Source organism: Actinomadura sp. WAC 06369, from assembly GCF_003947565.1.
Lineage (GTDB): Bacteria > Actinomycetota > Actinomycetes > Streptosporangiales > Streptosporangiaceae > Spirillospora > Spirillospora rifamycini.
Map to the genome: position 1 here is coordinate 1 of NZ_QHJN01000022.1, position 56388 is coordinate 56388.

A 56388-nucleotide genomic window follows, 5' to 3' on the forward strand; every position below is an offset into this window, starting at 1 on the left:
TGTCGCCCGGCAACTCAACAGCCGACCACGCAAAACGCTCGGCTGGAGAACCCCAGCCGAGCGCCTGCGTGATCTACTGACAACCACGTGAGTCATCAGGTGTTGCGAGGACCCCGAGAATCCGCCCTCCCGGCGGGGCCGTCCTCGTTCGCTGCCGCGGTGCTACTTGCGCACCCCCACGAACAGGCCGCACCCGAACGTCTCGTCCGGCTCCTGGAACTCGGCCTCGCAGCCCGCCGCCGTGAACGCGTCCAGGTACTGGTCGCGGGTGAACAGCGAGAGCACCTGCGTCTCGGTGAAGTGGCGCATGCCGTCCGGCCCGGCGAGCACCACGTGGATCTCCATGTTGACGTTGCAGTCGGTGCGCTCGTCCCGGGTGGTGCGCGACACCCGGGAGATCGTGAGGTCGCCGTCCCGGACGACGCTGGTGGACACGTACCCCTCCAGGAAGTCCTCCGGGAAGTACCAGGGCTCCACCGCGACGACGCCGCCGTGCTCGACGTGCCGCGCGATGCAGTCGAGCGCCTGGCCGAGCTGCTCGACCGTCCGCAGGTAGGCGATGGACGCGAACATCGAGATCGCCGCGTCGAACCGGCGGCCGAGGTCGAAGTCGCACATGTTGCCCGAGTGCAGCGGCAGGCCGTCGCCCAGCTTGCGGCGCGCCACCCCGAGCATCTGCCCCGTGTACTCCAGGCCCTCGACCTCGGCGAACTCCTTGCGGAGGTGCACCAGGTGCTCCCCGGTGCCGCACGCCACGTCGAGCAGCGACCGCGCGTCCGGGCACCGCCGGCGCATCCGCTCGGAGACCGTCGCGGCCTCGTTCTCGTAGTTCTTGCCCCGGCCCCGGTAGATGAGGTCGTACACCTCGGCGAGATTCTGTTGGAACATGCCCGCAGCGTCGCGCGCGGCCCTCACGGGGCGGTCGAGGAGCGTTAGAGCCAGCCGTTGTCCTCGGCGATCCGGACCGCCTCGCTGCGGGTCTTCGCGCCCGTCTTGAGGATCGCCGACGACAGGTGGTTACGGACGGTGCCCTTCGCCAGGTGCAGCCGCGCGGCGACGTCGGCGACCCGGGAGCCGTCGGCGGCGGCGCGCAGGACGTCGCGCTCGCGGTCGGTGAGGGGGGAGCGGCCCAGGCTGACGCTCGCGGACGCCAGCTTCGGATCGACCACGCGGTCGCCGGCGTGCACCCGGCGGATCACCTCGGCGAGCCGGTCCGCGGGAGTGTCCTTCACGACGAAGCCGGTCGCGCCGCCGTCCAGCGCGCGCTGCAGGTAGCCGGGACGTCCGAACGTCGTGACGATCACGACGCGGCACCCGGGGTACGCGCGGGCGATGTCGGCGGCGAGGGCCAGGCCGTCCCGCCCGGGCATCTCGATGTCGAGCAGCGCCACGTCCGGCCGGTGGTCGCGGACCGCGGGCAGCACCGCGTCGCCCGTCCCGGCCTCGGCGACGACCTCCAGGTCGTCCTCCAGCGTCAGCAGCGCCGCCAGCGCGCCCCGGAACAGATGCTGGTCGTCGGCGAGCAGGACGCGGATCATGCCGGCACGTCCAGCGGTACGCGGGCCACCACCCGGAATCCTCCCTCCTCGCGGGGTCCGGCGGCGAGGGTCCCGCCGGCCCCGGTGACGCGTTCGGTGAGCCCCGCGAGCCCGTTCCCGGGCACCGCGGCGCCGTCGCGCGTCCCGATGCCGTCGTCGGCGACCTCCAGCTCGGCGCAGCCCCCGACGCGGCGCAGCCGGACGGCGCAGTGCGCGCCGCCGCTGTGCCGGACGACGTTCGTCGCGGCCTCCCGCAGCACCCAGGCCAGCAGGGACGCAGCCGCGGGCGGCAGCTCCTCGCCGGGCCGTTCGACGGTGCAGGCGATGCCTCCGGCGGTGAGGACCTCGCGCACGCCCTCCAGTTCCTGGTGCAGCGACCGGGCCCGGTACCCGGCGACGGTCGCCCGGACGTCGTCGAGCGCGCGCCGCGCGACCTGCTCGATGGCGGTCATCTCGGCGGCGGCGCGCTCGGCGCCCCGCTCGGTGTCGCGCTCGACGAGCCTGCGGGCCAGCTCGCTCTTGACGGTGATGGCCGACAGCGTGTGCCCGAGGGTGTCGTGCAGGTCGCGGGCGAACCGCAGCCGCTCGCTCTCCACCGCGAGCCGCGCGATCTCGGCCCGGGCCGCCTGCAGCTCGGCGACGGTCTCCGCGAGCTGCACGAAGATCCGCACCGCGACCGCGATGATCGTCGCCTGGCCGAGGATCGCGACCAGCTCCGCGAGCGAGAACCCCACCGCCCAGGCCAGCAGCGGCTGCGAGCCGAGGACGAGGGCGCAGCCGAGCATGTACCCGCGCGCCCGGAGGCTGACGGCGAACGCCGCGAACAGGTAGTAGGGGTGGGCGATCAGCCAGTCCTGCGGGAGCTCGAACACCAGGCCGATCGAGACGACGACCAGGCAGGCCAGCGCCACCGGCGCCCGGTTCTGCCCGAAGCGGTCGACGGACGCCCACATCACCCGCAGGTAGAGCAGGGCGAACGCCGCGATGCCGGCCAGCGTGATCGCGACGTCGGCGGGGGAGTGGGCGCCCTCGAGGAAGACGATCGTGGGGAACACCAGGTAGACGAGGAACAGGGCGAACCAGATCCGCTTGGCCGCACCGGTCCGCCACCACGCGCCGTCCAGTGTCTGTCGGTCCACGGTCGTCATGGTGTCATCCCGCGGCGGCGACCCGCTTGTACCGCCATGCCGCGATCGCGGCGAAAACGACCGTCCATGCCGCGAGCCCGCCGATCGCGGTCAGGTTGACCGGCTCGCCGTCCACGACGTCCCACCCGAGCGACCCCGCGAAGTACGCCGGGGACGCCTCGGCGAACGGCCGCAGCCCCTCGGGGAACAGCGAGGTGGGCCACCACAGGCCGCCGAGGATCGCGAGCGCGAAGTAGAGGCCGACGGTGAGGCCCTGCGCGGCCTGCCCGGCGGCGAGGTAGCCGATCGTGACGCCGAGCACCGCGAACGGCGTCGCGGCCAGCCACACCAGCACGATGATCTCGAGCCACTGCAGGGCGTCCAGCCGGACCTCGCCGACGAACGCGCCCGCCAGCAGCACCAGGCCGAGCGCCAGCGGCACCACGAACAGCCCGGACAGCGTCTTGGCGATGACGTAGGCGCGGGTGGTCAGCGGCGTGATCGCGAGCTGCCGCGTCCAGCCGCTGTGCCGCTCGGTCGCGATGCTGCCCGCGGCGAGCAGCGCCATGCCGAGCGACCCGTAGGTCGCCATCGACACCATGACCGCCGCCGGGTCGGCGTTCGGGTCGTCGGCGCCGATGTCGAGGACCTTCACCAGCATCAGGTACATCCCGACCGGGAACGCGGCCAGGTACATCAGGAACTGCGGGCTGCGCAGCAGCCGGATCACTTCCAAACGCAGCAGGGCGCTCACGACACCTTCTCCCCACGGGTCAGGGCGACGAACGCCGCCTCCAGGTCGACGCCGCCGACCTCGATGTCGCGGGCGTCGTCGTGCTTCGCCAGCAGCGCGCGCAGCGTCGCGTCGGCGTCGGTCGAGGTGATGTGCACCCGGGTGCCCTCGACGTCCAGGTCGGTGACGCCCGGCAGCGCGGCCACCGCGGCCGCGTCGGGGGCGTCGAGGGTCACGTGGACGGCGCGGCCGGGGACCCGGTTCTTGATCTCGGTGCCGCTGCCCTCGGCGACGACCCGGCCCTCGGTGATCAGCGCGATCCGGTCGGCGTAGGCGTCGGCCTCGGCGAGGTAGTGGGTGGCGAACACGATGGTGCGGCCGTCCTCGGCGAGGCGGCGCAGCTCGTCCCAGAACGCCTGGCGGGACGCGACGTCCATGCCGACGGTGGGCTCGTCGAAGATCAGCAGTTCGGGGTCGCCGATGAGGGTGAGCGCGAAGCGGACGCGCTGCTTCTGGCCGCCGGACAGCTTGAGCACCCGCCGGTCCCGCTCCGCGGTGAGCCCGGCGCGCTCCAGCACCTCCTCCACGGGGCGCGGGGAGGGGTACCAGGAGGCGAAGGCGCGCAGCAGGTCGGCGATCGTGGCCTCGTCCACCAGTCCGTTGTCCTGGAGCATCGCGCCGACGCGCCCGGCCGCCAGCGCGGCCCGCGGCGGGCCGCCCAGCACCTCCAGGGTGCCGGCGTCCGGCCGGGTCAGGCCGAGGACGGTGTTCAGCGTCGTCGACTTGCCCGCTCCGTTGGGACCGAGGATCGCGACGACCCGGCCGCGCTCGATCTCCAGGTCTATTCCGTTGAGCGCCGTGACCGGGCCGTACGTCTTGCGTACGCCCGCCAGGCGGATCGCGAGGTCCGTCATGGCACCAGCGTCCCGCCCGCGCGGTCCCGGTGACAGTGCGAAATGTCATGGACCGCGGCGGCGCCGCACGATCATTTTGCGAAAGCTCGAGATCCCGCCCGGCGGCGCCGGGAAGGCCGGGGGAGGACGTCCGGTGATCGGCATCGGCGCCGATCGGCGGGCCCGGCCGGGAGGGGACGAGCATGCAGGGGTTCTCCGGCGCTCCGGGGCGCGAGGGGCCGCCGGCCGACGTCCCGCCCGCGGGGCTCCGCAAGATCTGGACGTGGGGGGCCCTCATCGCCCTCGGCGGCTTCCTGCTCGGGTTCGACACCGGGGTGATCTCCGGGGCGCTGCTGTTCATCCGGCCCGAGTTCGGCCTGAGCCCCGTCCAGCAGGGCGGCGTCGTGAGCGTGCTGGTGCTGGGCGCGCTGGCGGGCGCGCCGGCGTCCCGCCGCCTCGCCGACCGCTTCGGCCGCAGGCGGGCGCTCGAGGCGGAGGGCCTGGTGTTCCTGGCCGGGACGGTGATCGCCGTCTTCTCCCCCGGCTACGGGACGCTGCTGGCGGGACGGCTCGTCCTCGGGCTCGCGGTCGGGGCCGCGTCCGCGACCGTCCCCGTCTACCTGTCGGAGATCGCCCCGAAGGACCTCCGGGGCCGCCTGCTGACCCTCAACCAGCTGATGATCGCGCTCGGCGTCCTGGTCGCGTACCTGGTCGCCCTGGCGTTCTCCGGCTCCGGGGACTGGCGCGCGATGATCGCGGTCGGCGCGATCCCGGGGTTCGCGATGGTGGCCGCGGCGGTGCTCGTCCTGCCGGAGTCGGGCCCGTGGCTGCTCGAGCACGGGCGCCGCGACCGGGCCCGGGAGGTGATCGCCTCGGTCACCGGCCCGGCGTCCGCCGACCGCCTGATCGAGCGGTACGAGCGGCGGACGGGCGAGGAGGCGGCGCGGCGCGGGCCGGGGGAGACCGGGGCGCGGGCGCTGCGGGAGGCGCGCCTCCGCCCGGCGCTGGCGGTCGGGCTCGCGCTCGCGGCCCTGCAGCAGTTCGCGGGGATCAACACGGTCTTCTACTACGCGCCGACGATCATCGAGCGGACCGGGCTGACGGCGTCGCACGCGATCTCCTACGCGATCGCCATCGGGGTCGTCAACCTGCTGATGACGCTCGTGGCGGTCCGCGCCGTCGAGCGTGCCGGGCGGCGCCCGCTCATGCTGGGGTCGCTGGCCGTGATGACGGTGGCCATGGTCCTGCTCGGCCTGTCGTTCGCGGCGGACTGGCCGTCGGAGGTCGCGCTGGCGTTCATGGTCGTCTACATCGCCGGTTACGCGGCCGGGCTGGGGCCGGTGTTCTGGACGCTGATCGGCGAGATCTTCCCGGCGCGGGCGCGCGCGGCGGGCTCGGACGCCTCGGCGGCCGTCAACCGGGCGTCCAACGTCGCGGTGAGCCTGGCGTTCCTGCCCATCGCCGGCGCGATCGGCCAGGGCGGGACCTTCTGGATCTTCGCGGCGGTCTCGCTGCTCGGGCTGCTGTTCGTCGTCCGCTGCGTCCCGGAGACCGAGCACCGCGACCCCGCGTCCATCGATGCCGACCTCCGGCGCCGCTTCGAGCGCCGCCCGCCGGACGCGGCCGCCGGCGGCCGTCCCGGCTGACCGCGTTCGCGGAACGCCTACGGGAGCCCGCGCAGGCGGCGCCGGGGGCCCTTGACCGCCTCTGGGGGTGATGCTAAGCATATGCTCAGCATCACTGAGCGAGAACGTCATTACCGGAACCGCTCGAGGAGGCCCGGATGGCACACGTCCCACCCCGACCCCCCGGACCGGACCGGTGACCGGACCGGTGACCGGAGCGCGGGCGGCCGCGGCGCGCTACGCGGGCGCCCGGGTGCCCCGGGTGGAGGATCCCCGGCTGCTCACCGGCCGCGGCACGTACGTCGACGACGTGGTGCGGCCCGGGATGCTGCACGCCTGCTTCGTCCGCAGCCCGCTCGCCCGCGCCCGCGTCCTCGGCGTCGACGCCGCCGAGGCGCTCGCGCTCGAGGGCGTCCACGCGGTGTTCACCGCGGCGGACCTCAACCCGGACGTCCGCGAGCAGTGGTACACGCTGATCGGCCGGGACGTCCCGGACACCCCGCGCCCGCCGCTGGCCGAGGGCGAGGTCCGCTTCGTCGGCGACCCGGTCGCCCTGGTCGTCGCCGCCGACCGCTACGTCGCCGAGGACGCCGCCGAGCTGGTGTCCGTGGACTACGGGCCGCTGCCGCCGGTCGCCGACTACGCCGCCGCGCGCGCGTCCGGCGAGCTCGTCCACGAGGGCTACCCCGGCAACGTCGCGGGCGAGCTCGGCGGCCCGCCCGCCGACGAGCTCGCCCCGGTCTTCGACGGGGCCGCGCTCGTGGTGCGCGAGACGATCCGCCAGCAGGCGTACGCGCAGGCGCCCATCGAGACGCGCGGGCTGGTCGCCGAGTGGTCCGCGCCGACGGGCGAGCTGACGATCTGGGCCGCGACGCAGTCGCCGCACGAGGTCCGCCTGTTCTGCTCGCGGCTGCTCGGGCTCCCGGAGCAGCGCGTCCGGGTGGTGATGCGCGACACCGGCGGCGGCTTCGGGCAGAAGGTCGTCCCGCAGCGCGAGGACATGTGCGTCATGCTGGCCGCCCGCAAGGTGCCCGGCGCGCTCAAGTGGATCGAGGACCGGCGGGAGAACCTCATGTCCGCCGGGCAGTCGCGGCACGAGCACGCCGACGCCCGGCTCGCCTTCGCCGCGGACGGGACGATCCTGGCGGCGGCCGTCGACCACGTGCAGGACGTCGGCGCGTACCCGGTGCCGTGGCCGGTCGGCACGGCCGCGGCCGTCGGGATGTTCTTCCCCGGCCCCTACCGCGTCCCGCGCGCCGCCTGGACGTCGACGTCGGTGTTCTCCAACACCGTCGGGCGCAACGCCTACCGGGGCCCGTGGCAGCTCGAGTCGCTCGCCCGCGAGGTGCTGCTGGACGTCGCGGCCCGCCGGATGGGCCTCGACCCCGCCGAGCTGCGCCGCCGGAACCTGCTGCGCCGGGACGAGCTGCCGTACACCAACCCCAACGGGATGCCGTACAGCGACATCACGCCGCTGGAGACGTTCGAGCGGGCGCTGGAGGTCCTCGGCTACGAGGAGTTCCGCAAGGAGCAGGAGCGGGCCCGCGCCGAGGGCCGGTACCTCGGCGTCGGCACCTGCACCTACGTCGAGCCGACCACGGCCGCGATGGCGCTGCACGCCACCGAGGGCGCGACGATCCGCATCGAGCCGTCCGGCAAGGTGAACGTCTACGTGTCCGGCGGGTCGAGCGGCAACAGCATCGAGACCACCGTCGTGCAGCTCACCGCGGACGCGCTGGGCGTGGACATCGCCGACGTCAGCACGATCCAGGGCGACACGGCGGTCACCCCGTTCGGCGGCGGCGCGGCGGGCAGCCGGTCGGGGTCGATGACCGCGGGCGCCGTCGGCGAGACGGCGGCCGTGCTGCGGGAGCGGATCACCGCGATCGCCGCGCACCGGCTCGAGGCCGCGCGGGGCGACGTCGAGCTGGCCGGCGGACGGGCGCGGGTGCGCGGCGTCCCCGGCGCGGAGGTGTCCCTGGCGGAGATCGCCGAGCTGGCCTACTTCCAGCCGGACGCGCTGCCGCCCGGCGTCCCGCCGGGACTGGAGCACAGCGGCCGGTACCGCCCCGGCACACCGGTGATCTTCGCGAACGCGACGCACGTGTGCACCTGCGAGGTGGACGTCGTGACGGGGGCGGTGACGCTGCTGCGCTACGTCGTCGGGGAGGACTGCGGCCCGATGATCAACCCGAACGTCGTCGAGGGCCAGATCGCGGGCGGCGTCGTCCAGGGCATCGGCGGCGCCCTGTACGAGCACCTCGCCTACGACGGCGACGGCAACCCCGTCGCGACCACGTTCATGGACTACCTCCTCCCCACGGCGGGCGACGTGCCCGCCATCGAGTACGGGCACGTCGAGACCCCCGCCGCGGGGCCCGGCGGCTACAAGGGCGTCGGCGAGGGCGGCGCGATCGGCGCGCCCCCGGCGGTGGTGAACGCGGTGGCCGACGCCCTCGCCCCGTTCGGCGCGGAGATCACCCGCCTCCCGCTCACCCCGGAGTCGATCGCGGCGCTGGTGCGCGCCGCGGACGGGACGGTGCCGCGATGAAGCCCGCCGCGTTCGACCACCACGCCCCCGCCGACGTCGGCGAGGCCGTCGCGATGCTGGCGGACCTCGGCGAGGACGCGAAGGTCATCGCCGGCGGGCAGAGCCTCGTCCCGATGCTCGCGCTGCGCCTGGCGGTCCCCGAGCACCTGGTCGACCTGCGCCGGACGGCCGGGCTGCGCGGCGTCGCGGAGCACGGCCCGGCCGACGGGCGCGACGGCGTCCTGCGGGTCGGGGCCTGCACCACGCAGACCGCGATCGAGCGGTCCGCCGAGGCGGCCCGCGCCGTGCCGCTGCTCGCCCGCGCGACCCCGCTGATCGGGCACTTCCAGATCCGCAACCGCGGCACCGTCGGCGGGTCGCTGGCCCACGCCGACGCCGCCGCCGAGTACCCGGCGGTCGCCCTGGCGCTCGGCGCCCTGCTGCACGCCAGGTCGCCGCGCGGCGCGCGGACCGTCCCCGCCGACCGGTTCTTCACCGGCATGTGGACGACGGACCTCGCGGACGACGAGCTGCTGACGGCCGTCGACTTCCCCGTGTGGCGGGGCCGCCGCGGCTTCGCGATCGAGGAGTTCGCCCGCCGCGGCGGCGACTTCGCCATCGCGGGCGCGGCCGTCGCCGTCGAACTCGACGCCGCCGACCGGGTCCGGCGCTGCGGCATCGGCCTGTTCGGCCTCGGCGCGACGCCGCTGCGCGCCGCCGCGGCGGAGGAGGCCGCGACCGGCACCGCCGTCGCCGACGTCACCGCCGACGAGGTGGGGCGCGCCGCCGTGGCCGGGCTGGACGCGGTCCCGGCCGACCTGCACGCGTCCGCCGACCACCGCAGACACGTCGGGGCCGCCGTGACGGCGCGCGCCTGGCGACGAGCCGTCCGGGAGGCCGCGCATGCCTGACGCCGACATCCGGGTGCGGGTCAACGGCGTGCCCCGCCGCGCGACCGTCCCGCCCCGCCTCACCCTGGCCGACTTCCTGCGGGAACGCTGCGGCCTCACCGGGACGCACCTGGGCTGCGAGCACGGCGTGTGCGGCGCCTGCACGGTCCTGCTGGACGGCGAGGCCGTGCGGGCCTGCCTGGTGTTCGCCGTCCATGCCGACGACGCGGACGTCACGACCGTCGAGGGCGTCGCCGCGCCGGACGGCGCGCTGTCGCCCGTCCAGGAGGCGTTCCGCGACGAGCACGGGCTGCAGTGCGGGTTCTGCACGCCCGGGTTCGTCGTGTCGGTGACCGCGTTCCTGCGCGACAACCCCGACCCGACCGACGAGCAGATCCGCGAGGCCCTGTCCGGCAACCTGTGCCGCTGCACCGGCTACCAGGGCATCCTCAGGGCCGTCCGGACGGCGGCGCGGACGGCCCCCGCCGGCCCGCACGCCGACCCGCACGCCGACCCGCACGCCGGCCCGCCCGCCGACCCGTCCGCCGCCGGCGCGTCGGGCTGAACCTCCGCCGCCCCTTCCGAAGAGAGAAGAGGACCCCCATGCCCGGACGAGTCGAAGGCAAGGTCGCTTTCATCACCGGCGCCGCGCGCGGCCAGGGGCGCGGCCACGCCGTGCGCCTCGCGCAGGAGGGCGCCGACATCATCGCCGTCGACGTCTGCGAGCAGATCGACACCGTCCCGATCCCCATGTCCACCCCCGAGGACCTCGCCGAGACGGTCGCCCTGGTCGAGGTGACCGGACGCAAGATCGCCGCCACGCGGGCGGACGTGCGCGACTTCGACGCGCTGAAGGCCGCGGTGGACGACGGCGTCGCCCGCTTCGGCCGGCTCGACATCGTCGTCGCGAACGCCGGGCTCGCCGCCTCCGGCGACGAGATCCACAAGATGGACGCGAAGCTCTGGCGCGACTCGATCGACGTCAACCTCACCGGCGTCTGGCACACCGGCAAGGCCGCGATCCCGCACGTCATCGACGGCGAGCGGGGCGGCTCCATCGTCCTGACCAGCTCCGTCGGCGGGCTCAAGGCCCATCCGAACATCGCGAACTACGTCGCCGCCAAGCACGGCGTCGTGGGCCTGATGCGCTCGATGGCGGTGGAGCTCGCGCAGTACGGCATCCGTGTCAACTCCGTCCACCCCACGCAGGTGAACACGCCGATGCTGATGAACGACCTGACCTACCGGATGTTCCGCCCCGACCTGGAGAACCCCACCCGGGAGGACATGGCGCCGATCTCGCAGATGATGAACGCGCTGCCCGTCCCGTGGGTGGAGGCCGAGGACATCAGCAACGCGGTCCTCTTCCTGGCCTCCGACGAGAGCCGCTACATCACCGGGGTGCCGCTGCCGATCGACGCGGGCTCGATGCTCAAGTGACCGGACGCGCGCCGCTCACGTCCACCGACACGCGAGGAGGGCACGTGCACACGGACGAGCCGCTCTACTGGGACCCCTACGACACCAGGTTCACCCGCGACCCCTACCCCACCTACCGGCGGCTCCGGGAGGAGGCGCCGCTGTACTACAACGAGAAGCACGACTTCTACGCGGTCAGCCGGTACGACGACATCGAGCGCGGCCTGCCCGACTGGCGGACGTTCTCCTCGGCGCGCGGCGGCATCCTGGAGATGGTCAAGTCCGGCATCGAGATGCCGCCCGGCACCCTCATCTTCGAGGACCCCGAGATCCACGACGTCCACCGCCGCCTCCTCGTCCGCGTGTTCACCCCGCGCAGCATCGCCGAGCTGGAGCCGCGGGTGCGCGACTACTGCGTCCGCACCCTCGACCCGCTCGTCGGCGCGTCGGAGTTCGACCTGATCCGCGAGGTCGGCGCGGAGCTGCCGATGCGGGTGATCGGGATGCTGCTGGGCATCCCGGAGGCCGACCAGGAGGCCATCCGCGACTCCGCCGACGCGAGCCTGCGCACCGAGGCCGGCGGGCAGATGGACCTCCAGGACATGGCGATCATGAGCAGCGAGCTGTTCCGCGACTACATCGAATGGCGCGCGAAGCACCCGTCCGACGACCTCATGACCCGCCTGCTGACCACCGAGTTCGAGGACGAGGACGGACGGACCCGCACGCTCACCCACGACGAGGCCCTCACCTACACCACGGTCGTCGCGGGGGCGGGCAACGAGACCACGGGGCGGCTCATCGGCTGGCTCGGCTCGGTGCTCGCCCGGCACCCCGACCAGCGGGAGGCGCTCGTGGACGACCCGGCGCTGATCCCCGGCGCGATCGAGGAGGTGCTGCGGTACGAGCCGCCCGGGCCGTTCATCGCCCGGTACGTCACGAAGGACGTGGAGTACCACGGACGGACGGTGCCGGAGGGCAGCGCGATGATGTTCATCGTCGCCGCCGCCAACCGCGACCCGGGCCGGTATCCCGACCCCGACCGGTTCGACGTCCGCCGCAAGGTGGGCCAGCAGCTGACCTTCGGCCTCGGCGTCCACTACTGCCTGGGCGCCGCCCTCGCCCGGCTCGAGGGCCGGGTGGCGCTGGAGGAGATCCTCCGGCGCTTCCCGCGCTGGGACGTGGACTGGGACGGCGCCCGGCTGGCGCAGACCTCGACCGTCCGGGGCTGGGAGACCCTGCCGCTCGTCATCGGGTGAGGGCGCGCCGCCGGACTCCCGCCCCGGCGCGCACGGTCCGCGCCGCGCGCCGGGGCGGGCCGGTGACGGGCCGGGACGGACGCTAGGACGCCCGGGACGCCCCGGGCGCCCCGGCGCCCGCGCCGGCGAGGAGCCCCGGGACGATCCAGCGGCGCGCGAACGCGCGCGGATCGGCGCGCGCGGCCTCGGGCACCGCGAGGAAGGAGAACAGCAGCCGCATGAAGAACTCGGCGAGGCCGTCGAGGTCGGCGGAGCCGTAGCCGAGGGCCGCCCAGTCGATCCGCAGCCGGAGGAGGAACGCCTTCATCTCGGCGAGCGCGGCCTCGGAGAGGATGTCGGACCCGAGGCTGGCCGTGTGCCCGCTGGTGAGCTGCATCCCGACGTACGGCTCGCGGGGGAGCCGTTCCACGGCGCGGGCGAACAGCTCGACGACGATCGCGGCCGGGTCGGTGAGGTGGGCCAGCTCCGCCGCGATCCGCGCCTCGAACTCGTCCGCCGCGGCCAGCCCGGCCGCCTTCATCAGCTCCTCGATGTTGCGGTAGTACCGGTACACGGTCGCGCGCGTGACGCCGAGCTCCTCGGCGACCTGGGTGAAGCCGACCTTGCGCGCGCCGTACCGGTCCACGCACCGGATCATCGCCTCGATGATCCGCCGCCGGGCCTCGTCGTCGTCCCGGGGAGGGTCGCCCCGCCAGCCGTGCGTGCGCATGCGTGGGCTCCCCCTTGAGCACTCGGGTCGATCGGGTCCGTTGGAACGCTACACGCCCCGCGGCTAGGGCCGTCCCGTGGACGGGAGCCCGCCCGGCAGCCCGGAGCCCGCCGACCCGTCCGCGCCCTGCTCGCCTTCCGCGCCTTCCGCGCCGTCCCCGCCGGGCAGCGGCTCGCCGTTCTCGTCCGTGACGGACTCCGCCCCGGGGCTGAGCAGCGTGATGTTGCCCGCCAGCCACCGGCCCGACGCGTGCTCCATGCTGAGCGCGACCGTGGCCCCGTTGTTGCTCTGCACGGTCTCGGCCGTGGTCACCTTGGTGTTGATGACGACCAGCACGTTCGCGGCGCCGTCCTCGATCTCGCCGGGGTAGATCCCGTGGATGCGGGCCTCGGAACTGACCTTGTTCTTCGTGAAGTAGCTCGTGAGGCTCGCGGCGGTGGGCCGGATCGCGTCCGCGGCCTTCTCGGTGAGCAGCGGGTACTTCGCCGCGAACGACTCGTCCATCCGCCGGTGGTCCCAGTTGAAGAAGGTGTCCGCGACCTTGCCCGCCGCGCTCGCCAGGTCCCGGCGCAGTTCCGCCTCGCGCGCCAGTTCGCTCTTGTCCTGCCAGACGACGCCGAGGGCGGCGCTCACCGCGACGAGCGCGGCCGCCGGGACGATGCGCAGCGCGAGCCGGACGCGCGGCCCGCGGGCGCGCGCGCCGCTCCCGGCGTCCGCGGGCTTCGCGGCGACCTTCGCGGGTCCGTCCCCGTCCCCGCCCTCGTCGCCGTCCTTGCCGGCGTCCTCGCCGCCGCCCTTGCCGAACGACGCGGCGAGGATCGCGGGCGGGACCTTCGGCGGCCGCCGCCCGTCGAGCCCGGGGACGGTCCGCCGCCGGGGCCGCGCGGCGCCGCCGTCCCGCTCGTCCCCCTCTCGCGCGCTCCCGTCCCGCCCGCTCCCGTTCCGTCCGCTCTCGTCGGCGGGGCCGAGCGTCAGCCCGTACTCGTAGACCGCGGTCTCGCCCTTCATCGGCTTCTCCTCCTCCAGGACGGGCGCCGGGCCGCCCCGAGCATGCCCAGGGCGACGCGCAGCAGGATCAGGCCGGCCACGGCCGGCGGCAGGTAGACGGGCCACGGCGTGCCGTCGTCGCGGCCCGCATCGGTTCCGTGGCCCGCCGGAACCGCGGTCCGCGCCGCCGTGGCGGGTCCGGTGTCCGCGCCGGTGCCGGCGCCGGGCGCCGCCGAGGCTTCGGGCTTCGGCGGCTTGTGCGCCGCGGGCGGGTCGACGCCCGCGCAGGACGGGACGGGCGGGATACCGGGCAGCGGCGCGAGGTTCCGGTACTCGACCGCGCCCTCGACCGGCCCGGGCGTGATCACGAAGTTGATGTTGAGGTTCGGCTGGCCGCCGACGAACGTGACGGCGCCCCGCATCGCCTCCGCGAGCCGCGGCGACCACGCCAGCCCCTCGGCGAGGGCGGCGACGTTGCCGTCCGACAGGGCGGTCGGCAGCGCGTCGCCCAGCGCGCCGAGCGCGCACCGCGCGGCCGGCTCGGACGCGCGCAGCAGTGCGGCGACCTTCGCCGCCAGATCGGGGGACCCGTCGCGGATGCGGGCGAGGTCCGCCTCGACGTCGGCGAGGGCGGAGGTGAGGCCGGCGGTCGCGGACACGCCCGCCGCCAGCTCGCCGCGCTTCGCCGCGAGCGTGCGGGTCAGCGCGCTCAGGTCGCCGATCAGGCCGTCCAGGACGCGGGTGTCCTCGGCGAACGTGCCGGCGAGGCGGGCGGCGCCGTCGACGGTCGCGCGGAGCGTGCCGCCGCGGCCCTCGAGGCCGTCCGCCAGCTCCCGGGTGACGATCCGGAGGTTCCGCGCGTCGAGCCCGTCGACGGCGTCGGTCACGGCCTCGAACAGGTCGCCGTAGGTGCGGGTGACGCTCGTCCGGGACAGCGGGATGACGGTGCCGGGACGCATCGGCGGCGCGTCCATCCGGCCCCGCGCGGGCGCGAGGTCCACGTACGGTTCGCCGATCGCGGACTTGAGGCCGGCCGCGGCCGTGGCGCCGCGCGGCACCCGCTCGCCCTTCTCGATGGTGAGGTCGACCGCCACCGCCCCCCGCTCCAGCCGCACGGCCCCGATCTTCCCGACCGCCACGCCGAGGTAGGTGACGTCGAAGCCGGGCTGGAGCCCCGGCGACCGCTCGAACCGGGCGGTGATCCGGTAGGGGCGCGCGAACGGGTCGAACTCGAGCACGTTGCGCACCGCCCACACCGACAGGACGACCGCGAGGAGCGCGAAGACCGCCAGGTTGAGGCGGACGCGGCGGGTCACGGCCGGGGTCCCAGCATGTCGACGAGCCCGACCAGCGTCGACGGCGCCGCGGCGCCCGCGCCGGTCGCCGACCCGTCGAAGTTGATCACCGTGTAGACGAGGAGCTGCCCGTTGTAGACCTGCCGGGGCATGCGTTCGACGAACTCCTGGAGGCGGGTGATCAGCGTGCCGAGCCGCGTCCGGTCGTCCGCCAGGACCTGGAAGGTCGGGCCGAGCCGCTCCACCAGGTTCCGCAGCTCGTCGGTGTACCCGATCAGGACGGTGTCGTTGACGGTCTTCGCCGTGTCGGAGAGCGAGCGGACGGCGGCGAGGAGCCGCTCGCGGTCGCCGGCGAGCACCCGGGTGGCGTCGGCGAGGCGCCCCGGCAGCCGGTCCAGCGACTCCTCCCGGGCGGCTAGCCGCTCGCCCAGCTCGGCCAGGTCGTCGACGGCGCGGGCGAGCTCCCCGCGGTGCCGCTCGAACGTCGCCAGCAGCGTCGCGGCGTCCCCGACCATGGCGTTCATCGCCGGGCCGCGCCCGGCGAGGGCGGTGGCGGCGGTGTCGACGATCCCGGGGGCGTCGCCCGCGGCGAGCGCCCCGACCAGCGGGGCGGCGCCGCCGACGACGTCCTCGAACCCGGGGGCGGTGCCGGCCGACGCGACCCGGGCGCCGTCCGGCAGGTAGGGGCCCCGGTCCAGCCGGCCCCGCGGCGGCCGCAGCTGGACGTAGTTCTCGCCGAGCAGGGACGTCACCGTGATCTTCGCGGTCGTCCCGGCGGGGACCTCCACCCCGTCCCTGATCGACATGGTGACGCGGGCGCGGTAGCCGGCGGTGCCGCCGCCCACCAGGGCGATGCCGGAGACCGACCCCACCTCCACGTCCGCGATCTTGACGGCGTGCCCGGCGACGAGGTTCTGGACGTCCGCGAACTCGCCGGTCAGGGTGAGCGGGCCCGCGGTGGCGGAGAGCGTCTGCAGGGAGCATCCGGACAGGCTTCCGGTGAGCACGAGCACCCCGGCGAACAGGAGGTATCTCACGACGGCTCCTACTGGCAGTTGGAGTAGGGAGGGGGGAGCGGGCACGGCACGTTCTCGTTGATGTCGGGTTCGCGGAGGATCGCGGCCAGGTAGGACCGCGCGAAGTTGTCGAGCGTGACCCGGAGGGTGATCGACCGCTTCTCCGGGGCGTAGGCGTTGACGAACTGGAAGCCGGTGCCGGGCAGCGACCGCAGGAGCTGCCCGAGCCGGTCGGCGTTCCCCTCGATCATCAGCGCGACCTGCGCGAGCCTCGCCAGGTCGCCGGGCAGGGTGTTCCGGTACTCGTCGATGAGCTCCTCGCCGCGTTCGACGAGGTCGGCGATCTCCCGCACCAGCGTGCGGATGCTCCGCCGCTCGGCCGCCAGCGTCGTGGACGCCCGGGAGAAGTGGTCGACCAGCGCGCCGAGGGTCCGCTCCCGGCCCCGGACGACCCCGGCGAGCCGGTTCAGGTTGCGCGCGATCTCCAGCAGCCGCTCGTCCTGCCCGGCGAGGTCGTCCATGAGCCGCCCGGCCTCCTGGAACGCCTGGTTGAAGGCGGTCCCGTTGCCGTCCATGCTCGCGGCGGCGGCGCCCAGCGCCGCGTCGGCCTTCGCCGGGTCGACGCCGTCGAGCAGCCGGCCGAACGACTGGAGCGCCTCGTTCACCTCCACCGGCACGCGCGTCCGGTCGGTGCGCAGGACGGCGCCGTCGGCGAGCCGCGGCATGCCGGGACGCCACGCGGGCGCGAACGTCAGCGTCCGCTCGCCGATCAGGCTCAGCGGGACGATCGCCGCGTTCGCCGCCGCGGGCAGCGGCACGTCCTCGTCGATCTCCGCGACCACCCGGACCCGGCCGCCGACGGGCTCGACCGAGACGACCGTGCCGACGTCGATGCCCATCACCTGGACCTGCGAACCGGGATAGAACGACACGGCCCGGACGAAGAAGGCGGTGACGCGGTAGGTCTCCGCGGCGAAGGGGCCGATCGGGACGCCGCACCCGCCGAGGACGAGGACGAGCGCGGCCGCGAGCGCCGCGGCCGGGGAGCGTCGGTCGCGCGCCGTCATTCGACCTGTCCCGTCGGTACGAGGGGGTGGTTCGGCGGGTTGAAGTTCGGCTGCGGGCCGACCACGCCCGGCTGCACCGGGCCGAAGCCGACGAAGCCGCCCTCCATCCACCGGCCCTCGCGGCTGCCGCTGGTGCTCATGCCGAAGAAGGCGGGGCCGAACCAGGCGAGGGCGGTGTTCAGGGACGGCAGGTTCTCGCCCGTCATCGTCTCCATGGCGAGGTGGAAGTCGTCGAGCACCGTCTCCAGCTGCTTCCGGTGCTTCGTGAGCACCTCGTCGAGGCTCCGCACGACCCTGCTCCCGGAGCCGAGCGCCGAGGCCAGCTCGTCCCGCCGGTCCGCGAGTTCGCCGAGGAGCGCCTCGCCGTACCGCAGCAGCCGCGCGAGCTGCTCGTCCTTCGCCGCCAGGGCCCCGGTGAGCTTCTCCCCGCCGGCGATGATCGCGCTGATCTCGGGCCACGACTCGTTCAGCCCGGCGGCGACCTTCCGCAGGTCGGCGAGCATCTCCGCCGTCTTCTCCCGGGACGGGAGCTCGACCTTCGCGGCCTCCGTCAGCAGCTTGTCGATCGCCTTCGCGTCGAGCCGTCCCGCCGTCTCCGCCGCCGAGCCGAGCGCGGTGCTCAGCGAGTAGGGGACGCTCGTGCGCTCCAGCGGGATCCGCCGCTCGCCTTCCGGCCGGGACTCGAGGTACGGCGCGACGACCGGTCCCGAGAGCCGCAGGAAGTGGCCGCCGAGCAGGTTCGACAGCCGGATGTCGGCGTGCATCCGCGGTCCCAGCTCGACGCCGGACTCGACGTTCCAGGAGACGACCACGCGGCCGCGGCCGAAATCGGGGGCGATGCCGGTGACCTCGCCGATCCGCACCCCGGCGAGCCGCACCTCGGCGCCCTCCTTGATGCCGCCCGCCCCGGCGAACACGCCGCTGACCGTGTAGCCGCCGCGCAGCAGCCCGAGCGTCCCGTACGCGTAGGTCGCGACCACCAGGACGGCCAGCACCGGGACCGTCACCAGCGCGAGCCGCACCGGATCGCGGTCGCGGAACGACCGGGCGAGCGGGTTCGCGCGCCGGCTCATCCCCGGCCCCCCGTCCGGCCGGCCCCCGGCCCGCCGGTCTGCCCGCCGGTCTGGTCGCCGAGGAAGAGGATCTGGACCATCGCCCGGAAGACCCGCTGCTGGTCGGGCGTCAGCCGCGCCTCCTCGGCGCTCACCGCCGGGTCCGGGCCCCGGCCCGTCCCGGCGGCCGGAGGCGGCGGCAGCCGCATCGGGAACGGGCACGTCTCGGCGTAGACGACGTTCATGCACAGGGCGTTGCCGCGGAGGAACTTGCCCCCGGACATGAGGGTCAGCAGCGCCTGCAGCGCGGACGGCAGCGCCTTGATCATCCGGTCGAGGTCGTCCATCCGGCTGTGCGCGACCTCCATCAGCTCCGACGTCCCGTCCACCAGCCGCCCGAGCCGCGGCGCGGCGTCGCCGAGCACCTCGTCGAGCCCCGAGGCCAGGCCCTCCAGCCGGACGGCCGCGTCCCCGATCGCGGCGCGGTTCTGCGCGAACGCCCGGGTGAGGCTCGTCAGGTTGTCGATGGTCTGCCCGATCTGCCGGTCCCGGGCGGCCAGCGCGTCGGTGACCGTCCGGTAGTCGGCGAGCATCTGCTGGACGGTCCCCGTCCGGGAGCTGAGCATCCGGAGGAGCGACGCCAGGTTCGCGGTCATCTGCCGGATCTCGTCCTGGTTGCCTTCGAGCGCGACCGCGAACGACCGGAGGATCGCGTTGACCTGCTTCGGGTCGATGCCGCCGAGCAGCGGCGCCAGGTCGTTGACGAGCGCGCCGAGGTCCGCCGCGGAGCGCGTGCGGGTCAGCGTCCGGCCGTCCGCCAGCATGACGGGGCTGGATCCGGTCTCCAGGTAGACCTCGCGGTTGCCGATGAGGTCCCGCCAGCGGACGACCGCCGCGGAGTCCTCCGGGAGCCGCAGCGACGCGCGGACCTCCATCCCGACCACCGCGCGGCCCTTCACCACCTCGACCGACTCGACCCGGCCGACCTTCGTGCCCGCGACCTTGACCGGGTCGCCCGGCCGCAGCCCGCTGACGTCGTCGAACCGGGCCCGCAGCGCCATCCCGGAGCCGAGGTCCGTGCCCGCGATCCGGAACGCCAGGTAGACGGTGAGCAGGGTGGTGACGACGCCGAACACCAGGAACCCGCGCGCGGCCCGGCCGTCCGGGAGCGCCCTGCGCCGCGCCATCAGTCGCCCTCCCGTCCGGCGGCGCGCGGGTCCTCGGGGATCGCCGGTTCGACCGGCCCGCAGATGCCCGGCAGCGTCTCGCAGAGCAGGGTGCTGGACTCGACGTGCACGGTCACCCGCGAGAGCAGGGTGCCGTGCGGGCCCGGGATGTTCGCGATGCCCGCGAGCTGGGTCAGGATGGAGCCGCTGCTGCTGATCAGGTCGGGGAAGACGCCGCGTTCGCGGTACAAGACGCCGACCGCCGGATCGGCCGCCCCGATGATCCGGCCGGGCGCCCCCGGGTCGGCGGCGAGGATCCGCTCGACGGTCCGCGCCGACTCGTCGAGGCCGGTGAGCAGCCGGCGGAACTCCTCCGGTTCGCCGGTGACGGCCGGCAGCACCGTGTCCAGGTCGGCGGCGATCCCGCCGATCTCCTCGCCGTGCTCGGCGGCCGTCGCGGCGAGCGCCCCGCCGTCCGCGACGGCCGCGCCGAGGTCGTCCGCGCGGCGCGCGGTGACGCCGAGGAGCGCCGCCGAGTCGTCGATCAGGCCGCCCAGCGTCCCGCCCCGGCCGCCGAGGCCGCCGCCGAGCGCCGCGGTGATCGTGGCGACGTCCCGCGGGCCGAGCGCCTCGAGCAGGTCGACGGCGGGCGCCGCGACGTCCGTGAGCTCCCGCGGGTCGGTCGTCCGCGCGATCGTCCCGCCGTCCGCGAGGAACGGGCCCGTCGCCTCGTCCCGTCCCGGCCGCAGGTCGACGTACTTCGGCCCGAACGCCGACAGCGGGACGATCGCGGCCTCCGCGGCGACCGGGACGCGGACTCCCGGGTCGACGCGGAGCGTCACCAGCGCGCGGCCCGCGCCGGTGAGGCGGATCGACGCGACCCGCCCCACGGTGACGCCGCGGATCCGGACGTCGGAGTGGTCGGTCAGGCCCTCGCCGGCGCGGCCGAACGAGGCGCGCAGATGGATCGACCCCGGATGCGTGTCGCGCGCGGCCAGGACGGACGCCGCGAGGCAGGCCGCGAGGACGGCCGCCCCGAGGGCGCCGAACCGGAGCCGGGAGCGCGGTGTCAGGTCGACGGTCTTCATCCCGTGAGGCTCACTGTTCCGCCGTCGCCCCAGAAGATGTAGGACAGCAGCAGGTTGGCCATGATGATCGTCACCATGGACTCGCGGATGGCCTGCCCGGTCGCCAGGCCGACGCCGACCGGGCCGCCGGCGGCGTTGTAGCCGCGGTAGCAGTGGACGAGCACGATGATCACCGTGAACACGACCACCTTGACGACGCTGTACAGCACGTCGATCGGCGGCAGGTAGAGGTGGAAGTAGTAGTCGTAGATCCCCGGCGAGATGCCGAAGAAGTGGATCGAGATCAGCCGGGTGGCGAAGAAGCTGGCGAACAGCGCCAGCAGGTACAGCGGCACCAGCGTGATCAGCGCGGCGGCGAGCCGGGTGCAGACCAGGTGGGCCAGCGAGTTGACGCCCATGACCTCCAGGGCGTCGATCTCCTCGGAGATCCGCATCGCGCCCAGTTCGGCGGTGAACGAGCCGCCGAGCTGGAAGATCAGCGCGACCCCGGCGATGATCGGGGTCACCTCGCGCACGTTGGCGTAGCTGGCGATGATCCCGGCGAGCGACTCGACGCCGACCCGCTGCAGCCCCGGGATGGCCTGGAGGCCGACCGTGGTGCCGGTGAAGAACGACATGAAGAAGATCACCACGACCATGCCGAGGCCGAGGACGACCGCGCCGACCCCGGCGCTGATGTCGCTGACCTGCGCGATGACCGTCTTCCGGTGCCGGCCGCGCGCGATGTCGGCGACCAGGTGGTGCAGCACCCTGCCGCAGAACACGACGAACTCGGCGAACTCCGGCGCCTGCCGCGGGCGGGCGCGGCGCAGGACGACGGCGGCGCGGTGCGGGACGAGGGCGGTCATCAGATCCTCGGGGGGAAGAGGCCGTACGCCAGGGTGGAGATCACGTAGTTGGCCGCGAAGACGAGCATCGCGGCGATGACGGCCGCGCGGTTGACCGCGCGGCCGACGCCGCTGGCGCCGTACCCGCAGGTCATGCCCTTCCAGCAGGCCACCGCCGCGGCGATGAAGCCGAACACCCACGCCTTGAACAGGGTGATCAGCAGGTCGGAGAGCCGCAGCAGCGACGTCGCCTCGCCGAAGTACGAGCCGGGCGTCACCCCGCCCCGCACGACGTTGAAGAAGAACCCGCCGGCGACGCCCGCCAGGATGATCAGCGAGCAGAGCATCACGCCGACCGTGCTGGCCGCCCACAGCCGGGGCGTCACCAGCCGGTGGACGGGGTTGATGCCCAGGACCTCCATGGCGTCCAGCTCGTCGCGGATCCGCCGGGAGCCGATGTCGGAGGTGATGGCCGACCCGGCGGCCCCCGAGATCAGCAGGGCCGCCGCCATGGGCGCCACCTGCGTCACCAGCGCCTGCACGACGGTGGCGCCGGTGCCCGATTCCGCCCCGATCTGCCGGACGATCTGGCCGACCTGCAGCGCGATGGTGCCGCCGAGCGGCAGCGCGATCAGCATCACCGGGAGCGTCGTGACGCGGGCGACGAACCAGCACTGCTCGACGAACTCGGCGCCCCAGCGGCGGACGTCCCACGTCTTGCGGAAGCCCTCGAGGGTGATGGCGAGCAGGACGCCGGTCTGCTCCAGTGCGCCGAGGGGCCGGCCCCGGCGTGCGCGAAGGCGGGCGGTCACCATGAGAAACAGTCGCTCCTCTATTGAGATCGACATTCTCGTTTTGGTGCAAGTCGTTCGCGGATACTTGATGTGTGATTTTCAACGCAGAGAGCGACAGTACACTCTGGCGCGAGTAGTACTGTCAAGGGGCTTCGCGGAAGTCGGCGCCGAAAAAAGCCACCGCTCGGCCGGCGGCCGGGCGGTGGGGGGTCGGTGAGGGCGACGCGGGACGGCGGCCGGCGGCGCCGGGACGGGCCGCCCCCGGTAGTGGTCGGCTCAGTTCACCGGCGACGCCGGGGATCCGGCGCCCGGCCGGGGCGGCCGGCGGCCCTCGGCGCAGCCGCGGGGTCCGGCTCACGTCCGGGCCGCGCCGCGGGCGCGCCGCGGCCCGGACGTGAGCCTCCCAGAAGCCCGCGGACCAGCGCCCGCGTGACGTGCCACATGAACCGCATCGCGCCCCCCGATCATGATCGCAATGAGAACGATCACGGCGCGGCCGTTCATTCCGTCAGACGTCGGCGAGCAGGACCGCCGGGTTCTCGACGAGGTCGGCGACGTGGCGCAGGAACCCGCCGGCGGCGCCGCCGTCGCAGACCCGGTGGTCGAAGGTCAGGGACAGCTGCGCCACCCGGCGCGGCACCACCGCGTCGCCGACCACCCAGGGGCGCCGGGCGACGCGGCCGACGCCCAGCAGCCCGGCCTCCGGATGGTTGATGATCGGGGTGGAGCCGTCGACGCCGAACACCCCGTAGTTGTTGAGGGTGAACGTGCCGCCGGTGAGGTCGCCGGGCGGCAGCCGCCCGTCCCGCGCGAGGCCGGTGAGCCGGGTCAGCTCGGCGGCGAGCCCCGCCGTCGTCAGCAGGTGCGCGTCCCGGACGACGGGCACGACGAGCCCCCGGTCGGTCTGCGCGGCGAACCCGAGGTGGACGTGCCCGTGCCGGACGATCTCGCCGCGCTCCCCGTCGACCGACGCGTTCAGCTCGGGGAAGCGCCGCAGTCCGTCCACGCAGATGCGGGCCAGCAGCGCCAGCAGCCCGATGCCGAGGTCGGGCCGCGCCTCCCGCAGCGCGTCCCGCGCCGCGAGCAGCCCGGTGGCGTCGGCGTCCACCCAGGTGGTGGCGTCCGGGATCTCCCGGCGGCTGCGGGCCGTCCGGTCGGCGACCGTCCGGCGCAGCCCGCGCAGCGGGATCCGCTCCGCCGCGAACCCGCCCGCGGCGACGGGCGGCGCCGACGCGGACGGTGCGGGCGGCGCGGGCGCGGACGGTGCGGTCGCGGACGGTGCGGGCGCGGCCGCCCGGGCGGCGACGGCCCGGTCGACGTCGCGGCGCAGGATCACCCCGCGCGGCCCGGTCGGGCGGACGTCCGCGAGGTCGACGCCGTGCTCGCGGGCGATCCGGCGGACGAGCGGGGAGATCACGCGGGGCGCGTGCCGCTCGGGCGGCGCGGCGGGCGCGTCCCGGGCGTCGCGCCGGGGGCCCCGGCGGCGCCCGCCCTTCCGGGCCGTGCGGCCGGTGCCGTAGCCGATCAGGACGTTGCCGGAACCGGCGCGCTCCTCCTCCCGGTAGCGGGCCGCGTCCGGGGACTCGCCCGGGGACCCGCCGGCGTCGCCGGGCGCGTCCGCGCCGACCTCGATGAGGGGTTCGCCGACCGCGAGCACGGCGCCCGCCTCGGCGTGCAGGCGGAGCACGGTCCCGGCGTAGGGCACCGGCACCTCCACGACCGCCTTGGCCGTCTCCACCTCCACCACGACCTGGTCGATCGCGACCGTGTCGCCGGCCGCGACCTTCCAGTCGACGATCTCGGCCTCGGTCAGCCCCTCGCCGAGGTCGGGCAGCCGGAACACCCGGCCCGTCGCGGTCGCCGTCACGACGCCTCCCGCGCGAGGTGGAGGAGGTCCGGCTCGTCGCCGAACTGCAGCCGGTCGACCGCGTCGAGGATCCGGTCGACGTCGGGCAGGTGCGCGTGCTCCAGGTGCGGCGGCGGATAGGGGATGTCGAAGCCGGTGACGCGCAGCACGGGCGCGGCCAGCGAGTGGAAGCAGCGCTCCTGCACGCGCGCCGCGATCTCCGCGCCGACCCCCGCGAACCCCTGCGCCTCCTGGACGACCACGCAGCGGCCCGTCCGGCGGACGGACGCCACGACGGTGTCGTCGTCGAACGGGACGATCGTCCGCAGGTCGACCACCTCGAGGTCGATGCCGTCGCGGGCCGCGGCCTCGGCGGCCTGCAGCGCCACCGGGACGGTCGGCCCGTAGGCGACGAGCGTCGCGTCGGCCCCCGCGCGCCGCACCGCCGCCCGTCCGAACCCGGCGGGGCGCCGGGCGGCGGCGGACGTCTCGTCCTTGGCCCAGTACAGCCGCTTGGGCTCCATGAAGACGACCGGGTCGGGGTCGGCGATCGCGTCGCGCAGCAGCCAGTAGGCGTCGTCGGGGGTCGCGGGGGTGACGACCTTCAGGCCGGGGGTGTGCGCGTAGTACGCCTCGCTGGAGTCGCAGTGGTGCTCGACGCCGCCGATGCCCCCCGCGTAGGGGATGCGGATCACGATCGGCAGCGACAGCAGGCCGCGGGTGCGGTTGCGGGTCTTGGCCACGTGCGAGGCGATCTGCTCGAACGCCGGGTAGGCGAACGCGTCGAACTGCATCTCCACGACCGGGCGGAACCCGCCCATCGCCATCCCGACGGCCAGGCCGACGATGCCGGCCTCGGCGAGCGGGGTGTCGAAGCACCGGTCGTCGCCGAACTCGGCGGTCAGCCCGTCGGTGATGCGGAAGACGCCGCCCAGCGGGCCGACGTCCTCGCCGAAGACGAGCACCCGCTCGTCCTCGCGCAGCGCGTCCCGCAGGGCCGTGTTCAGCGCCTGCGCCATCGTCAACGCGGTCATGTCACTGCTCCTCGGCGGCGAGTTCGGACGCCAGCAGGTCGCGCTGCTCGCGCAGCTGCGGGGTGGGCTCGGCGAAGACGTGGTCGAACAGCTCCAGCGGGTTCGCCCGGGGGTCGGCGTTCATCCGGTCGCGCAGGCGCGCGGCGAACTCCTCGGCGGCCTCGTCCGCGGCGGCGACGTCTCCGGGGGCGAGGAGGCCGCGGCCGCGCAGGTGGGCCTCCAGCCGGGCGAGCGGATCGGCGGCCGCCCACCGCTCGACCTCCTCGGCCGTCCGGTACCGGGTGGCGTCGTCGGCGTTGGTGTGGGCGTCCATCCGGTAGGTGTGGGCCTCCACGAGGAACGGGCCGCCGCCCGCCCGCGCGTCGGCCACGGCCGCGTCCAGGACGGCGAGGACGGCGACGAGGTCGTTGCCGTCCACCTGCTCGGACCGGACGCCGTAGCCGACGCCCTTGTACGCGAGCGCGGGCGCCGCCGTCTGCTTCGCCAGCGGCACCGAGATGGCGTACTTGTTGTTCTGCACGAAGAACACGACGGGGGCGTTCATGACGGCCGCGTAGTTGAGGGCCTCGTGGAAGTCGCCCTCGCTGGTGCCGCCGTCGCCGACGAACGCCATCACGACGCCGCCCCCGCCCTTGCGGCGCAGCGCGTCGGCCAGCCCGACCGCGTGGACGGTCTGCGTCGCCAGCGGCGTGCACTGCGGGGCGACCCGGACGGCGGCCGGGTCGTAGCCGCAGTGCCAGTCGCCGCGCAGCAGCGTGAGCACCTCGACGGGGTCCAGGCCGCGGGCGACCAGCGCCATCGAGTCGCGGTAGGTGGGGAAGAGCCAGTCGTCGCCGCGCAGCGCGAGGACGCCGCCGATCTGGCACGCCTCCTGGCCGCGGCTGGACGGGTAGACGGCGAGCCGCCCCTGCTTGGTGAGCGCGGTCGCCTGGACGTCGAAGCGGCGGCCCAGGACCATGCGGCGGTACGCCTCCAGCAGCCGCCCGCCCTCCGGCGCGGTGTAGCCCGCGGGCGGCTCGGCGGCCGTGCCGTCCTCGGCGACGAAGCGGACCGGGACGGGTGAGGGAAGCAGCCGGTCGGCCCCCGGTGGATGTGCGGCCACGGTCATGGGGTCGCTCCCTTTCACTGGACGCTTTTAAGGAGAGCGTCCGCCGTGTCGACCATCTGTTCAATACTTCGGGCACAATGAGCGACAAGTAAGTACTTGCGGGACGTATGGAGGGCCGAATGTCCAGCGACGAGGGTGGTGCGGGCGGTGCGCCGGGACGAATGGCCGGCGGCCCGCTGGACGCGGTGGACCGCGTGATCATCGCGGAGCTGCTGCGCGACGGGCGGATGTCGGTGCGGGCCCTGGCGGAGCGCGTCCACATCTCCCGCGCGAACGCGTACGCGCGGCTGACCCGGCTGACCGACGACGGGGTCATCACCGGGTTCACGGTGGAACTCGCCCCGCACAAGGCGGGCCTGGGCACCAGCGCCTACGTGTCGGTCACCATCGAGCAGAACTCCTGGCGGGAGCTGTCGGCCCGGCTGCGGGAGGTCCCGTACGTCGAGCACTTCGCGATGGTCGGCGGCGACTACGACGTCCTCGTGCTGGTGCGGGCGCCGGACAACGCGGCGCTGCGGCACGTGGTGCTGGAGTGCATTCAGGACATCCCGGGCGTCCGCGCCACCCGCACCTGGCTGGTGTTCGACGAGGCCCGCGGCCGCGGCGCCGGCTGGGGCGCGGACGGCGGCTGACGGCCGTCCCGCGGGCGGTCGGAGGGCACGGCTCCGCCCCGGCGCCGGGGGACCGGCGCCGGGGCGGGCAGGGGTCACTCGGAGGACTGCGGCCAGGTCTTGGCGACGAGCGTGAGCACGTCGTAGGTCGCGACCGGCTCGCCGTCCCGGTTCGCCACGACGGCGTCCCAGCGGACCTCGCCGTAGTCGGCGCCGGTGCGCGGCGTGATCTGCTTGACGGTCAGCGTCACCGCGATCGAGTCGCCCGCCTTGACCGGGGTGAGGAAGCGCAGCCCGTCCACGCCGAAGTTCGCCAGGACCGGCCCGGGCGCCGGGTCGACGAACAGCCCGGCGGCGAGCGACACCACGAGGTACCCGTGGGCGACGATGCCGCCGAACAGCGGGTTGCGGGCGGCGGCCTCCGGATCGGTGTGCGCGTAGAACGTGTCGCCGGTGAACTCCGCGAAGTGGGCGATGTCGTCGAGCGACACCGTGCGCGGCGCGGAGGCGATGGTGTCGCCGATCCGCAGGTCGGCCAGCGATTTGCGGAACGGGTGGACGCCGGACCCGGTGCGCTCGGCGCCGGTCGTCCACGTGCCGGTGACCGCGGTGAGCAGGTCGGGCGACGCCTGCACGGCGGTGCGCTGCATGTGGCCGAGGACGCCCCGGATCCCGCCGAGCTCCTCGCCGCCGCCCGCGCGCCCCGGCCCGCCGTGGACGAGCGCGGGCAGCGGCGACCCGTGCCCGGTGGACTCCTTCGCGTCGTCGCGGTCCAGCACGAGGACCCGCCCGTGCCACGGCGCCAGGCCGCGGACGACCGTGCGCGCGACGTCGGGGTCGTGCGTGACGACGGACGCGGCGAGGCTGCCGCGGCCCCGCGCGGCCAGCTCGACCGCCGCGTCGACGCCGTCGTAGGTCAGCACGGTGCTCACCGGCCCGAACGGCTCCACGTCGTGCGGCTCCGCGGCGCCCGGACGCGCGCGCAGCAGCACCGGCGTCATGAACGCGCCGCGCTCGGGGTCGCCGTCGAGCAGCGGGCCCGCGCCCGCCGGGTCCCCGGCGACCACCTCGGCCGCCGCCCGCAGCGCCTCGACGGCCTTGCGGACCTCGGCGCGCTGCGCGAGGCTCGCCAGCGCGCCCATCCGGACGTCGGCGTTGCGCGGATCCCCGACGGTGATCTTCGCGAGCCGGGCGGCGAGCGCCTCGATGACGGGCTCGGCCATCGGCTCGGGCACCAGCACCCGGCGGATGGCGGTGCACTTCTGCCCCGCCTTGACGGTCATCTCGGTGACGACGCCCTTGACGAACAGGTCGAACTCCGGGTCGTCCGGGCGGACGTCCGGCCCGAGGATCGAGCAGTTGAGGGAGTCGGCCTCGACGCCGAGCCGGACGCCGCCGTCCAGCACGTTCGGGTGGCGGCGCAGGATGCCGGCGGTGTGCGCGGAGCCGGTGAAGGCGACCGAGTCCTGGACGGTGAGCCGGTCGAGCAGCCCGTCGGGGCTCCCCGCGAGGAGCTGCAGCGCGCCCTCCGGCAGGATGCCCGACCCGATGATCTGCCGGACGGCGAGCTCGGTGACGTACGCGGTCTGGCCCGCGGGCTTGACGATCGACGGCAGCCCGGCGAGGAACGCGGGGGCGAGCTTCTCGAGCATGCCCCAGACCGGGAAGTTGAACGCGTTGATCTGCACGGCGACGCCCGGACGGGACGCGTACACGTGCCGCCCCACGAACGTCCCGCCCCGGCCGAGGCGCTCCAGGCCGCCGTCCAGGACGATCGTGTCGTTCGGCAGCTCGCGCACGCCCTTGCTCGCGTAGCCGAACAGCGTGCCGATGCCGCCGTCGACGTCGACGGCGGTGTCCCGGGAGGTCGCGCCGGTCCGCACCGACAGCGCGTACAGCTCCTCCTTGCGCTCGGTCAGGTGCTTGGCGAGCGCCTTCAGCAGGCCGGCCCGCTCGTGGAACGTCAGCGCGCGCAGCGCCGGCCCGCCGGTCCCGCGGGCGTACCGGACCATCTCCGCGACGTCCGGGCCGCGCCGCGCCAGCCGCGCGACCTCCTCGCCGGTCGCGGCGTCGAGCAGCGGTTCACCCTCGCCGTCCGCGCGGAACCAGCGTCCGGCGGCGTAGCTCTCCAGCAGTCGACTCACGCCTGTCTCCTCTCCGAGGCGGGCCCGCACCCCTCTTGCGCCGAGCGGCGGTCTCGTGTCACGTTATTACTGATCGAACGGTAAGTAAATACGCCGGGAGGACCAGTGACGACACGGGCGGAGCCGGACGCGGCGCTCCGGGCGGCGTTCGACGCGACGATCGGGCGGGGCGACCGCATCGAGCCCCGCGACTGGATGCCGGACGCCTACCGCAGGACGCTCGTCCGGCAGATCGCCCAGCACGCGCACTCGGAGATCATCGGCATGCAGCCGGAGGGCGCCTGGATCGGGCGGGCGCCGTCCCTGCGCCGCAAGGCGATCCTGCTGGCCAAGGTGCAGGACGAGGCCGGGCACGGGCTGTACCTGTACTCGGCCTGCGAGACCCTCGGCGTGTCCCGCGCCGAGCTCACGGACCTGCTGCTGGCGGGGAAGCAGAAGTACTCGTCGATCTTCAACTACCCGACCCCGTCCTACGCCGACGTCGGGACGATCGGGTGGCTCGTCGACGGCGCCGCGATCTGCAACCAGGTGCCGCTGTGCCGGACGTCCTACGGCCCCTACGGGCGCGCGATGATCCGCATCTGCAAGGAGGAGTCGTTCCACCAGCGGCAGGGCTACGAGCTGCTGATGACGATGATGCGCGGGACGGACGAGCAGCGCGCCATGGTGCAGGAGTCGGTGGACCGGTTCTGGTGGCCGTCGCTGATGATGTTCGGCCCGCCGGACGCGGAGTCGCCCAACAGCGCGCGGTCGATGGCGTGGGGGGTCAAACGCAACTCCAACGACGAGCTGCGGCAGAAGTTCGTGGACATGACCGTCCCGCAGGCCGAGGCGCTCGGCGTCACCCTGCCCGACCCGGAGCTGCGCTGGAACCCCGAGCGCGGCCACTACGACTTCGGCGAGCCCGACTGGGACGAGTTCGCGGCCGTCCTGCGCGGCGACGGGCCGTGCAACGCGCAGCGCATGGCCCACCGGCGCGCCGCCCACGAGGACGGCGCGTGGGTGCGGGAGGCGGCGACCGCGTTCGCGGAGCGGTCCGCCGAGGACGCGAGAGAGGGGGCGCGATGAGCGCCGACCGGCGGGAATGGCCGCTCTACGAGGTGTTCGTGCGCGGCAAGCGCGGCCTCAACCACGTCCACGTCGGCTCGCTGCACGCCCCGGACGACGTGCTGGCCCTGCGCCACGCGCGCGACGTCTACACGCGGCGCAACGAGGGCGTCAGCATCTGGGTCGTGCGCGCCGACGCCGTCACGGCGTCCAGCCCGGACGAGAAGGACCCGCTGTTCGCCCCGAACGGCGACAAGGTCTACCGGCATCCCACGTTCTACGACATCCCCGGCGACGTGCCGCACATGTGAGGGCGGACCGACCATGAACGACGACCAGACGACCGGCGGGCCGGGCGGCCTCTTCGCCGGCCTCGTCGAGGCCGACGACGACGCGTCGCAGTGGGCCTTCGGCACCGGCTTCGAGGACCCGCTCGCCGGCGTCGACACGACCGTCCCCGACGGCGCCGACCCGGCGGCCCTCGCCGCGTACTGCCTCATGCTCGGCGACGACGCGCTCATCATGTCGCAGCGGCTGGCGGAGTGGTGCAGCCGCGCCCCCGACCTGGAAGAGGACATCGCGCTCGCGAACATGGCCCTCGACCTGCTCGGCCAGGCGCGCCTGCTGCTGTCGCGTGCCGCCGCCGCCGACCCGTCCGTCGTCCCGGCGCTCCCGGCGGGCTCGCCCGTCCCGGCGGAGGACGCGCTCGCGTTCTTCCGCGACGCCGGGGACTTCCGCAACGTGCGGCTCGCCGAGGTCCCGAACGGCGACTTCGCGCACGTCGTCGTCCGCCTCCTGCTGTTCGCCACGGCCCGCCTCGCGCTGCTCGAGCGGCTCCGCGCGAGCCGGGACGGCGTCCTCGCCGCCGTCGCGGCGAAGGGCGCCAAGGAGGTCGCCTACCACCGCGACTGGGCGGGCCGCTGGTTCCTCACCCTCGCGCGGGGCACCGCCGAGTCGCGCCGCAGGCTGGTCGCCGCGCTCGGCGGGCTGTGGCCGCTCCTGCCCGAACTGTTCGCGCCCCACCCCGTCGAGACGTCTCTCGCGGCGTCCGGAGCCGGCGTCGACCCCGCGTCGGTGCGCGCGGCGGCGGACGCCGTCCTCGCGCAGGTCCTCGCGGTGAGCGGCGTCGAGCGTCCGGACGACGCCCCCGCGCCCGGCGGGACGCCCGGCCGCGACGGCGACCACACCGCCGCGCTCGGCCCGCTGCTCGCCGAGATGCAGGAGGTCGCGCGCGCCCACCCGACGGGGGTCTGGTGAACGCCCGCGACCGCGCCGCCGCGGCCGCCGCCGGGGTGCGGGACCCGGAGATGCCGATGCTCACCCTCGCCGACCTCGGCGTCCTGCGCGGCGTCGAGGTGGTCCCGGACGGGCGGGGCGGGGAGACCGTCGTCGCCTCGATCACCCCCACCTACACCGGCTGCCCCGCCATGGCGACGATGCGCGACGACCTCGTCCACCGGCTGAACGACGCCGGCTTCCCCCGCGTCGAGGTGCGCGTCGTCCTCGACCCGCCCTGGTCCAGCGACTGGATCTCCGAGCGCGGCCGGGCCGCGCTGCGGGAGGCCGGGCTGTCGCCGCCCGGCCCCGCCCGCCGCGCGTCCGGTCCCGTGGCGCTCACGCTCGGGCCGCCCCGGCGCGCGCCCGCCTGCCCGCGCTGCGGCTCGGCTGCCACCCGGCCGACCTCGGAGTTCGGCTCGACCGCCTGCAAGGCCCTCTACCGCTGCACCGACTGCCTCGAGCCCTTCGAGCACGTCAAGGAGATCTGAGATGCCCGCCACCGCGCCCGCGCCCGCCCGGGCCGCCGTCTTCCACCCGCTGGCCGTCGCGGCGGTGGACCGCCTGTGCGAGGACGCCGTGGCGATCACCTTCGACGTGCCGGCGGAGCTGCGCGACGTCTACGACTTCCGGGCCGGGCAGTCGCTCACCCTGCGCCGCGTCGTGGACGGCCGGGAGCACCGCCGGACGTACTCGATCTGCGCGCCCGCCGGCGCGGCCCCGCGCATCGGGGTCCGCGAGATCCCCGACGGGCTGTTCTCGTCCTGGCTCGTGCACGACGTGGCGCCCGGCACGCGCATCGAGGTGGGGCCGCCGACCGGGTCCTGGCGGGCCGACCCCGCGACGGGGGAGCGGCACCTGTGCGTCGCCGCCGGGTCCGGCATCACCCCGCTGCTGTCGGTCGCCTCGACCGTCCTGGCCCACCCGTCCGCGCAGGTGTCGCTGGTCTACGGCAACCGGACGAGCCGCACCGTGATGTTCGCCGAGGAGCTCGGCGACCTGAAGAACCGGTACGGGCCCCGGCTCCAGCTCGTCCACGTGCTGTCCCGCGAACCCCGCGACGCCGAGCTGTTCTCCGGACGGCTCGACCGCGACCGGCTGCACCGCCTGCTCACCGACGTCGCCCCCGCCGAGGTGTTCGACCACGTGTGGCTCTGCGGGCCGCACCCGATGGTCGAGGACGCCCGCGCCGTCCTCGCCGGCCTCGGCGTCCCGCCCGACCGCGTGCACGTCGAGCTGTTCTACGTGGACGCGCCCCCGCCCGAGCCCCGCCGGGCCGCCGGGGCGCCGTCCGGGGCGACGACCGAGCTGACCACGGTCCTCGACGGGCTGCGCACCACCTCGACCGTCTCCCGCGAGACGACGATCCTCGAGGGCGCCCAGGCGACCCGCGCCGACCTGCCGTTCGCCTGCAAGGGCGGCGTCTGCGGGACGTGCCGCGCCGTCGTCCGCGAGGGCGAGGCCGACATGCGCCGCAACCACGCGCTCGAGCCGGCCGAGGTCGACGCGGGCTTCGTCCTCACCTGCCAGACGTTCCCGGTGGGCGGGCGCGTGACCGTCGACTACGACGCCTGACCGCGGGCCCGGACGCCCGACCGTGGACCCGGACGCCCGACCGCCGCCTACGGCGTCCGGCCGCCGCGCGGCCGGAGGCCGTCGAAGGCGATCGTGGTGATCGCGTCCGCGACCGTCGCCGGGTCGTACGCGCCGTCCGCGCGGTACCACTCGACCAGCGAGTTCACCATGCCGAACAGCAGCCGGCTCACCAGCGGCGGCGGCAGGTCGGCGCGCAGGGCGCCCTCGGCGGCGGCGTCCGCGACGAGCGCGGCGAGCCGCTCGTCCAGCCGGCGCCGCCGGTCGAGCGCCGCCAGCTCGACGCCGCTGTTGCCCCGCACCCGCAGCAGCAGCGTGACGGACGGCTGGTGCGCGACCAGCACCTCGACGCTGTGCCGGACGACCTCGCGCAGCCGCTCGTACGCCGTCCGCCCGGCCCGCTCCTCCGCCGCCGCGGTGACCACGGCCGTCAGCTCGTCGAGGGCGTCGTCCAGGGCCTGCCCGAGGAGCTGCTCCTTGCCGGTGACGTGGTGGTAGATCGCCGGTTTGGTGAGCCCCAGCTCCCTGGCCAGGTCGCCCATGCTCGTGGCGTCGTACCCCTTGCGGTTGAACAGCTCCACCGCGGTGCGCAGGATCGCCGCCTGGTCGTACCCGGGACGCCCGCGCCGGCGGCGCGGCGCCGTTCCGTCGGGCCCGGTCGTCGTCATCCGTGCAGCATATGACCTGTCCCGTACGCCCCATCATTCGATACCGATACGAGATTCTCCCGGAATCTGAGAATCGTACGCTTTCGCCTCCGGAAAAAGGGAGGCCGAGTGGAAGTCGTGCGCACCGAAATCGATGGGGTGCCCGTGTTCTGGACCGGGGGAGGGACCGGCGGCGACGAATACCGGGCCGCCCTGGTGTTCCGGGTGGGACGGGCCGACGAGACCCTCGCGCGCGGCGGTCTGACCCATCTCGTCGAGCATCTGGCGCTGCACGCCGTCGGCGAGACGGAATACCACTACAACGGCGCCGTGGACACGAACACCACCATGTTCGTCACCCACGGTGAGGCCGGGAAAGTGGCGGCGTTTCTGACGTCGCTCTGCGATTCGCTGCGCGAACTGCCCGTGGACCGGCTCGACGCGGAGAAGAAGATTCTGCGCACGGAGGCCGAAAGCCGCGACACCGGGCTCGCCGGGCAGATGCTGCTGTGGCGCTACGGCGCCGCCACCTACGGCCTGCCCGCGTACGACGAGCACGGCCTGGCCGCCCACACGGCCGAGGACGTCCAGGCGTGGGCGGCGCACTGGTTCACCAGGCAGAACGCCGCGCTCGCCATCGTCGGGGGGCCGCCGCCCGACGGGCTGGCGCTGCGCCTCCCCGACGGGGAGCGGCGGCCCCTTCCCGCACCGTCCAGCGCCCTCCCGTACACGCCCGCCTACTTCACGGCGAACGTCAAGGGCGTCGCGCTGAACGGCGTCGTGCCGCGCACGATCGCGGGCACCCTCTACGCCGGCGTCCTGAGGCGCCGCCTCCACCGCGTGCTGCGCCGCGACGGCGCGCTCAGCTACACCACCGACGTCGACTACGCGCCCCGCGACGGCGACACCGCGCACATCACCGCGTTCGCGGACGGGCTCGCCGAGGTGCGCCCGGAACTGGCGGAGCGGTTCCTCGCCGAGTTCGACCGCATGGCCGCCGAGCCCGTCGGCGCGGACGAGCTCGCCGAGGTCGCGGACGCGGCCCGCACCCGCGCCGCGTCCGACGACGGCCGCGCCGCGCGGGCCGTCGCGCACAGCGTGGACGAACTGCTCGGGCACCGGTCCCAGACCGTCGAGCAGTACCTCGCCGACCTGGACGCGGTCAAGCCGCAGGACCTCCAGGACGTCGGCCGCGCCGTCCTGGACGGCGCCCTGCTGATGCTGCCGCACGAGCAGGAGCCGGGCGACGCCCGGTTCCGGCCCGCCCCGACCGCCTCGACGATCGCGGTCGACGGCCGCGTCCACACCCGTCCCGACGAGCCGCGGCTGAGCCTCGTCGTCGGCCGGGAGGGCGTGACGTCCCTGACGGGCCCCGAACTGCGCACCGTCCGCCACGACGCGTGCGCCGCGGTGCTGGCCTGGCCGGACGGCCTGCGGGTGCTCATCGGCCTGGACGGCCTCACCGTCGCCGTCGAGCCGAACCTGTGGGCGGACGGCGCGCGCATCGTCGCCGAGATCGACCGGCACGCGCCCGCCGGCGCGGTCGTGCGGATGCCCGCGCGTCCCGCCGAGCACGTGCCCGAGCGTCCGGAGGCCGCCCCCGCGCCCGAGGAGGACCCGCTCGCGGCGGAATCGCCGCTGACCCGGGCCGTGGCGGCCGTCCGCGGCCTGCGGGGCCGGATCGGGTCGAAGCCGGGCCCCGCCTGGGACGACGCCGCGCTGGCGGCGGCGCTGCCCGCCGTCCGGGGCGGGGACCTGCGCCCCGGCCTGGACCTGCTGGCCCGCAGCCGCGACGACGCCGAGGCGCGCTCGCTGTACGTGGAGAACCTCACCGACGCGGCGCTCGGCCGCGGCGCGGACCTCGCGCGGCTCGCCGCCGACGCCCCCGGCGACCCGGACGTGCAGCTGTGGCTCGGCGCCGTCCGCGTCGGCGAGGCGTGGAAGGCGCGCACCGGGTACCGGGCCGAGTACATCACGCGGGAGCGGTTCGCCCGGTTCTGGCGGCTGCTCGCCCTCGCCGGGGGACCGCTGCAGAAGGCGGCCGAGCTGCTGCCGGCCGACCCGGTGCCCTGGGACCACCTCCAGCGGTACGGCAACGGCCTGCAGCTCGAGCGGCACGAGCTCGACCGGATGTGGGACGAGCTCAAGGCGCGGCACCCGTCCCTGTACGCCGGGCATGTCACTCGCGTGCAGATCCTGTGCGCGAAGTGGAAGGGCTCGGACGCCGAGGTGCTCGGGTTCGCGGAGCGGACCGTCGCCGACGCCGAGCCCGGGGACCCGGTCACCGCCGTGCTGACGACCGCGCACATGGAGGTCGCGCCGGACGAGAGCTGGGAGATGCTCGACGCCTACATGGCCCGGCCGGAGGTGCACGCCGCCGTGGTCGGCGCGGCCGACCGCTGGCTCGCCGCGCACCGGCCGCACCCCCGCGATCTGGAGGCCCACCACTTCTTCGGTGCCGCGTTCTTCCGCGCGGGCGACCGCGAGCGGGCCCGCCGCCACCTGTCCCGGGTCGGCCGCACCGCACCGCCCCTGCGCGCCTGGGGGTACGCGCCCGATCCGGACCGGCTGCTGGCGCGGGCCCGCCGCGAGGTGGGCGCCTGACGCACGAGCCCGAGGACGCCCGACAAGCGCCCGTCCGCACGCCGATCAGCGCGTGCGGGCGGGCGCTTCGCGCTGGTCGGAGCGACGTTCGTCGGTAAAAACCCGGTTACTTCCCTCTTTCCGGCTTGACCGTAATGAGCAAACAGCAGATACAGTGCGCCTCAGAAATAGCAACGCTGTTGCGATAAACGCAACAGAGAGGTGGTCGCGTTGGGCGAGCCGGGACGCGGTACGGCCAAGACCCTCGATCGGGGGCTGCTGGTGCTGCTGGCCTTCCAGCATCGGACGGAGTGGGGGGTCAGCGAGCTGGCCAGGGAACTGGGGCTCGACAAGGCGGTCGCGCACCGGCTGCTGACCACGCTCGCGCACCGCGGGTTCGTGCTCGCCGACCCCGACACCCGGCGGTACCGGCTCGGCGTCGCGGTCGGCGTGCTCGCCCGGGCGGCGGAGCGGGGCGGCGCGCTGGAGGCCGCGGCCCGGCCGCTGCTCACCGCGCTGGCCCGCGAGCTGGGCGAGAGCGCCGTCCTCAACGTTCCGCACGGCGCCGGGTACCGGACGGCGCTGGCGGTCGACGCCGCCGGGCCCATGCGGTACTCGGCGATCGTGGGGGAGACGCTCCCGGCCCACGGCGGGGCCGCCGGGCACGCCATCTTCGCGTTCTACCCGGACGACGACGTCCGGCGGCTGCTGGGCGCGGGACCGCTGGAGCGGTTCAGCGACACCACGGTCACCGACCCGGACGGGCTCCGCGCGCTGTACGCGCGGGTCCGCCGGGACCGGGTCTCGATCTCGCACGGCGAGTACGACCTCAACGTCACCTCGGTCGCGGCGCCGGTGTTCGCCGCCGGGGAGGTCGTCGGCTCGCTGGTCGTGATCGGCCCGCACCACAACGTCACGGAGAAGATCGACACCACCATCGCGAGGGTGCGCGGGGCGGCCGAGTCGCTGACCCGCCTGCTCGACGGCGGCGGGGCCGAAGAGTAGCGAGGAAGAGTCCTGTGACCATGCGATCGCTGAAGGGGGCGGCCCTGCACGGGCCGGAGGCGCACCCCCGCGCGCACGAGCCGGTCGTCCTGATCCTCACCATCGTGCTGTCGGTGCTCGGCGCGCTGATCGGCCTGCACCTGGTGACCACGCTCGGCATCTCGGCCAACACCTCGGTCATCGGGGCGCTGATCGCGATGCTCGTGGGGCGGATCCCGGCGCGGAAGCTGCGGGAGATGCGGTCGGTGCACCGGCAGAACCTGGTGCAGAGCGCCATCTCCGGCGCCACGTTCGCCGCCGCGAACTCGCTGCTGGTGCCGATCGGCGTCCCGTTCGTCCTCGGCCGCCCCGACCTGGTGTGGCCGATGCTGCTGGGCGCCGGGATCGGCCTGTTCGTCGACTCCCTGGTGCTGTACCGGGTGTTCGACTCGAAGCTGTTCCCGGCCCGCTCCACCTGGCCGCCCGGCGTCGCGGCGGCGGAGACGATCGTCGCCGGGGACGAGGGCGGCCGCAAAGCCGTCGTGCTGGGCATCGGCGGGCTCGTGGGCTTCCTCGGCTCGTTCGTCAAGGTCGCCGGCAACGCGCTGCCGTTCTCGGCGGCGGGCGTCGCGCTGATCGGCAACATCTGGGCGCTCGGCATGTTCGGCGTCGGGCTGGGCGTGAACCAGTACGGCCAGGAATGGTTCGACATCGACCTCAACGAGATGTACATCCCGCACGGCTTCATGGTCGGCGCCGGGCTCGTCGCCCTCCTGCAGGCCGTGATCCTGCTCGTCCGCAGGCAGCAGGACGGCAACGAGGACGAGGACGGGGACGGCCGGACGGCCGTCGGCGCGCGGACCGGCGAGGCCATGCAGACCACGGTGGACGAGAACGGGCTGCGGCGGGCGCTCACCCAGGGGTACGTCCTGTTCGTGCTCGGTGCGCTGGCGGTCGCGCTGACCGGCGGGATCCTCGGCGAGCTGTCGGTGGTCGAGCTGGTCGGCTGGTGCCTGCTGGCGGGGTTCGCCGCGCTGGTGCACCAGCTGATCGTCGGCCTGGCCGCGATGCACTCGGGCTGGTTCCCGGCGTTCGCGGTCACGCTGATCTTCATGGTGCTGGGCCTGGTCATCGGGATCCCGACCGTGCCGCTGGCGCTGTTCGTCGCCTACATCGCCGCGACCGGCCCCGCGTTCGCCGACATGGGCTACGACCTGAAGGCGGGCTGGATCCTGCGGCAGGGCGGCACCCCGTACCGGCTCGTGGAGCGGGCCGGGCGCAAGCAGCAGTACATCGCGCAGCTCGTCGGCTTCGGCGTCGCGCTCGCGGTGGTCGCGGTGACCTGGAGGTCCTACTTCGAGGGCGGTGAGATCCCGCCGGTGTCGAAGGTGTACGCCGACACCGTCGCGGGCGGCCTCACCGACACCTCCACGCTCACCAACATCCTGATCTGGGCGGTCCCCGGGGCGCTCATCCAGTTCATCGGCGGACCGGAGCGGCAGATGGGCGTGCTGCTGGCCACCGGACTGCTGATCCTCACCCCGTACGCCTGCTGGTTCGTGCTCGGCGCACTGGCCTTCAGGATCATCTGGGCCCGGGTGCGCGGACCCGAGGCCGCGAGCGGCGAGCTGAACCTGATCGGTTCGGGTCTGATCGCCGGAAGCTCGCTCACCGATGTCAGCCGCGTAGTGAAGGGATAAGGCGCACAGTGGAAGTGACCAGCCGGATCGAGTCCCGGCCCGAGTACCTGTCGTACGAGGCCGCGCTCGGCGCCCGCAAGCTCGTCGAGGAGATCATGCTCGTCAAGCCGGGCGAGGACGTGGTGATCACCGCCGACAGCTCCACCGACGCGCGGGTCGTGGACGTCACCGCGCAGGCCGTCGCGGCGGCCGGGGCGACGCCGACCGTCGTGTGGTACCCGACGCGGCCGTCCTCGGCGATGGAGCCGCCCGGCCCCGTCGCGGGCGCGGTCGCCCGGTCGCAGGTGTGGATCGAGTACGCGCTGGCGTACATCATGCACTCGGACGCCTTCCGCGCGGCGATGGCGCAGGGGACCCGCTACGCGAACCTGACCGGCATGGACGTCCAGATGCTCGTCGACACCGTGGCCCGGGTGGACTTCCAGGGCACGATCGACCTCGGCAAGGCGCTGGTGGGCCTGCTGGAGAAGGCCGACGAGGTGCGGATCACCACCCCGGCGGGCACCGACCTGCGGGCCCGCAACGGCGGCCGGCCGATCAACCTGCGCGGCAAGCCCGCCGAGAAGCCGGGCGAGACCGTCATGCTGGCCGGGCAGATCTCCTGGAACCCTCTCGAGGAGACCCAGGAGGGCGTGCTGGTGTTCGACGGCGCCGTGTGGCCGCCGAACGACCTGGGGCTGATCCGCTCGCCCATCCGGATGGAGGTCGAGGAGGGCACGGTGACCTCGATCGAGGGCGAGGGCACCGACGCGACGGTCTTCCGCCGCTGGATGGAGGACCAGGCGGCGTCCGCGGACGACCCGGAGGTCGGCCGCAACATGTACCGGATCGCGCACTGGTCGCTCGGGTTCAACCCCGGCGTGACCAAGCCGACCGGCCGGATCGTGGAGGACGAGCGCATCTTCGGCTGCGTCGAGCTCGGCCTCGGCACGAAGGGCGCCTGGATCGGCGGCGACCCGTTCCTCGCCCCCGCGCACACCGACGGCAGCCTGCTCAACCCGTCCATCTACCTGGACGGCGAGGCGATCGAGATCGAGGGCCGCTACGTGCACCCCGACCTCGTCGAGATCTGCCGCCGCCTCGGGATCCCGGGGTACTGATGATCACCGGAACGTTCCGGCAGCGGGGGCTGGTCTGCACCGACCACGTCGTCGAGGTCCCGCTCGACCACGACCGCCCGGACGGCCCGCGCATCGAGGTGTACGCGCGCGAGGTGGTCGCGGCCGCCAAGGCCGGCGCCGACCTGCCCCGGCTGCTGTTCCTGCAGGGCGGCCCCGGCGGCAAGGCGGTGCGGCCCGCGTCCAAGAGCGGCTTCGTCGGGCGGGCGCTGGACGACCACCGCGTCGTGCTGCTCGACCAGCGCGGCACCGGCCGCTCCGCGCCCGTGAACCGGCGCACCCTCGCCCGCGTCGGCGGCCCGGCCGAGCAGGCCGCGTACCTCGCGCACTTCCGCGCCGACGCGATCGTCCGGGACGCCGAGGTCCTGCGCCGGGAGCTCAACGGCGGGCGCCCGTGGACGACGCTCGGGCAGAGCTACGGCGGATTCATCACGCTGGCGTACCTGTCGCTGGCGCCCGAGGGGCTGCGGCGGTCGTTCGTCACGGGCGGGCTGCCGGCGATCACCGGCACGGCCGACGACGTCTACCGGCTCACGTTCGACCGGACGCTGGAGAAGAACGAGGAGTACTTCGCCCGCCACCCCGGCGACCGGGAGCTGTGCGCCCGCATCGCCGAGCATCTGCGGACGCGCGACGTGCGGATGCCCACGGGGGAGCGGCTGTCGCCGCGCCGCTTCCAGGGCCTGGGCCTCGGGCTCGGCACCCGGGCGGGCTTCGACTCGCTGCACTTCCTCCTGGAGGAGGCGTTCGTGGAGGGCCCGGAGGGTCCCGAGCTGTCGGACACTTTCCTCGCGGGCGTGCACGACGCGACGAGCCTGGCCGCCCGTCCGCTCTACGCGCTGTTCCAGGAGCTGATCTACGCGCAGGGGCGGGCGGCCAACTGGGCCGCCGAGCGCGTCTACCGGCAGCGTCCGGAGTTCGACCTGGACGGCGGCGCGCCGTTCGCCTTCACAGGTGAGACGTACTACCCGTTCCACTTCGCCGAGGACCCGGCGCTCGTACCGCTGCGCGAGACCGCGGAGCTGCTGGCGGCGAAGGACGACTGGCCGCACCTGTACGACGCGGGCCGGCTCGCCCGCAACGAGGTGCCCGTCTACGCGGCGATCTACCACGACGACATGTTCGTCCCGCGCGAGTTCTCCCTGGAGACGGCGCGCGCGGTGCGCGGGCTGCGGCCGTGGATCACCAACGAGTACGAGCACGACGGGCTGAAGGAGGGCACCGCCGTCCTCGACCGCCTGCTCGGCATGGCCGAGGAGGACGGCGTCTAGGATCGGGCGATCGTGTCGGGGGAGGCGGCCGCACGGCCGCCTCCCTTCGCCGTCTGCGGGGGCGGCGAAGGCCGGGGCGAACGGGCCGTTGCTCTTTATGGCACCGAGTGCCATCATGCTCGTACCGCTTATCGGCCCGGCCTTCCGCCGGTGCGCGACCTGTCCCTTCGGCCGTACGCCGCGCGTCGCCGGGCCGCCCGACCTGGAGGTTTCGCATGGGACGTTTGACGGGCAAGGTCGCCTTCATCACCGGTGCCGCGCGCGGGCAGGGACGGGCGGAGGCCGTCCGGCTCGCCGCCGAGGGCGCCGACGTCATCGCGATCGACCTCGTGGAGTCGGCCAGCCCGTACGTCCGCTACGAGCCCGCCACGCAGGCGGAACTGGACGAGACGGTGAAGCTCGTCGAGGAGCTGGGCCGCCGGATCGTCGCGCGCAAGGCCGACGTCCGCGACCTGCCCGCGCTGGAGGCGGCCGTCCGGGACGGCGTCGCCGAGCTGGGCCGCCTCGACATCGTGGTCGCCAACGCGGGCATCGTGAACTACGGCCGCACCTGGGAGATCACCGAGGAGCAGTGGCAGGACCTCATCGACGTCAACCTCACCGGCGTGTGGAAGACGGTCAAGGCGACGGTGCCGGTGCTCATCGAGCAGGGGCAGGGCGGCTCGGTCATCATCACCAGCTCGGTGGCGGGCTCGAAGGGGCTGCCGTTCCTCGCCCACTACGCCAGCTCCAAGCACGGCGTCGTCGGCCTCGCGAAGGTGCTGGCCAACGAGCTGGGCGAGCACGACATCCGCGTCAACACGGTCCACCCGCACGGCGTCGCCACCGGCATGAACGACGGCTCGATGAAGGACTACCTCGAGCAGTCGCCCATGCTCGGCCCCATCTACATGCCGGCGCTGCCCTACCAGGTGGTCCAGCCCGAGGACATCGCGAACATGGTCGCGTTCCTGGCGTCCGACGAGGGCAGGTACGTCACCGGCTCCCAGCTCCGCGTCGACATGGGCAACATCAACCGCTGACCCGGCGCGCCCGCCGCACCGCGGCCCGCGCCGCGGCTCTCGCCCACCCGCCGGCCCGGGCGGCCGAGAGCCCCTCCGGGAACCGGACGTCCGGGCGCAGCGGCGCCGCCGACCGCGCGCGCGCCGACGCGGCCGTCACCCCCGAGCCGTACGCGGCGTCCTCGGCGAGCCGCAGCACCGCGTACCGGACCGGATCGACGTCCGGGCGCTCCCGCAGCCACTCCAGCGCGATCGGCGCGAGCATGGCCGCCGCCGCCGCGCGGGCGGTGCGGCTTCGCGGGGCCGCCGCCAGGACGAGCAGCCCGGCGGGCCACCACTCGCGGCGCAGCGCGTGCCCCAGCGCGGCGGCGTCCGCGAGGACGCCCTTGCCGACGATCGCGGCGGCCAGGCTCCAGTCGGCGGGCAGCCGCGCCAGCCGCCGCGCCAGCAGCGCCGCCGCGACCGCCGCGCAGGCCGCGGCGGTCCCCGGACGCCCCCGCGCGAGCAGGCCCAGCACCGCGAGGTTCCACGCCGACGGGCGCGCCGGCGCGAGCCGCCCCGGATGCCGCCGCGCCAGGTCCGCGGCGGACGTCCCGTACTCGTGCCGCCGCCGCGCCCAGTCCACCGGGTGCAGCCGCGACGTGTGCGCGACCCGCGCGCCCGGCTCGTACCGGACGTTCCACCCCAGGTCGCCGAGCCGCCAGACGAAGTCGACGTCCTCGCCGAGCCGCAGCTCCTCGTCGAACGCCCCGCCGGGCCCGAGGCCGCGCGCCGCCGCGACCCGCACCAGCAGCGTCGCCGTCGGCACGAACCCGAGCCGGCCGCCCGGGCGCACCAGCGCGGGCCGGACGCCCATGTCGAGCGCCGACCGGGCGGTCTCGTAGCGGGCGAGCAGCCGGGCGTCGCCGGGGTCCGGACGGACGCGCGGCGCGACGGCCGCCACGCGCGGATCGTCGAAGTGCGGGACGAGGACGTCCAGCCAGCCCGCCTCGGGGCGGCAGTCGGAGTCGACGAACGCGGCGAGCGGCGTCTCCACCAGCCGCAGGCCCGTGTTCCGGGCGGCGGCCGGGCCCCGGTTGACGGGGTGCCGCACCAGTCGGGCCCCGGCGGCCTCGGCGACCCGGCGCAGCGGCCCGGGATCGGGCGAGGCGTCGTCCACGACGATCACCGGGACGCCCTCGACCGCCGCCAGGCACCGCACCAGCTCGTCGGCCCGCCCGTACGCGGGGATCACCACGGTCACCCCGTGCGGCCCGGGGCGCGGCGCCGGGACGGGGCGGGCCAGCCCGTGGTCGAGCAGCAGCCGGGCCACCGCCCGGCCGACCGGGGAGGGATCGGCGAGCCCGCGCCCGCCCGCGCGGTGCAACGCCGCCAGGTGCGGTCGGGCGGCGTCGGCCGGGCGTACCACCTTCCACGGCGCGCCTCCGGTCGCCACGCGGCCGCCCGACCACAGCGACGTCCCCTCGTCCAGCACGATCGGGAAGCCGGCGGGCAGGGGGAAGCGCCGCGAGGCGCTCATGTCGCCGCCCCGGGGTCGAGGAGCCGGCCGCGCGCGTCGGCGCGCCCGGCGCCGATCCGCCGGACGACCGCCGCCACCATCGCGTCCACGATCTCCCGTCCCCGCTCGGCCGACGCGCCCGCCGGGTCGCCGAGGACGCCCGACGGCGCCACCGCCCGGACGCCCCGGGCGACCAGCTCGGGCAGCAGCTCGGCGATCGGCCGGGTGTCGCCCGCGACCGCGCGCGACGGCCGGACGAGCTCCGGCGCGAGATGCAGCATGACCGACGTCTCGGTGAGTCCGGCGTGCGCGTCGCCGCCGGGGACGCCGCAGCCGACCCAGCCCGCGTCGTGCCCCTCGGCGCGCATCCGGCCCGCGGCGGCGTCGAGCGCCGCGGCGTTGCCGCCGTGCCCGTTGACGAAGACGACCCGCCCCGCCCACAGCGCGAGGGACCGCACGGTCTCGACGAGGACGAGCTCGAGCGCGTCCCGTCCGATCGAGACCGTGCCGGGGAAGCCCGCGTGCTCGCCGCTGGACCCGTACGCGAGGGCGGGCGCGACGAGCACGGGGCCGCCGAGCGCGTCGGCCGCGCGCTCGGCGACGGCCCGGGCGACCACCGTGTCGGTGTTCAGCGGCAGGTGCGGGCCGTGCTGCTCGGTCGACCCGACCGGCACCAGCACCGGCGGCCGCTCCCGGACCTCCGGCCACGCGGCCCCGGCCAGGTCCCGCACGTCAGCCCTCCCCGCCGCCCAGCGTCAGCGCGAACCCGGGCGGGATCACCAGGTCGGACGGCGCCAGGTCGCGGACGGACGCGTGGCCGAGGCCCAGCACGGCGGAGTCGAGGCCGCCGCGCATGATGTCCAGCACGTTCTCCACGCCGGCCTGCCCGTTCGCCGCGAGGCCCCACAGGTAGGCGCGGCCGATCAGCACGGCGCGCGCGCCGAGCGCGAGCGCCTTGGCGACGTCCCCGCCGCGCCGCACCCCGCCGTCCAGCAGGACCTCGATCTGGTCGCCGACCGCCTCGGCGACCGACGGCAGCACCCGGATCGTCGCGGGCGTGGTGTCGAGGTTGTTGCCGCCGTGGTTCGACACCGACAGCGCCGTGACCCCCGCGTCCACGGCCCGCTTCGCGTCGTCTACGCGGGTGACGCCCTTGAGCATGAACGGGCCGCCCCACTCCTTGCGCATCCACGCCACGTCCTCCCAGGTGGGCGGCGGGGTCTGCATCCACTCGCCGTACGCGCCGAAGAACGTGGGCGCGGTCCCGCCGGGCGCCCGGAGGTTGGGGGTCGTCAGGTCCGGGATGCGCCCGGTCTTGGCGAACCGCCACAGCCAGCCCGGGTGGGGCAGGACGCCCGGCGCCAGCTTCGCCATCGTCTTCAGGTCGACCTTCTCCGGGATCATGGGGCTGCCCCAGTCCCGCCCGTTGGAGAACGACCAGTCGAGCGTGGCGATGAGGGCCTTCGCCCCGGCGCGGCGCGCGCGGTCCATGCGCTGCACCATCGCGTCCCGGTCGCCGCTCCAGTACATCTGGAAGAAGACGTTCGGGTTGGCCTCGGCGACCTCCTCCACGGGCTTGCTCGCGAACGAGCTGAGCCCCATGATCACGCCGCGGTTCGCGGCGGCCCGCGCCACCGCGACCTCGCCGTCGGGGTGCACGGCCTGCACGCCGGTGGGGGAGATGACCACCGGCATGGACGTCTCCACGCCCATCACGCTCGTGGACAGGTCGCGCTGCGCGCGGTGGCCCGCCACGCGGGGCGCGAACCCGAGGTCGCCGAACGCCTTGCAGTTGTCGCCGACCGTCCGGCCGCGCTCCGAGCCCGCGACCAGCGCCCCGTAGACCATGTGGGGCAGCCGCCGCTTGGCGCGGCGCTGCGCCTCGGCCACGGTCTCGAACCACGGGTTCTGGAACATGTCGTCTCCTGGGGGAAAGGGTCAGGTGATCCGCAGCCCGGCGAGGGGGTTCTCCTCGCAGGCGCTGACGGGCGGGCGGTCCATGTCGGCGCGCCGCCCCAGCCGGACCAGGACGGGCTCCCGGCGGCGGGGCGGCGAGGTCCGGTGCGAGTGGTCGCCGGACGGCTTCGGGATGCCCGACCGGTCCTCGGGCCGTCCGGCCAGCAGCTTCTCGCCGTGGCCCTGCACGCACTCCGGGTCGGGCCCGTCCAGCGGGAGCCCGGTGAAGAACTTCGCGGCCATGCAGCCGCCCTTGCAGGTGTCGTAGAAGCCGCACGAGGCGCAGGCGCCGCCCGTCTGCGGCTCCCGCAGGCCCGCGAACAGTTCCGACTCGCGCCACACCCGCGCGAACCCGCCGGGCTCGCGGACGTTCCCCGCGAGGAACTCGTCGTGGATGGCGAACGGGCACGCGTACACGTCCCCGACGGGGTCGATGAGGCACACCACGCGCCCCGCGCCGCACAGGTTCAGCCCCGGCAGCGACTGGCCGTAGGCCGAGAGGTGGAAGAACGAGTCGCCGGTCAGCACACGGTCGCCGTGCGCGAGGAGCCAGTCGTACAGCTCGCGCTGCTGCGCCTGCGTCGGGTGCAGCTCGTCCCACACGTCCGCCCCGCGCCCGGACGGGCGCAGCCGCGTCAGCCGGAGCTGCGCGCCGTACTCGTCGGCGATGGCCTTGAAGGCGTCCATCTGCGGGATGTTGTGCCGCGTGCAGACCACCGACAGCTTGAAGTTCCGCATGCCCGCGTCGGCGAGGTTCCGCATGGCGCGCATCGCGGTTTCGTACGACCCCGCGCCCCGCACCGCGTCGTTCACCTCGGGCGTGGCGCCGTCCAGCGAGATCTGGACGTCCACGTAGTCGTTGGCGGCCAGCCGCCGGGCGACCTCGGGCGTGATGCGGACGCCGTTCGTGGAGAACTTCACGCCCACATGGTGAGCGGTGGCGTAGTCGAGCAGCTCCCAGAAGTCGGACCGGACCGTGGGCTCGCCGCCCCCGATGTTGACGTAGAAGACCTGCATGGCCTCCAGCTCGTCGATGACGGCCTTCGCCTCGGCCGTCGAGAGCTCGCGCGGGTCGCGGCGCCCCGAACTGGACAGGCAGTGCGCGCACGAGAGGTTGCAGGCGTAGGTGAGCTCCCAGGTCAGGCAGATCGGCGCGTCGAGCCCGCGCTCGAACAGGTCGACCAGCCTGGGGCCGGTGGTCTGCGCGGCCTGGCTTGCGGCGTCGGTGGTCACGGCGTCCTTTCCACGAGCATGGACGAGCTTGCGAGCGCGCCGAGCGCCGCGCCGTACCGGGGCAGGTCGGACGCGGGCACGTCGGCCGCCGCGCAGGCGTCCCGGGCGGTGGGCGCGTCGCGCAGCCCCCGGACGACCTCCAGCAGGCGCCGGTCCTTGAGGAACGACAGCTTGCGGGTGCCGAAGTGGTAGAGCAGCGCGCCGAAGGGTTCGGGCCGCACCGAGACCTGCGGGTGCAGGTCCCAGGCGCGGTCCAGGTCGATCGCCGGCACGGCCTAGTAGACGCCGCACATGCCGTCGATCGAGACCTCCTCGATCAGCGACTCGGCGGCCGCGGCGTCCTCGGTCCGCTCGTCGGCGCTCTGGTTCTCGGTGGCGGCGCTGTCCATGGCGTCCTCCTTCGTTCGCGTGCGGCGGCCGTCTCCCCTGCCCCCGGTCCGTGTCCGGCGGCGGGGCACGGCCGCCCGGCTTGAGGGGATACTAAGTGCATCGAGTGTCAAAAGGAAGGGGCGGGACGGGCGGACCGGGCCGCGGGCCGCCCGCGCGTAGAGTTCGCCCGGCGTGCGGCGGCCCCCCGGCACGGCGGGTGCGGCGGGTGCGGCGGAAGGTGCGGTGATGGGCGAACGGAACGGTCCGGGCGGGCGGCGCCCCCCGGACGTGCTCGTGGTCGGCGCGGGCGGGGCCGGTGCGGCGCTGGCGGCCCGGCTCAGCGAGGACCCGGCCTGCGAGGTGCTCGTGCTGGAGGCCGGGCCGGTGCCGCCCGCCTTCCCCGCCGACCTGCTGGACGCCCGGCTCGTGCCCGGGGCGCGGCCGGGGCATCCGGCCGTCCGGACGTTCCCGGCGCGGCTCGCGCCCGGCCTGCCGTACATGGCGGCGCGCGGCCGGATCCTCGGCGGCTCGACGACCGTGAACGGCGGCTACTTCGTCCGCGCCCGGCGCGCGGACTTCGACCGCTGGTCGGCCGCCGGCGGCGACGCCTGGTCGTACGAGCGGGCGCTGCCGTTCATGCGCGCGCTCGAGACCGACCTCGACCGCGGGGCGGCGGGGCCGCACGGCGACCGGGGCCCGGTCCCGGTGCGCCGGACGGACCTCCGCCATCCCGCCGCGGCCGCGTTCCGGGCGGCCGCGCACGAACTCGGATATCCGGACGAACCCGACAAGAACGCCGAAGAGGCGCCGGGGTTCGGGCCCGTGCCGTCCAACACCGCCGGCGGCCTCCGCGTCAACACCGGGCTCGCCTACCTCCTCGGCGCGGCGTCCGGGCGCCCGAACCTCACGCTGCTGGGCGACCGCCCGGTGCGCTCGGTCGTCGTCCGGCGCGGGCGCGCCGCGGGCGTCGCCGCCGCGGACGGCACGGTCTTCGAGGCGGGCGAGACCGTGCTGTGCGCGGGCGCCCTCTCCACCCCCCACCTGCTGCACCTGTCGGGCATCGGGCCCGCGGCGGACCTCGAACGCGCCGGCATCCCCGTCGTCGGTGACCTCCCCGCCGTCGGCGCCGCGCTCAGCGACCACCCGCAGATCGTCGTGGAGTGGACGCCCCGGCGGCCGCTGGGCGAGCCGTCCGGCTCGTGGCTCGGCGGCGCCCTGCACCTGCCGTCGTCGGACGGCCCCGCGGCGGGCGACCTGGAGGTCCTGCAGTCGCTCGTGCCGATGGCCGGGCTCGTCGGGGGGAAGGCCGGCGTCCCCGGCATGCCCCTGGCGTTCCTCGCGTCCGTGCAGACGCCCCGGACGTCCGGCGGCCTGCGCACCGTGTCCGCCGACCCGGACGTCCCGCCGCGCATCGACTACGGCTACCTGGAGACCGGCGCCGACCGCCGCCGGATGCGCGAGGCCGTGCGGGCGACGGTCGCGGTCGTGGAGTCCGGGGCGTTCGGCGAGGTCTGCGCGGGCCCGGTCGAACCGGTGCCGGTGGACGACGACCGCGTGCTGGACGCGTGGATCCGCGCGCGCCTCGGCACGTCGCAGCACACGTGCGGCACCGTCCCCATGGGGCCCGCCGTCGACGCCTCCGGGCGGGTCCGCGGCGTGCGCGGGCTGCGCGTCGCCGACACCTCGGTCCTGCCGACCGCGCCGCTGCGCGGCCCCGCCGCGACGGCCGTCCTCATCGGCGAGCTCGCCGCGGACGCCGTCCGGCGCGGCTGGGGGCCCTAGCCGGGCGCGGGGGCCCGCCCGATCTCGGCGAACCCGGCCTCGACCCGCCGCAGCGTCTCGTCCAGCAGCTCCGCCAGGGACGTCCCCTCCCCGGCGGACAGCCAGTGCTCGTAGGCGGTCACGGCGGCGGCGAGGATCACGCTGCCCGCGAGCCGCGGCCCCATCGCCGACACCGGCTGCCCGGTGCGGGCGGCGACGAACTCGGCGACGATCCGCCGCCAGGACGCGTACCGCAGCGTCGCGTCGGCCTGCAGGGTCGGCACCGTGAGGATCAGCTCCATCCGCTGCCGGTGCCACGGCACCTCCTGCGGGTCGAACCGGTTGAACTCCACGACGGCGCGGCGGACGGCGTCCATGATCGGCGCCCGCGGGTCGGCCTCGTCCAGCAGCGCGCGCAGCCGCCGCAGCTGCGCGTCGAAGTCGCCCCACACCAGGTCGTTCTTGGACGCGAAGTACCGGAAGAACGTGCGCCGCCCGATCCCGGCCGCGGCCGCGATGTCGTCCACGGTCGTCTCGTCGAACCCCTGGCGGGCGAACAGCTCGAACGCGAGCCGCTCCAGGGCGGGCCGCGAGGTCACCCGCGGCCGTCCCATCACCCGGCGGCTCCCACTGAACGACGTCACGCCACCAGGTTCCCACGCCGGAGCGCGGCCCGCCCGGTCCGGCGGCGAGCGGACCGCCTTCGTCCGGAGGCGGTCAGGCCCAGAGCGCCCCGGCCGCCGCCGTGCCCGCGGCCACGGCGGCGAGCCCGGCGGCGACGCCCGCGACCGCGTTCGCGGCGGCGGGCAGCCGCGCGCCCGACTCCGCCAGCCGCACCGTCTCGTACGAGAACGTCGAGTACGTCGTCAGCGCGCCGCACAGCCCCGTGCCGACCAGCAGGCGCACCGAGTCCGCGGCCGCGCCCCGCATCGCCGCGCCGGTCAGCGCCCCCAGCACCAGGCAGCCGAGCATGTTCGCGGCGAAGGTGCCCCAGGGGAACCCGGAACCGGTGCGGGCCCGCACGGCGCGGTCGACGGCGTAGCGCAGCGGCGCGCCCACCATGCCCCCGGCGACGACGAGCAGCCAGCTCATCCGGCCTCCCGCCGCGGCGCGGGGGAGAGGCGGCGGGTCAGGACCCCGGCGCCCCACGCGGCGGCCACCGCGACGACCGGCGTGGCCACCAGGTACGCGAGGGCGAGGCGGGCGTGCCCGTCCCCGAACAGGCTCCGGACGTCCGCCGCGTAGGCGGAGAAGGTCGTGAACCCGCCGAGCACGCCCGTGCCCAGGAACGGCCCGACCAGCCGGTGCGCCGTCCGCGCGCGGGCGAGCACGGCCATGAGGACGCCGATCAGGGCGCAGCCGAGCGCGTTGACCGCGAGGGTCGTCCAGGGGAAGGCGTGCCCGTGCGCCGGCCACAGCAGCGCGGCGCCGTGCCGGGCGGCCGCGCCGAGCCCGCCGCCGGCCGAGACCGCCGCGATCACGGCCGCCTCCCGGCGGGCGCGCGGCGGGGCGGGGGAGCGGCCGGTTCCGCCGGACGCCGCCGTGCCGCGGTCGATCCGGTCGCGCGGGGTCGTCATCGTGTCCGTCTCCTACTCGTGCGTGCCCGGTCGCGGGCGCGTTCGTTACGAGCAGGGACCGTTGGCGGCGTCGGCGTCGGCGCCGCGGTTCGGGTACGGCGGGCCCCACCGCCGCTCGGCCGGTCCCGGAGGGGCCGGCCGCCGTCCAGCATACCGGCGGGTCCGGCGTCCGGTCAGGGCCGCCGCGGAGGCGGCGGCGGCCGGTCGGGACGGTAGGGCGCCAGCGCCGGCTCGGCCCCCTCGCCCAGGATCTCCCCGGCGGCCAGGTCGGCCAGGTGCGGGGCCAGCGTGATGCCGCTGTGGGTGACGACGGTGTACAGGCCGGGCCGCTGCGGGCCGACGAGCGGGCGGCCGTCCACGGGCAGCGGCCGGACGCAGCGGCGCACCCGGTCGACGCGGGCGTCCAGGTCGGGGAACAGGACGCGCGCCCGGTCGAGCAGCTCGGCCCCGCGGGCGTCGAGGTCGGCCCGCGGGGTCGCGAGGTCGGTGGCGGCGTCGAGGTCGGCGGCCTCCAGCAGCAGCCCGCCGCCCGGGACGGGCCGCAGGTCGAGGCCGGGAGTGTGCACGGGGCCGCGGACGGGCCCCGCCCCCGGCGTGATCGCCGCGGTGAGGCCAGGCGCGGACGAACCGGGCGCCTCGGGGTCCACGAGGGGGAGCGCCGCACCGGCGGTCGCGAGGAGGGCGGGGCTGCGCCACCCGGCGGCGCAGACCACGGTGTCGGCGGCCAGGTCCCCGGCGGGCGTGCGGACGCCGGTGACGCGGTCGCCGCGGACGAGCAGCCCGGTCGCGGGCGTTCCGGAGCGGACCGCGGCCCCCGCGTCCCGGGCGCGGGCGAGCAGCGCGCCGACGGCGGCGGACCCGTGCGCGTGCCCCTCGCCGGGGAAGCGGGCGATGACCGCGCCCGCGGGCGGGCGCAGCGCCGGCTCGTCGTCGCGCAGCCGGGTGGCGGTGGTCAGCGTCGCGGGGTAGCCGAGGTCGCGCAGCCGCGCGACCCGCTCGGCGAGGGCGTCCCGCGCGGGCTCGGCCACGGCCCACTCGGTGCCGCCCGCGAACCGCGCCCAGTCCGGCCCGCCGAACTCGGCGGCGACCCGCCGCCAGGCGTCCAGCGCGGCCACGCGGAACGCGTGGTACCGGGCGTCGGCGGGGTCGTTGGCGTTGAGCCACGCGTAGCTCGCGCCCGAGGTACCCGCGCCCGGCCGGTCCCGCTCGACCAGCGTCACCTCCGCCGTGCCGGGGCGGGCGAGACGGTCGGCCAGGGCGGCGCCGATGATTCCGCCGCCCACGATGACGATGCGCATGACCACAGGGTCGCAGGTGCCGGCCGCCCCGCGCGCGCCGGGGATCAGTACCGCGGGCCGCTCACCGCGCGTCCTCCGGCGGGACGCCGCGCAGCGCGTCCGCGCCGAACATCGGCTCGAAGAACGACGAGTAGTCGGGCCCCCGCCGCAGGTGGTGCCCGCCGTCCACGTTCAGCACCTGCCCGGTGATCCAGGACGCCTCGGGTCCCGCGAGGAACGCGACGGCCCCCGCGATGTCCGCGGGCTCCCCGACCCGGGCCAGCGGCATGCACGACAGGTAGTCCTCCAGGACGGGCCCGGTGTCGGCGATGCCCGCGACGAGCTCGGTGCGCACGATCCCCGGGCGGACGCCGTTGACCCGGACGCCGACGCCGCCCAGCTCGTCCGCCGCGAGCCGGACCAGGTGGTCGACGGCCGCCTTGGACACCCCGTACGCGCCGAACCAGCGGTGCGTGTTCGACGACGCGATCGACGAGATCGCGATGATCGACCCGCCGCCGCCGTCGCGCGCCATCGCCCGCGCGGCGTGCCGGATCGTCAGCATCGTCCCCGTCGCGTTCAGCTCCAGGGTGGCGCGCCACTGCTCCAGGTCGAGGTCGCCGATGGGCCCGATCGAGCTGGACCCGCCCGCGCTCGCGACGACCGTCCGCAGCGGCCCCCGCTCGCCCGCCGCCCGCACCGCCTCCGCCACCTGCGCGTCGTCGGTGACGTCGGCGACCACGTGGCCGATGTCGTGCCCGGTGTCCTCGCGCGCCCGCTCGGCGGCGTCGCGCAGCCGCTCCTCCGTCCGTCCGCAGATCGTCACGGCCGCGCCGGCCGCGGCCAGCCGCAGCGCGCAGCCGAGCCCGATGCCGCTGCCGCCGCCGGTCACCAGCGCCGCCGTCCCGTCCAGGGTTCCCACTGTGCCCTCCCGCTCGTGTCGGCCGTGTCAGCGGTCGACCGCGGTGGCGCCGCCGTCGACCGTCAAATGCGTGCCGGTGATGAACGACGCCTCGTCGCTCATGAGGAACCGGACGGCCGCCGCGACCTCCGCGGGCCGTCCGAGCCGCCCGACCGGCGCCTTCGCCGCGAACTCCGCCCGCATCCCCGCCGGCGCCGCCGCCGCGAGCAGCGGAGTGTCGATGTAGCCCGGGCACACCGCGTTCACCCGGACGCCGTCGCCCGCGAGCTGGTGCGCCAGCGCCCGCGTCAGGCCGAGCAGCCCCGCCTTCGAGGCGCAGTACGCGGGGATGAACAGCTGCCCGACGAACGCCTCGATCGACGAGATCCCCACGATGGCCGACCCCTCCTGCGCGCGCAGGTCGTCCAGCATCGCCTGCGCCAGCAGCGCCTGGGCCCGGAGGTTGACGTGCTGCACGGCGTCCCAGCGGGCCTCGTCGAGATCGCCGACCGCGGCGGGACCGGCGATCCCCGCCGCGTGCACCAGCCCGCCGAGCGGCCCGAGCGCCGCGCGCGACGCGTCGAGGGCGGCGGGGAACGCGGCGGCGTCGGTGACGTCCACGATCACGGAGAGCGCGGCCGTCCCGGTGTCCGCGCCGATCCGGCGCGCGACGTCCGCCGCGTCGGCGCGGTCCCACAGGGCGACGGGCCTGCCGTGCTCGGCGAGGGCCCGGGCGCACGCGGCCCCGATGCCGGAGGCGCCTCCGGTGACGACGACCGCGGTCCGAGACATCGCGCTCCCTGTATTGAACACTCCGTGCGGGCGAGGCTAGCGTGCTGATCGTCTCCCCGACAGGGGCGGACGGCCTGACGCGGGAGGTTCGGTGCGCGAACTGGGCGGACGGGTCGCCGTGGTGACCGGCGCGGCGAGCGGGATCGGACGCGCGCTCGCCGTGCGCCTCGCGAGCGAGGGCATGCACCTGGCCTTGGCCGACGTGGACCCCGAGGGCCTCGGTGAGACCGCCGCCCTCGCCCGGGCCGCCCACCGCCCCGCCGGGGGCGAGGGGGCGGGGCCGCCGGTGGTGTTCACGGAGACCGTGGACGTCGGGGACGAGGCGGCGGTGCGGCGGTTCGCCGATCGGGTGTTCGCCGAGACGGGCGAAGTCCATCTGCTGTGCAACAACGCGGGCGTCTACATGGGCGGCCGGATGTGGACCCGGCCCGCCGCCGACTTCGAGTGGACGCTGCGGGTGAACCTGTGGGGCGTCCTGCACGGCGTGCGGGCCTTCGTCCCGCGGATGCTGGAGCAGGGCGGCGAGGGGCACGTGGTCAACACGTGCTCGGTCGCCGGCTTGTTCGCCGGGCCGGGCGCGGCGCCGTATACGGTCTCGAAGTGGGCGGCGTTCGCCGCCTCGCTGAGTCTCGCGCAGGAGCTGGCGATGGAGGGATCGCGGATCGGGGTGTCGGCGCTGTGCCCGGGCGGCGTGGCGACGCGGATCCACGAGTCCGAGCGGGCGCGCCCGGCCGGGCTCGAGAGCGCCCCCGGGGACGACGTCGCGTTCATGGACGAGATGATCGCCGCGACGGTCGCGGGCGGGATCGCCCCCGAGGACGTCGCTGCGCGGGTCGTCGGCGCGGTGCGCGAGCGGCGCTTCCTCGTGCTGACGCACCCGGAGTACGAACCGGGCCTCGCCGACCAGGCGGCGGCCCTCGCCGCGGGACGGCTGCCGCCCCTGCCCGACGCCGAATGGAAGTGAGGACCATGCCGTCGAAGATGCCCCCGAAGGGGCTCGACTCGCCGTTCGTCCCGAAGGTCATGAAGGTCGTGTCGCGGCTGCACGTCGAGGCGTACCGGCTCACGGGCGGCCGGGTCGGCGGGACGTGGCGCGTCGGGTCCGCCCGGCGGCGCGGCGTGCCGATCTGCCTGCTCACCACCCGCGGCCGCAAGACCGGCCGGCCGCGCACGCTGCCGCTGCTGTACATGCGGGACGGCGACCGGGTCGTCATCGTCGCCTCGCAGGGCGGGCTGCCGAAGCATCCGATGTGGTTCCTCAACCTGCGGGCCGACCCGCGGGTCGCGGTGCGGATCGGCCCGGACGTCCGCCGCATGCGGGCCCGCACCGCCGACGAGGCCGAGCGCGCGGCGCTCTGGCCCCGCCTGGTCGAGGTGTACGCCGACTACGACAGCTACCAGTCCTGGACGGACCGGAAGATCCCCGTCGTGATCTGCGAGCCCGCCTGAGCGGCGGCGCCGGTCAGATCAGGTCCAGGGTGCCCAGCGCCCGGATCGCGGCGCAGGACCGGGCCGCCATCGCCAGGAACATCCGGTCGCCGCGCTCCGTCGGCGTCCCGTACGCGCACCCGAGGACGGTGATCAGCGGCCCCTGCAGGGCCGCGAACCGGTAGTCGTCGAAGCAGGCGTCGAGGCCGTAGCCGGTGACGCCGTGCCGCTCCAGCTCGGCGTGGTAGACGCCGACGAGGTCGCGCTCCCGCGCGGCGCGGTCGTCCGGCAGCAGGCTCGTGCCGAGGAAGTACGCCAGGTCCCGCAGCGGATGCCCGAGGCCGATCGTCTGCCAGTCGACCGCGGTGACCCGCCCGTCGTCGCCGAACAGCAGGTTGTCGAGCCGGTAGTCGCCGTGGACGAGCCCGAAGACGTCCGGGCGCCCGACGACCCACGCGGCGATCGCGTCCGCCGCCTCCCGCAGCGTCCGGGCGTCCCGGTCGTCCAGCCGCCCGGCGAACCGCTCGACGAACGTGTCGACCGCCGGGCCGAACACCTCGCCGAGCTGCGCCGCGTCCTCCGCCCCGACGGGCTTCAGCCACGGCACGTCCAGCAGCGTCGGGTCGCACCAGCGGGGGCCGTGCAGCCCGGCGAGGTTCGCGACCGCGGCGGCGGCCCGGTCCGGCGCGCAGCCCGCGAGCTGGTCGCCCTGCACCGCCGGGTGGAGGTCGTCCAGCAGCAGCACGAAGCGGGTGTGGTCGGCGGAGATCGCGCCGTAGTGGCAGCGCGGCGTCCGCACCTTCACGGTGGCGGCCAGGTCCCGGTAGAACGCCACCTCCGCCCGGTACACCGGCCAGAGGAACGCGCGGGCGCCCTCGTCCTCGGCGGCGAGCTTGGCGACGAGCCGGCGCCGGACGCCGTCCGCGCAGTCCAGCCGGAGCCGGTAGCAGGAGCCGATCTGCCCCGACCCGACCCTCTCCCACCGGACGGCCGTGACCGGGACGCCGAGGACCTCGCCGAGCGCCTCGGGCGTCAGCCCGTCGGCCGTGTCGATGACGCGCACGCCGTCAGCACCTCCCCGGGTTGCGGGGGAGCCCGGCGACCCGCGCCGGCCTCACCTTCCGGTACGCCGCCACGACCGGTTCGACCTCGGCCGGCGTCACGCCGTGCAGGATCACCCCGTCGGCGCCGGCGTCGAACTGGTCCACGACCCGCCGCGCGCAGGCGTCCGCGCCGCCGGTCGCCGCCGCGCCGAACCAGTCGGCGGGCAGCAGGTCCGCGACCCGGCGGAGCTGGTCGGTGGTCGCGACGGCGTCGAACGCCCCCGGGAACCCGGCGACGAGTTCGTCCGCGCGGAACCGGGCGAGGGCCGCCGGGTCCCAGCCGTTCACGCGGACCAGCAGGTCCCCGTACCCCTGCAGGTAGGTCGCGAGCCGCCCGGTGAGCTTGCGCAGCCGCGCATCCTCGTCGAGGTGGTCGCCGACGGTCGCCAGCACCGACCACACCCGCACCCGCGCCGGGTCCCGCCCGGCCCGTTCCGCGCCGCGCCGCACCGCCGCCACCGACCGCGCGAGGGTCTCGTCGGTGAAGAACGTGTGCAGGACGACGCCGTCCGCGAC

Annotated in this window: 55 protein-coding genes (1 of these 55 only partly in view); 21 read left to right on the forward strand and 34 right to left on the reverse strand. The window is 75.2% G+C overall.

The genetic code is table 11. The features are described 5' to 3' along the window. Positions 1–162: 162 nt before the first annotated feature. The 5 genes from DMH08_RS08555 to DMH08_RS08575 are packed head-to-tail and all read right to left on the reverse strand — an operon-like array spanning position 163 to position 4312. Positions 163–888 carry a class I SAM-dependent methyltransferase gene (locus DMH08_RS08555; RefSeq protein WP_026401578.1) on the reverse strand — a complete coding sequence of 242 codons (726 nt, stop codon included), beginning with the start codon at positions 886–888 and terminating at the stop codon, positions 163–165. A gap of 44 nt (positions 889–932) precedes the next feature. Continuing rightward, positions 933–1538, reverse strand: a complete 606-nt coding sequence (locus DMH08_RS08560) for a response regulator transcription factor (RefSeq protein WP_026401579.1) — start codon at positions 1536–1538, stop codon at positions 933–935. Further along, positions 1535–2677: a sensor histidine kinase gene (locus tag DMH08_RS08565; RefSeq protein ID WP_158642274.1), complete on the reverse strand. Its 1143-nt coding sequence runs from the start codon at positions 2675–2677 to the stop codon at positions 1535–1537. Before DMH08_RS08565 ends, DMH08_RS08560 begins: the two co-directional genes overlap by 4 nt. Positions 2678–2690: 13 nt before the next feature. After that, complete coding sequence (locus DMH08_RS08570) at positions 2691–3419, reverse strand: ABC transporter permease (RefSeq protein WP_084549974.1); 729 nt, start codon at positions 3417–3419, stop codon at positions 2691–2693. Continuing rightward, the gene (locus tag DMH08_RS08575) at positions 3416–4312 is read right to left on the reverse strand and encodes an ABC transporter ATP-binding protein (protein ID WP_026401581.1); all 897 of its coding nucleotides are present in this window, start codon (positions 4310–4312) and stop codon (positions 3416–3418) included. The genes DMH08_RS08570 and DMH08_RS08575 overlap by 4 nt, the downstream gene beginning before the upstream one ends. Positions 4313–4494: 182 nt before the next feature. On the opposite strand from DMH08_RS08575, the gene DMH08_RS08580 reads away from it, so the two are divergent. From DMH08_RS08580 to DMH08_RS08605, 6 genes are all read left to right on the forward strand, one after another. Next, entirely contained in the window at positions 4495–5937 is a 1443-nt protein-coding gene (locus tag DMH08_RS08580; RefSeq protein ID WP_125612856.1) for a sugar porter family MFS transporter, read from the forward strand. 175 nt (positions 5938–6112) lie between these two features. After that, entirely contained in the window at positions 6113–8467 is a 2355-nt protein-coding gene (locus DMH08_RS08585; RefSeq protein WP_199747691.1) for a xanthine dehydrogenase family protein molybdopterin-binding subunit, read from the forward strand. Next, positions 8464–9357: an FAD binding domain-containing protein gene (locus DMH08_RS08590; protein ID WP_026401584.1), complete on the forward strand. Its 894-nt coding sequence runs from the start codon at positions 8464–8466 to the stop codon at positions 9355–9357. Before DMH08_RS08585 ends, DMH08_RS08590 begins: the two co-directional genes overlap by 4 nt. Further along, positions 9350–9901, forward strand: coding sequence for a (2Fe-2S)-binding protein (locus tag DMH08_RS08595; RefSeq protein ID WP_199747692.1), 552 nt, complete (start codon positions 9350–9352; stop codon positions 9899–9901). The genes DMH08_RS08590 and DMH08_RS08595 overlap by 8 nt, the downstream gene beginning before the upstream one ends. A 38-nt stretch (positions 9902–9939) precedes the next feature. Further along, the gene (locus DMH08_RS08600; protein WP_125612858.1) at positions 9940–10776 is read left to right on the forward strand and encodes a mycofactocin-coupled SDR family oxidoreductase; all 837 of its coding nucleotides are present in this window, start codon (positions 9940–9942) and stop codon (positions 10774–10776) included. A gap of 44 nt (positions 10777–10820) precedes the next feature. Further along, positions 10821–12014: a cytochrome P450 gene (locus DMH08_RS08605; protein WP_026401586.1), complete on the forward strand. Its 1194-nt coding sequence runs from the start codon at positions 10821–10823 to the stop codon at positions 12012–12014. Positions 12015–12096: 82 nt separating this feature from the next. Here DMH08_RS08605 and DMH08_RS08610 read toward each other — a convergent pair whose 3' ends face one another. From DMH08_RS08610 to pdhA, 13 genes are all read right to left on the reverse strand, one after another. Next, positions 12097–12723 carry a TetR/AcrR family transcriptional regulator gene (locus DMH08_RS08610; RefSeq protein ID WP_125612860.1) on the reverse strand — a complete coding sequence of 209 codons (627 nt, stop codon included), beginning with the start codon at positions 12721–12723 and terminating at the stop codon, positions 12097–12099. Positions 12724–12786: 63 nt separating this feature from the next. Next, positions 12787–13731, reverse strand: coding sequence for a hypothetical protein (locus DMH08_RS08615; RefSeq protein WP_125612862.1), 945 nt, complete (start codon positions 13729–13731; stop codon positions 12787–12789). Continuing rightward, the gene (locus DMH08_RS08620) at positions 13728–15026 is read right to left on the reverse strand and encodes an MCE family protein (RefSeq protein ID WP_125612864.1); all 1299 of its coding nucleotides are present in this window, start codon (positions 15024–15026) and stop codon (positions 13728–13730) included. The genes DMH08_RS08615 and DMH08_RS08620 overlap by 4 nt, the downstream gene beginning before the upstream one ends. Beyond that, a complete protein-coding gene (locus DMH08_RS08625; RefSeq protein ID WP_158642275.1) occupies positions 15023–16042 on the reverse strand; it encodes an MCE family protein in 1020 nt (339 codons plus the stop codon). The genes DMH08_RS08620 and DMH08_RS08625 overlap by 4 nt, the downstream gene beginning before the upstream one ends. Positions 16043–16050: 8 nt before the next feature. Continuing rightward, positions 16051–17088, reverse strand: a complete 1038-nt coding sequence (locus tag DMH08_RS08630) for an MCE family protein (protein WP_125612868.1) — start codon at positions 17086–17088, stop codon at positions 16051–16053. Then, a complete protein-coding gene (locus DMH08_RS08635) occupies positions 17085–18161 on the reverse strand; it encodes an MCE family protein (protein ID WP_125612870.1) in 1077 nt (358 codons plus the stop codon). The genes DMH08_RS08630 and DMH08_RS08635 overlap by 4 nt, the downstream gene beginning before the upstream one ends. Next, positions 18158–19327, reverse strand: a complete 1170-nt coding sequence (locus tag DMH08_RS08640; protein ID WP_125612872.1) for an MCE family protein — start codon at positions 19325–19327, stop codon at positions 18158–18160. The genes DMH08_RS08635 and DMH08_RS08640 overlap by 4 nt, the downstream gene beginning before the upstream one ends. After that, the gene (locus DMH08_RS08645; protein WP_125612874.1) at positions 19327–20394 is read right to left on the reverse strand and encodes an MlaD family protein; all 1068 of its coding nucleotides are present in this window, start codon (positions 20392–20394) and stop codon (positions 19327–19329) included. The genes DMH08_RS08640 and DMH08_RS08645 overlap by 1 nt, the downstream gene beginning before the upstream one ends. Then, positions 20391–21242, reverse strand: coding sequence for an ABC transporter permease (locus DMH08_RS08650; RefSeq protein ID WP_026401590.1), 852 nt, complete (start codon positions 21240–21242; stop codon positions 20391–20393). Before DMH08_RS08650 ends, DMH08_RS08645 begins: the two co-directional genes overlap by 4 nt. Continuing rightward, positions 21242–22036: an MlaE family ABC transporter permease gene (locus DMH08_RS08655; RefSeq protein WP_026401591.1), complete on the reverse strand. Its 795-nt coding sequence runs from the start codon at positions 22034–22036 to the stop codon at positions 21242–21244. Before DMH08_RS08655 ends, DMH08_RS08650 begins: the two co-directional genes overlap by 1 nt. Positions 22037–22523: 487 nt before the next feature. Next, a complete protein-coding gene (locus DMH08_RS08660; protein ID WP_125612876.1) occupies positions 22524–23882 on the reverse strand; it encodes a dihydrolipoamide acetyltransferase family protein in 1359 nt (452 codons plus the stop codon). Beyond that, entirely contained in the window at positions 23879–24895 is a 1017-nt protein-coding gene (locus tag DMH08_RS08665) for an alpha-ketoacid dehydrogenase subunit beta (protein WP_026401593.1), read from the reverse strand. Before DMH08_RS08665 ends, DMH08_RS08660 begins: the two co-directional genes overlap by 4 nt. A 1-nt stretch (position 24896) precedes the next feature. Beyond that, complete coding sequence (gene pdhA, locus DMH08_RS08670) at positions 24897–26003, reverse strand: pyruvate dehydrogenase (acetyl-transferring) E1 component subunit alpha (protein ID WP_125612878.1); 1107 nt, start codon at positions 26001–26003, stop codon at positions 24897–24899. Positions 26004–26122: 119 nt separating this feature from the next. Here pdhA and DMH08_RS08675 point away from each other — a divergent pair, with 119 nt between their 5' ends. Next, positions 26123–26635: an Lrp/AsnC family transcriptional regulator gene (locus tag DMH08_RS08675; RefSeq protein ID WP_125612880.1), complete on the forward strand. Its 513-nt coding sequence runs from the start codon at positions 26123–26125 to the stop codon at positions 26633–26635. 74 nt (positions 26636–26709) lie between these two features. Here DMH08_RS08675 and paaZ read toward each other — a convergent pair whose 3' ends face one another. Further along, entirely contained in the window at positions 26710–28758 is a 2049-nt protein-coding gene (gene paaZ / locus DMH08_RS08680) for a phenylacetic acid degradation bifunctional protein PaaZ (protein ID WP_125612882.1), read from the reverse strand. A gap of 105 nt (positions 28759–28863) precedes the next feature. Between paaZ and paaA the strand changes: the two genes are divergently transcribed. From paaA to paaE, 5 genes are read left to right on the forward strand one after another with little or no spacing between them, the layout of a single operon-like run. Beyond that, complete coding sequence (gene paaA / locus DMH08_RS08685; RefSeq protein WP_026401597.1) at positions 28864–29826, forward strand: 1,2-phenylacetyl-CoA epoxidase subunit PaaA; 963 nt, start codon at positions 28864–28866, stop codon at positions 29824–29826. Beyond that, on the forward strand, positions 29823–30116 hold the full coding sequence (paaB, locus tag DMH08_RS08690) for a 1,2-phenylacetyl-CoA epoxidase subunit PaaB (protein ID WP_026401598.1): 294 nt from the start codon (positions 29823–29825) through the stop codon (positions 30114–30116). Before paaA ends, paaB begins: the two co-directional genes overlap by 4 nt. 13 nt (positions 30117–30129) lie before the next feature. After that, positions 30130–31062 (forward strand): 1,2-phenylacetyl-CoA epoxidase subunit PaaC, encoded by a 933-nt coding sequence (gene paaC, locus DMH08_RS08695; protein ID WP_125612884.1) that lies wholly within the window; start codon positions 30130–30132, stop codon positions 31060–31062. Next, complete coding sequence (paaD, locus tag DMH08_RS08700; RefSeq protein WP_267898530.1) at positions 31059–31571, forward strand: 1,2-phenylacetyl-CoA epoxidase subunit PaaD; 513 nt, start codon at positions 31059–31061, stop codon at positions 31569–31571. The genes paaC and paaD overlap by 4 nt, the downstream gene beginning before the upstream one ends. A 1-nt stretch (position 31572) precedes the next feature. Then, the gene (paaE, locus tag DMH08_RS08705) at positions 31573–32655 is read left to right on the forward strand and encodes a 1,2-phenylacetyl-CoA epoxidase subunit PaaE (RefSeq protein WP_026401600.1); all 1083 of its coding nucleotides are present in this window, start codon (positions 31573–31575) and stop codon (positions 32653–32655) included. Positions 32656–32702: 47 nt separating this feature from the next. On the opposite strand, the gene DMH08_RS08710 is transcribed toward paaE, so the two are convergent. Then, positions 32703–33341 (reverse strand): TetR/AcrR family transcriptional regulator, encoded by a 639-nt coding sequence (locus tag DMH08_RS08710; RefSeq protein ID WP_026401601.1) that lies wholly within the window; start codon positions 33339–33341, stop codon positions 32703–32705. A 108-nt stretch (positions 33342–33449) separates the two neighbouring features. On the opposite strand from DMH08_RS08710, the gene DMH08_RS08715 reads away from it, so the two are divergent. From DMH08_RS08715 to DMH08_RS08740, 6 genes are all read left to right on the forward strand, one after another. Continuing rightward, complete coding sequence (locus DMH08_RS08715) at positions 33450–35924, forward strand: hypothetical protein (RefSeq protein ID WP_125612886.1); 2475 nt, start codon at positions 33450–33452, stop codon at positions 35922–35924. Positions 35925–36134: 210 nt separating this feature from the next. Continuing rightward, on the forward strand, positions 36135–36908 hold the full coding sequence (locus DMH08_RS08720; protein WP_125612888.1) for an IclR family transcriptional regulator: 774 nt from the start codon (positions 36135–36137) through the stop codon (positions 36906–36908). A 20-nt stretch (positions 36909–36928) separates the two neighbouring features. Continuing rightward, entirely contained in the window at positions 36929–38587 is a 1659-nt protein-coding gene (locus tag DMH08_RS08725) for an OPT/YSL family transporter (protein ID WP_125612929.1), read from the forward strand. 8 nt (positions 38588–38595) lie between these two features. Next, complete coding sequence (locus tag DMH08_RS08730) at positions 38596–39687, forward strand: hypothetical protein (protein ID WP_026401603.1); 1092 nt, start codon at positions 38596–38598, stop codon at positions 39685–39687. Then, positions 39687–40976, forward strand: a complete 1290-nt coding sequence (locus DMH08_RS08735; protein WP_125612889.1) for an alpha/beta fold hydrolase — start codon at positions 39687–39689, stop codon at positions 40974–40976. The genes DMH08_RS08730 and DMH08_RS08735 overlap by 1 nt, the downstream gene beginning before the upstream one ends. A gap of 215 nt (positions 40977–41191) precedes the next feature. Then, positions 41192–41998 (forward strand): mycofactocin-coupled SDR family oxidoreductase, encoded by an 807-nt coding sequence (locus DMH08_RS08740; protein WP_125612891.1) that lies wholly within the window; start codon positions 41192–41194, stop codon positions 41996–41998. On the opposite strand, the gene mftF is transcribed toward DMH08_RS08740, so the two are convergent. From mftF to mftA, 6 genes are read right to left on the reverse strand one after another with little or no spacing between them, the layout of a single operon-like run. After that, positions 41988–43496: a mycofactocin biosynthesis glycosyltransferase MftF gene (gene mftF / locus DMH08_RS08745; RefSeq protein WP_125612893.1), complete on the reverse strand. Its 1509-nt coding sequence runs from the start codon at positions 43494–43496 to the stop codon at positions 41988–41990. The two genes, DMH08_RS08740 and mftF, sit on opposite strands and share 11 nt — an antisense overlap. Then, positions 43493–44206 carry a mycofactocin biosynthesis peptidyl-dipeptidase MftE gene (mftE, locus tag DMH08_RS08750; RefSeq protein WP_125612895.1) on the reverse strand — a complete coding sequence of 238 codons (714 nt, stop codon included), beginning with the start codon at positions 44204–44206 and terminating at the stop codon, positions 43493–43495. Before mftE ends, mftF begins: the two co-directional genes overlap by 4 nt. Before the next feature lies 1 nt (position 44207). Continuing rightward, positions 44208–45392 carry a pre-mycofactocin synthase MftD gene (mftD, locus tag DMH08_RS08755; protein WP_026401607.1) on the reverse strand — a complete coding sequence of 395 codons (1185 nt, stop codon included), beginning with the start codon at positions 45390–45392 and terminating at the stop codon, positions 44208–44210. A gap of 21 nt (positions 45393–45413) precedes the next feature. Continuing rightward, positions 45414–46664, reverse strand: coding sequence for a mycofactocin radical SAM maturase (mftC, locus tag DMH08_RS08760; protein WP_125612898.1), 1251 nt, complete (start codon positions 46662–46664; stop codon positions 45414–45416). Further along, positions 46661–46936 carry a mycofactocin biosynthesis chaperone MftB gene (mftB, locus tag DMH08_RS08765; protein WP_026401609.1) on the reverse strand — a complete coding sequence of 92 codons (276 nt, stop codon included), beginning with the start codon at positions 46934–46936 and terminating at the stop codon, positions 46661–46663. Before mftB ends, mftC begins: the two co-directional genes overlap by 4 nt. A gap of 3 nt (positions 46937–46939) precedes the next feature. After that, positions 46940–47053: a mycofactocin precursor MftA gene (mftA, locus tag DMH08_RS41525; protein WP_064743537.1), complete on the reverse strand. Its 114-nt coding sequence runs from the start codon at positions 47051–47053 to the stop codon at positions 46940–46942. Positions 47054–47279: 226 nt separating this feature from the next. On the opposite strand from mftA, the gene mftG reads away from it, so the two are divergent. Beyond that, positions 47280–48815, forward strand: coding sequence for a mycofactocin dehydrogenase MftG (gene mftG, locus DMH08_RS08775; RefSeq protein WP_125612900.1), 1536 nt, complete (start codon positions 47280–47282; stop codon positions 48813–48815). Here the strand turns inward: mftG and mftR are convergent. From mftR to DMH08_RS08805, 6 genes are all read right to left on the reverse strand, one after another. Next, positions 48812–49438, reverse strand: a complete 627-nt coding sequence (gene mftR, locus DMH08_RS08780; protein ID WP_034517056.1) for a mycofactocin system transcriptional regulator — start codon at positions 49436–49438, stop codon at positions 48812–48814. The genes mftG and mftR overlap by 4 nt on opposite strands. A gap of 73 nt (positions 49439–49511) precedes the next feature. After that, positions 49512–49886, reverse strand: a complete 375-nt coding sequence (gene crcB, locus DMH08_RS08785; protein ID WP_125612902.1) for a fluoride efflux transporter CrcB — start codon at positions 49884–49886, stop codon at positions 49512–49514. Continuing rightward, positions 49883–50371 (reverse strand): fluoride efflux transporter FluC, encoded by a 489-nt coding sequence (locus DMH08_RS08790; RefSeq protein ID WP_125612904.1) that lies wholly within the window; start codon positions 50369–50371, stop codon positions 49883–49885. The genes crcB and DMH08_RS08790 overlap by 4 nt, the downstream gene beginning before the upstream one ends. Before the next feature lie 173 nt (positions 50372–50544). Further along, positions 50545–51669: an NAD(P)/FAD-dependent oxidoreductase gene (locus tag DMH08_RS08795; protein ID WP_125612906.1), complete on the reverse strand. Its 1125-nt coding sequence runs from the start codon at positions 51667–51669 to the stop codon at positions 50545–50547. A gap of 61 nt (positions 51670–51730) precedes the next feature. Continuing rightward, on the reverse strand, positions 51731–52570 hold the full coding sequence (locus DMH08_RS08800; RefSeq protein ID WP_125612908.1) for an SDR family oxidoreductase: 840 nt from the start codon (positions 52568–52570) through the stop codon (positions 51731–51733). 27 nt (positions 52571–52597) lie between these two features. After that, positions 52598–53341: an SDR family NAD(P)-dependent oxidoreductase gene (locus tag DMH08_RS08805; protein ID WP_125612910.1), complete on the reverse strand. Its 744-nt coding sequence runs from the start codon at positions 53339–53341 to the stop codon at positions 52598–52600. Between the two features lie 91 nt (positions 53342–53432). Here DMH08_RS08805 and DMH08_RS08810 point away from each other — a divergent pair, with 91 nt between their 5' ends. Both DMH08_RS08810 and DMH08_RS08815 read left to right on the forward strand, forming a co-directional pair. Beyond that, a complete protein-coding gene (locus DMH08_RS08810) occupies positions 53433–54305 on the forward strand; it encodes an SDR family NAD(P)-dependent oxidoreductase (protein WP_051300428.1) in 873 nt (290 codons plus the stop codon). A 5-nt stretch (positions 54306–54310) separates the two neighbouring features. After that, a complete protein-coding gene (locus DMH08_RS08815; protein WP_125612912.1) occupies positions 54311–54790 on the forward strand; it encodes a nitroreductase family deazaflavin-dependent oxidoreductase in 480 nt (159 codons plus the stop codon). Between the two features lie 13 nt (positions 54791–54803). On the opposite strand, the gene DMH08_RS08820 is transcribed toward DMH08_RS08815, so the two are convergent. Continuing rightward, entirely contained in the window at positions 54804–55832 is a 1029-nt protein-coding gene (locus tag DMH08_RS08820) for a phosphotransferase family protein (RefSeq protein WP_125612914.1), read from the reverse strand. 4 nt (positions 55833–55836) lie between these two features. Further along, on the reverse strand, positions 55837–56388 hold the 3' portion of the coding sequence (locus DMH08_RS08825; RefSeq protein ID WP_026401618.1) for a TIGR03857 family LLM class F420-dependent oxidoreductase. The gene runs 528 nt beyond the window's last position; 552 of the gene's 1080 nt are visible here — the last part of the coding sequence; its start codon lies beyond the right edge, outside the window — the gene reads right to left on this strand; the stop codon is at positions 55837–55839.

Coding starts and splice junctions, on each gene's coding strand:
- mftG (WP_125612900.1), top strand. CDS start 47,280: ATGGGCGAACGGAACGGTCCGGGCGGGCGGCGCCCCCCGGACGTGCTC.
- DMH08_RS08575 (WP_026401581.1), bottom strand. CDS start 4,312: ATGACGGACCTCGCGATCCGCCTGGCGGGCGTACGCAAGACGTACGGC.
- crcB (WP_125612902.1), bottom strand. CDS start 49,886: ATGAGCTGGCTGCTCGTCGTCGCCGGGGGCATGGTGGGCGCGCCGCTG.
- DMH08_RS08735 (WP_125612889.1), top strand. CDS start 39,687: ATGATCACCGGAACGTTCCGGCAGCGGGGGCTGGTCTGCACCGACCAC.
- paaC (WP_125612884.1), top strand. CDS start 30,130: ATGAACGACGACCAGACGACCGGCGGGCCGGGCGGCCTCTTCGCCGGC.
- paaB (WP_026401598.1), top strand. CDS start 29,823: ATGAGCGCCGACCGGCGGGAATGGCCGCTCTACGAGGTGTTCGTGCGC.
- DMH08_RS08635 (WP_125612870.1), bottom strand. CDS start 18,161: ATGAGCCGGCGCGCGAACCCGCTCGCCCGGTCGTTCCGCGACCGCGAT.
- mftF (WP_125612893.1), bottom strand. CDS start 43,496: ATGAGCGCCTCGCGGCGCTTCCCCCTGCCCGCCGGCTTCCCGATCGTG.
- DMH08_RS08600 (WP_125612858.1), top strand. CDS start 9,940: ATGCCCGGACGAGTCGAAGGCAAGGTCGCTTTCATCACCGGCGCCGCG.
- pdhA (WP_125612878.1), bottom strand. CDS start 26,003: ATGACCGTGGCCGCACATCCACCGGGGGCCGACCGGCTGCTTCCCTCA.
- DMH08_RS08805 (WP_125612910.1), bottom strand. CDS start 53,341: ATGTCTCGGACCGCGGTCGTCGTCACCGGAGGCGCCTCCGGCATCGGG.
- DMH08_RS08740 (WP_125612891.1), top strand. CDS start 41,192: ATGGGACGTTTGACGGGCAAGGTCGCCTTCATCACCGGTGCCGCGCGC.
- DMH08_RS08595 (WP_199747692.1), top strand. CDS start 9,350: ATGCCTGACGCCGACATCCGGGTGCGGGTCAACGGCGTGCCCCGCCGC.
- DMH08_RS08710 (WP_026401601.1), bottom strand. CDS start 33,341: ATGACGACGACCGGGCCCGACGGAACGGCGCCGCGCCGCCGGCGCGGG.
- DMH08_RS08665 (WP_026401593.1), bottom strand. CDS start 24,895: ATGACCGCGTTGACGATGGCGCAGGCGCTGAACACGGCCCTGCGGGAC.
- DMH08_RS08560 (WP_026401579.1), bottom strand. CDS start 1,538: ATGATCCGCGTCCTGCTCGCCGACGACCAGCATCTGTTCCGGGGCGCG.
- paaE (WP_026401600.1), top strand. CDS start 31,573: ATGCCCGCCACCGCGCCCGCGCCCGCCCGGGCCGCCGTCTTCCACCCG.
- DMH08_RS08580 (WP_125612856.1), top strand. CDS start 4,495: ATGCAGGGGTTCTCCGGCGCTCCGGGGCGCGAGGGGCCGCCGGCCGAC.
- DMH08_RS08645 (WP_125612874.1), bottom strand. CDS start 20,394: ATGAAGACCGTCGACCTGACACCGCGCTCCCGGCTCCGGTTCGGCGCC.
- DMH08_RS08815 (WP_125612912.1), top strand. CDS start 54,311: ATGCCGTCGAAGATGCCCCCGAAGGGGCTCGACTCGCCGTTCGTCCCG.
- DMH08_RS08590 (WP_026401584.1), top strand. CDS start 8,464: ATGAAGCCCGCCGCGTTCGACCACCACGCCCCCGCCGACGTCGGCGAG.
- mftD (WP_026401607.1), bottom strand. CDS start 45,392: ATGTTCCAGAACCCGTGGTTCGAGACCGTGGCCGAGGCGCAGCGCCGC.
- DMH08_RS08725 (WP_125612929.1), top strand. CDS start 36,929: ATGCGATCGCTGAAGGGGGCGGCCCTGCACGGGCCGGAGGCGCACCCC.
- DMH08_RS08650 (WP_026401590.1), bottom strand. CDS start 21,242: ATGACCGCCCTCGTCCCGCACCGCGCCGCCGTCGTCCTGCGCCGCGCC.
- DMH08_RS08790 (WP_125612904.1), bottom strand. CDS start 50,371: ATGACGACCCCGCGCGACCGGATCGACCGCGGCACGGCGGCGTCCGGC.
- DMH08_RS08615 (WP_125612862.1), bottom strand. CDS start 13,731: ATGAAGGGCGAGACCGCGGTCTACGAGTACGGGCTGACGCTCGGCCCC.
- DMH08_RS08655 (WP_026401591.1), bottom strand. CDS start 22,036: ATGGTGACCGCCCGCCTTCGCGCACGCCGGGGCCGGCCCCTCGGCGCA.
- DMH08_RS08610 (WP_125612860.1), bottom strand. CDS start 12,723: ATGCGCACGCACGGCTGGCGGGGCGACCCTCCCCGGGACGACGACGAG.
- DMH08_RS08795 (WP_125612906.1), bottom strand. CDS start 51,669: ATGCGCATCGTCATCGTGGGCGGCGGAATCATCGGCGCCGCCCTGGCC.
- mftA (WP_064743537.1), bottom strand. CDS start 47,053: ATGGACAGCGCCGCCACCGAGAACCAGAGCGCCGACGAGCGGACCGAG.
- DMH08_RS08640 (WP_125612872.1), bottom strand. CDS start 19,327: ATGGCGCGGCGCAGGGCGCTCCCGGACGGCCGGGCCGCGCGCGGGTTC.
- DMH08_RS08630 (WP_125612868.1), bottom strand. CDS start 17,088: ATGACGGCGCGCGACCGACGCTCCCCGGCCGCGGCGCTCGCGGCCGCG.
- DMH08_RS08675 (WP_125612880.1), top strand. CDS start 26,123: ATGTCCAGCGACGAGGGTGGTGCGGGCGGTGCGCCGGGACGAATGGCC.
- DMH08_RS08555 (WP_026401578.1), bottom strand. CDS start 888: ATGTTCCAACAGAATCTCGCCGAGGTGTACGACCTCATCTACCGGGGC.